47 protein-coding genes and 6 tRNA genes (1 of these 53 running past the window's edge) are annotated in these 57,671 nt (G+C 69.9%); 27 read left to right on the forward strand and 26 right to left on the reverse strand.

Translation table 11 applies throughout. From position 1 onward, the window contains the following. Positions 1–522 precede the first annotated feature (522 nt). A complete protein-coding gene (locus ABZS42_RS17735) occupies positions 523–843 on the forward strand; it encodes a hypothetical protein (protein WP_355146625.1) in 321 nt (106 codons plus the stop codon). 261 nt (positions 844–1,104) lie between these two features. On the opposite strand, the gene ABZS42_RS17740 is transcribed toward ABZS42_RS17735, so the two are convergent. Next, positions 1,105–1,803, reverse strand: coding sequence for an SDR family oxidoreductase (locus tag ABZS42_RS17740; protein ID WP_355146472.1), 699 nt, complete (start codon positions 1,801–1,803; stop codon positions 1,105–1,107). Positions 1,804–1,860: 57 nt separating this feature from the next. Then, the gene (locus tag ABZS42_RS17745; protein ID WP_355146474.1) at positions 1,861–2,346 is read right to left on the reverse strand and encodes a helix-turn-helix domain-containing protein; all 486 of its coding nucleotides are present in this window, start codon (positions 2,344–2,346) and stop codon (positions 1,861–1,863) included. A gap of 212 nt (positions 2,347–2,558) precedes the next feature. On the opposite strand from ABZS42_RS17745, the gene htpG reads away from it, so the two are divergent. After that, a complete protein-coding gene (gene htpG / locus ABZS42_RS17750; protein WP_355146476.1) occupies positions 2,559–4,472 on the forward strand; it encodes a molecular chaperone HtpG in 1,914 nt (637 codons plus the stop codon). Positions 4,473–4,533: 61 nt separating this feature from the next. Here htpG and ABZS42_RS17755 read toward each other — a convergent pair whose 3' ends face one another. After that, positions 4,534–5,652, reverse strand: coding sequence for a DUF4185 domain-containing protein (locus ABZS42_RS17755; RefSeq protein ID WP_355146478.1), 1,119 nt, complete (start codon positions 5,650–5,652; stop codon positions 4,534–4,536). Between the two features lie 888 nt (positions 5,653–6,540). Here ABZS42_RS17755 and ABZS42_RS17760 point away from each other — a divergent pair. From ABZS42_RS17760 to ABZS42_RS17800, 9 genes are all read left to right on the forward strand, one after another. Next, positions 6,541–9,600 (forward strand): family 16 glycoside hydrolase, encoded by a 3,060-nt coding sequence (locus ABZS42_RS17760; protein WP_355146480.1) that lies wholly within the window; start codon positions 6,541–6,543, stop codon positions 9,598–9,600. 17 nt (positions 9,601–9,617) lie between these two features. Then, positions 9,618–10,577: a sugar phosphate isomerase/epimerase gene (locus ABZS42_RS17765; RefSeq protein ID WP_355146482.1), complete on the forward strand. Its 960-nt coding sequence runs from the start codon at positions 9,618–9,620 to the stop codon at positions 10,575–10,577. Then, positions 10,574–11,773: a multicopper oxidase domain-containing protein gene (locus ABZS42_RS17770; RefSeq protein WP_355146484.1), complete on the forward strand. Its 1,200-nt coding sequence runs from the start codon at positions 10,574–10,576 to the stop codon at positions 11,771–11,773. The genes ABZS42_RS17765 and ABZS42_RS17770 overlap by 4 nt, the downstream gene beginning before the upstream one ends. A 98-nt stretch (positions 11,774–11,871) precedes the next feature. Continuing rightward, complete coding sequence (locus tag ABZS42_RS17775) at positions 11,872–15,840, forward strand: ThuA domain-containing protein (protein WP_355146486.1); 3,969 nt, start codon at positions 11,872–11,874, stop codon at positions 15,838–15,840. Between the two features lie 89 nt (positions 15,841–15,929). Then, positions 15,930–16,409 (forward strand): hypothetical protein, encoded by a 480-nt coding sequence (locus tag ABZS42_RS17780; protein WP_355146488.1) that lies wholly within the window; start codon positions 15,930–15,932, stop codon positions 16,407–16,409. A 611-nt stretch (positions 16,410–17,020) separates the two neighbouring features. Further along, positions 17,021–17,242, forward strand: a complete 222-nt coding sequence (locus tag ABZS42_RS17785; protein ID WP_355146490.1) for a hypothetical protein — start codon at positions 17,021–17,023, stop codon at positions 17,240–17,242. Beyond that, entirely contained in the window at positions 17,239–17,466 is a 228-nt protein-coding gene (locus tag ABZS42_RS17790) for a hypothetical protein (RefSeq protein ID WP_355146492.1), read from the forward strand. The genes ABZS42_RS17785 and ABZS42_RS17790 overlap by 4 nt, the downstream gene beginning before the upstream one ends. A 310-nt stretch (positions 17,467–17,776) precedes the next feature. Beyond that, positions 17,777–20,209, forward strand: a complete 2,433-nt coding sequence (locus ABZS42_RS17795; protein WP_355146494.1) for a M14 family metallopeptidase — start codon at positions 17,777–17,779, stop codon at positions 20,207–20,209. A 172-nt stretch (positions 20,210–20,381) separates the two neighbouring features. Beyond that, positions 20,382–23,789, forward strand: a complete 3,408-nt coding sequence (locus tag ABZS42_RS17800) for a S8 family serine peptidase (protein WP_355146496.1) — start codon at positions 20,382–20,384, stop codon at positions 23,787–23,789. Between the two features lie 84 nt (positions 23,790–23,873). Here the strand turns inward: ABZS42_RS17800 and ABZS42_RS17805 are convergent, their stop codons facing one another. Then, positions 23,874–26,264 carry a glycosyl hydrolase gene (locus tag ABZS42_RS17805; protein ID WP_355146498.1) on the reverse strand — a complete coding sequence of 797 codons (2,391 nt, stop codon included), beginning with the start codon at positions 26,262–26,264 and terminating at the stop codon, positions 23,874–23,876. A 181-nt stretch (positions 26,265–26,445) separates the two neighbouring features. Between ABZS42_RS17805 and ABZS42_RS17810 the strand changes: the two genes are divergently transcribed. The 4 genes from ABZS42_RS17810 (at position 26,446) to ABZS42_RS17825 (ending at position 29,466) form a co-directional block, all read left to right on the forward strand. Further along, positions 26,446–27,021 carry a PadR family transcriptional regulator gene (locus ABZS42_RS17810; protein ID WP_355146500.1) on the forward strand — a complete coding sequence of 192 codons (576 nt, stop codon included), beginning with the start codon at positions 26,446–26,448 and terminating at the stop codon, positions 27,019–27,021. 3 nt (positions 27,022–27,024) lie between these two features. Next, entirely contained in the window at positions 27,025–28,035 is a 1,011-nt protein-coding gene (locus ABZS42_RS17815) for a hypothetical protein (RefSeq protein WP_355146502.1), read from the forward strand. Between the two features lie 133 nt (positions 28,036–28,168). Then, entirely contained in the window at positions 28,169–28,501 is a 333-nt protein-coding gene (locus ABZS42_RS17820; protein WP_355146504.1) for a PadR family transcriptional regulator, read from the forward strand. Further along, positions 28,495–29,466: a hypothetical protein gene (locus tag ABZS42_RS17825; RefSeq protein ID WP_355146506.1), complete on the forward strand. Its 972-nt coding sequence runs from the start codon at positions 28,495–28,497 to the stop codon at positions 29,464–29,466. The genes ABZS42_RS17820 and ABZS42_RS17825 overlap by 7 nt, the downstream gene beginning before the upstream one ends. A 26-nt stretch (positions 29,467–29,492) precedes the next feature. Here ABZS42_RS17825 and ABZS42_RS17830 read toward each other — a convergent pair whose 3' ends face one another. The 5 genes from ABZS42_RS17830 to ABZS42_RS17850 are packed head-to-tail and all read right to left on the reverse strand — an operon-like array spanning position 29,493 to position 34,009. Then, positions 29,493–29,969, reverse strand: coding sequence for a hypothetical protein (locus tag ABZS42_RS17830; protein WP_355146508.1), 477 nt, complete (start codon positions 29,967–29,969; stop codon positions 29,493–29,495). A gap of 18 nt (positions 29,970–29,987) precedes the next feature. Continuing rightward, positions 29,988–30,869 carry a sugar ABC transporter permease gene (locus ABZS42_RS17835; RefSeq protein ID WP_355146510.1) on the reverse strand — a complete coding sequence of 294 codons (882 nt, stop codon included), beginning with the start codon at positions 30,867–30,869 and terminating at the stop codon, positions 29,988–29,990. Further along, positions 30,866–31,876 (reverse strand): ABC transporter ATP-binding protein, encoded by a 1,011-nt coding sequence (locus ABZS42_RS17840; protein ID WP_355146512.1) that lies wholly within the window; start codon positions 31,874–31,876, stop codon positions 30,866–30,868. Before ABZS42_RS17840 ends, ABZS42_RS17835 begins: the two co-directional genes overlap by 4 nt. Beyond that, the gene (locus tag ABZS42_RS17845; protein ID WP_355146514.1) at positions 31,869–33,161 is read right to left on the reverse strand and encodes a sugar ABC transporter substrate-binding protein; all 1,293 of its coding nucleotides are present in this window, start codon (positions 33,159–33,161) and stop codon (positions 31,869–31,871) included. Before ABZS42_RS17845 ends, ABZS42_RS17840 begins: the two co-directional genes overlap by 8 nt. Further along, a complete protein-coding gene (locus ABZS42_RS17850) occupies positions 33,158–34,009 on the reverse strand; it encodes a carbohydrate ABC transporter permease (RefSeq protein WP_355146516.1) in 852 nt (283 codons plus the stop codon). The genes ABZS42_RS17845 and ABZS42_RS17850 overlap by 4 nt, the downstream gene beginning before the upstream one ends. Before the next feature lie 390 nt (positions 34,010–34,399). Between ABZS42_RS17850 and ABZS42_RS17855 the strand changes: the two genes are divergently transcribed. From ABZS42_RS17855 to ABZS42_RS17870, 4 genes are all read left to right on the forward strand, one after another. Then, complete coding sequence (locus ABZS42_RS17855) at positions 34,400–36,313, forward strand: Xaa-Pro dipeptidyl-peptidase (protein WP_355146517.1); 1,914 nt, start codon at positions 34,400–34,402, stop codon at positions 36,311–36,313. Positions 36,314–36,572: 259 nt separating this feature from the next. Continuing rightward, a complete protein-coding gene (locus ABZS42_RS17860) occupies positions 36,573–37,409 on the forward strand; it encodes a hypothetical protein (RefSeq protein ID WP_355146519.1) in 837 nt (278 codons plus the stop codon). A gap of 14 nt (positions 37,410–37,423) precedes the next feature. Further along, positions 37,424–37,804, forward strand: a complete 381-nt coding sequence (locus tag ABZS42_RS17865) for a hypothetical protein (RefSeq protein WP_355146521.1) — start codon at positions 37,424–37,426, stop codon at positions 37,802–37,804. Positions 37,805–37,891: 87 nt separating this feature from the next. Further along, complete coding sequence (locus tag ABZS42_RS17870) at positions 37,892–38,122, forward strand: DUF2188 domain-containing protein (RefSeq protein ID WP_355146523.1); 231 nt, start codon at positions 37,892–37,894, stop codon at positions 38,120–38,122. 144 nt (positions 38,123–38,266) lie between these two features. Here ABZS42_RS17870 and ABZS42_RS17875 read toward each other — a convergent pair whose 3' ends face one another. Continuing rightward, complete coding sequence (locus tag ABZS42_RS17875; protein ID WP_355146525.1) at positions 38,267–39,445, reverse strand: Cmx/CmrA family chloramphenicol efflux MFS transporter; 1,179 nt, start codon at positions 39,443–39,445, stop codon at positions 38,267–38,269. 293 nt (positions 39,446–39,738) lie between these two features. On the opposite strand from ABZS42_RS17875, the gene ABZS42_RS17880 reads away from it, so the two are divergent. The 3 genes from ABZS42_RS17880 (at position 39,739) to ABZS42_RS17890 (ending at position 40,677) form a co-directional block, all read left to right on the forward strand. Then, the gene (locus ABZS42_RS17880; RefSeq protein WP_355146527.1) at positions 39,739–40,218 is read left to right on the forward strand and encodes a DUF2975 domain-containing protein; all 480 of its coding nucleotides are present in this window, start codon (positions 39,739–39,741) and stop codon (positions 40,216–40,218) included. Continuing rightward, positions 40,218–40,424, forward strand: a complete 207-nt coding sequence (locus tag ABZS42_RS17885; protein ID WP_355146529.1) for a helix-turn-helix transcriptional regulator — start codon at positions 40,218–40,220, stop codon at positions 40,422–40,424. The genes ABZS42_RS17880 and ABZS42_RS17885 overlap by 1 nt, the downstream gene beginning before the upstream one ends. A 79-nt stretch (positions 40,425–40,503) precedes the next feature. Continuing rightward, on the forward strand, positions 40,504–40,677 hold the full coding sequence (locus ABZS42_RS17890) for a hypothetical protein (RefSeq protein ID WP_355146530.1): 174 nt from the start codon (positions 40,504–40,506) through the stop codon (positions 40,675–40,677). A 17-nt stretch (positions 40,678–40,694) separates the two neighbouring features. Here the strand turns inward: ABZS42_RS17890 and ABZS42_RS17895 are convergent, their stop codons facing one another. Further along, entirely contained in the window at positions 40,695–41,921 is a 1,227-nt protein-coding gene (locus ABZS42_RS17895; protein WP_355146532.1) for a helix-turn-helix domain-containing protein, read from the reverse strand. Between the two features lie 260 nt (positions 41,922–42,181). On the opposite strand from ABZS42_RS17895, the gene ABZS42_RS17900 reads away from it, so the two are divergent. The 4 genes from ABZS42_RS17900 (at position 42,182) to ABZS42_RS17915 (ending at position 46,958) form a co-directional block, all read left to right on the forward strand. After that, complete coding sequence (locus ABZS42_RS17900; RefSeq protein WP_355146534.1) at positions 42,182–43,522, forward strand: nicotinate phosphoribosyltransferase; 1,341 nt, start codon at positions 42,182–42,184, stop codon at positions 43,520–43,522. Between the two features lie 189 nt (positions 43,523–43,711). Next, positions 43,712–44,941 carry an SGNH/GDSL hydrolase family protein gene (locus ABZS42_RS17905; RefSeq protein ID WP_355146536.1) on the forward strand — a complete coding sequence of 410 codons (1,230 nt, stop codon included), beginning with the start codon at positions 43,712–43,714 and terminating at the stop codon, positions 44,939–44,941. Between the two features lie 15 nt (positions 44,942–44,956). Beyond that, positions 44,957–45,961, forward strand: a complete 1,005-nt coding sequence (locus ABZS42_RS17910) for an alpha/beta hydrolase family protein (protein ID WP_355146538.1) — start codon at positions 44,957–44,959, stop codon at positions 45,959–45,961. 310 nt (positions 45,962–46,271) lie between these two features. Further along, positions 46,272–46,958 carry a serine hydrolase gene (locus ABZS42_RS17915; RefSeq protein WP_355146540.1) on the forward strand — a complete coding sequence of 229 codons (687 nt, stop codon included), beginning with the start codon at positions 46,272–46,274 and terminating at the stop codon, positions 46,956–46,958. On the opposite strand, the gene ABZS42_RS17920 is transcribed toward ABZS42_RS17915, so the two are convergent. The 15 genes from ABZS42_RS17920 to ABZS42_RS17990 all read right to left on the reverse strand — a co-directional run bounded on the left by ABZS42_RS17920 (position 46,959) and on the right by ABZS42_RS17990 (position 56,905). Continuing rightward, positions 46,959–47,180, reverse strand: a complete 222-nt coding sequence (locus tag ABZS42_RS17920) for a hypothetical protein (RefSeq protein ID WP_355146542.1) — start codon at positions 47,178–47,180, stop codon at positions 46,959–46,961. It abuts the gene before it with no gap. Next, positions 47,147–47,221: transfer RNA gene (locus ABZS42_RS17925), tRNA-Cys, on the reverse strand. Before ABZS42_RS17925 ends, ABZS42_RS17920 begins: the two co-directional genes overlap by 34 nt. A gap of 38 nt (positions 47,222–47,259) precedes the next feature. Then, positions 47,260–47,346: transfer RNA gene (locus ABZS42_RS17930), tRNA-Ser, on the reverse strand. A gap of 5 nt (positions 47,347–47,351) precedes the next feature. Continuing rightward, a tRNA-Pro gene (locus ABZS42_RS17935) sits at positions 47,352–47,425 on the reverse strand. 59 nt (positions 47,426–47,484) lie between these two features. After that, a tRNA-Arg gene (locus ABZS42_RS17940) sits at positions 47,485–47,557 on the reverse strand. 1 nt (position 47,558) lies between these two features. Next, positions 47,559–47,650, reverse strand: a tRNA-Ser gene (locus ABZS42_RS17945). A gap of 41 nt (positions 47,651–47,691) precedes the next feature. Beyond that, positions 47,692–47,763, reverse strand: a tRNA-Gln gene (locus tag ABZS42_RS17950). 519 nt (positions 47,764–48,282) lie between these two features. Beyond that, positions 48,283–49,254, reverse strand: coding sequence for a glycine betaine ABC transporter substrate-binding protein (locus ABZS42_RS17955; RefSeq protein WP_355146544.1), 972 nt, complete (start codon positions 49,252–49,254; stop codon positions 48,283–48,285). Positions 49,255–49,298: 44 nt separating this feature from the next. After that, the gene (locus ABZS42_RS17960) at positions 49,299–50,099 is read right to left on the reverse strand and encodes an ABC transporter permease (protein ID WP_355146546.1); all 801 of its coding nucleotides are present in this window, start codon (positions 50,097–50,099) and stop codon (positions 49,299–49,301) included. Position 50,100: 1 nt separating this feature from the next. After that, positions 50,101–51,297, reverse strand: a complete 1,197-nt coding sequence (locus ABZS42_RS17965; RefSeq protein ID WP_355146548.1) for a betaine/proline/choline family ABC transporter ATP-binding protein — start codon at positions 51,295–51,297, stop codon at positions 50,101–50,103. Beyond that, the gene (locus ABZS42_RS17970; RefSeq protein WP_355146550.1) at positions 51,297–51,959 is read right to left on the reverse strand and encodes an ABC transporter permease; all 663 of its coding nucleotides are present in this window, start codon (positions 51,957–51,959) and stop codon (positions 51,297–51,299) included. Before ABZS42_RS17970 ends, ABZS42_RS17965 begins: the two co-directional genes overlap by 1 nt. A 564-nt stretch (positions 51,960–52,523) precedes the next feature. After that, positions 52,524–53,423 carry an RNA polymerase sigma-70 factor gene (locus tag ABZS42_RS17975; protein WP_355146552.1) on the reverse strand — a complete coding sequence of 300 codons (900 nt, stop codon included), beginning with the start codon at positions 53,421–53,423 and terminating at the stop codon, positions 52,524–52,526. Further along, entirely contained in the window at positions 53,420–54,580 is a 1,161-nt protein-coding gene (locus ABZS42_RS17980) for an FAD-dependent oxidoreductase (RefSeq protein ID WP_355146553.1), read from the reverse strand. Before ABZS42_RS17980 ends, ABZS42_RS17975 begins: the two co-directional genes overlap by 4 nt. 114 nt (positions 54,581–54,694) lie before the next feature. Beyond that, positions 54,695–56,092, reverse strand: coding sequence for an FAD-dependent oxidoreductase (locus tag ABZS42_RS17985; protein WP_355146555.1), 1,398 nt, complete (start codon positions 56,090–56,092; stop codon positions 54,695–54,697). A gap of 339 nt (positions 56,093–56,431) precedes the next feature. Beyond that, the gene (locus tag ABZS42_RS17990; protein ID WP_355146557.1) at positions 56,432–56,905 is read right to left on the reverse strand and encodes a hypothetical protein; all 474 of its coding nucleotides are present in this window, start codon (positions 56,903–56,905) and stop codon (positions 56,432–56,434) included. 239 nt (positions 56,906–57,144) lie between these two features. On the opposite strand from ABZS42_RS17990, the gene ABZS42_RS17995 reads away from it, so the two are divergent. After that, positions 57,145–57,671, forward strand: partial view of an amidohydrolase family protein gene (locus tag ABZS42_RS17995; protein WP_355146559.1) — the start only. Its footprint extends 2,593 nt past the window's final position; the window shows 527 of its 3,120 coding nt (coding positions 1–527); its start codon is at positions 57,145–57,147; the stop codon falls past the right edge of the window.

A 57,671-nucleotide genomic window follows, 5' to 3' on the forward strand; every position in this document is an offset into this window, starting at 1 on the left:
CATGGGGGTGTCGCACGGGTGAAGTCGAGGGGGAGTGTGCCCGGCGGCGTGGCCTGCTCGGGCGGTCCGGGGTGTAACGGTGGGGGCCGGCGGGGCATTCCGCCTGGGGCCCGGCTTCCCGGGGATGCTGCCAGTACTTCGGCGGCTTGGGGGTGTAACGGTGGGGGCCGGTTCGGCATTCCGCCTGGCCCCCGGGGGTTGGTGGCCGTGGGGGTGGGGCGGCCTGGGTGTTCAACGATCCGGGGTGGGTGGTGATTCCCGGCCGGGGGCTCTGTGCGAGGCGCCGGCGAGCGGGGTCGCGCGGCATGCCATGTTCAACGACCCGGCTCCCGGCATGATTCCGCCGTGGGGGTGGCCCCGGACACGGGACGCCCACCCCGATATCGGACATTCAACGTGACCTGCCGCCCGCCGAATCGGACATCTCGGCTTGGTGAGGCCGGCTAGTGACGTGATCGACTCGGGTTCATTGAAGTCGCGGTAACCCGACGCCTGGGACACCCCGGCTTCAATGAACCCGAGTTGACCATCCCGCCGATCCCGCCGATCCCGCCGATCCCGCCGATCCCGCCGATCCCGCCGATCCCGCCGATCGCGCCGATCGCGCCGATCGCGCCGATCGCGCCGATCGCGCCGATCGCGCCGATCGCGTGGATTGCGCGGAGCCGGGCCGATCGCGCAGAGCCCGGCCGATCGCGCGGAGCCGGGCCGATCGCGCCGGTCCCGCCGATCGGGCCCTGCGGCTCACGGTTCTACGTCAACTCGTTGAGCGCGACCCAGCACGGCTTCATCAAGGGCTACTACAACTTCGACATGGTCGGCTCGCCTAAGGCCTTTTCATGAGACCGTGCCCGGCTGCGCCGGCCCCGGTCGACGACGGGCGTCGTTGTCGGGTCGTCCGGATACAACATCGGTATCCAGACGGCCTCCGCCTCGCCGGACCGCTGCCTGGGCCCTCGGCGCGCCCGGGCGAGGCTTATGAAAGAGGCATTAACGGCGGCTACTTCATCAACCGGATGCGGGCCGACCGATCGCCGGTTGACACGCTCCGGCGTTCTGGTGCGAGCGGACGCGGTCAGGCCGCGCCCGCTCGCACCATCCGCATCAGGGCAGGTTGGGGTAGAGCGCGGCCACCCCGCCGGCCAACCCCGCCTGGACGCGGCGGCTGAGGTCGTCGGCCAGGATCTCGTAGGATCCCGCCTCGATGCCGTCGACGGCGATCCGGGCGATGTCCGCCGGATCGGCCTTCGGTGCGTCGAACTGTTCGGCCATGTCGGTTTCCATGAACCCGACGTGCAGACTCGAGAGCCGGATGTTGCGTTCTGCGAGTGGGCCGCGTAGCGCGTTGCTGAGACCCCACTGGGCCGACTTCGCCCCGCTGTACGCCGGCAGTTCCTGCAGGGTGACCCAGGAGACCACGGAGAGCACGTTGAGGATGCCGCCGCCGCCGTTGCCGGCGATGACCGGCGTGAAGGCCCGCACCATGGACAGGGTGCCGAAGTAGTGGGTCTCCATGTCCTGCCGGATCAGGTCCAGCTCTCCGGTGAACAGGTCGCCGCCGACTGCGGTGCCGGCGTTGTTGACCAGTAGGTTCACGTCGCGCGCCAGTTCGGCGGCGGCGGCGACCGAGGCGGGATCGGTGATGTCTAGCCGGACCGGCGTGACGCCAGGCAGGTCGACGCTGTCCGGGTTGCGGGCGCCGGCGTAGACGGTGGCGCCCCGGGCGACGAGCTCGGCGGCGAGCTGCCGGCCGAGGCCTCGGTTGGCGCCCGTGACGAGGGCGGTGCTGCCGGCGATCTTCATGCGGTTGCTCCTGGTGTTAGTGGTGAGAGGTTCGGCGCGGCGCCGTCCACGTGAAGGTCATTCGGTGGCGGCGAGGATCAGGCCCGGCCCCGGGCGTACGTCGAGGCCGTCCGGCTCGACGTCGTGGCCGGCGGCGCAGCGCAGTACCGCGTGCACCTCGGCGCCGCAGTCGTGGTGCGCGAGCCACACCGACGGCCCGGCCGGGTCGGCTGCCCAGGTGTCGCCCCACTGCCGGAGTGCGGCCAGTACCGGGATCAACTGCGCGCCCTTTTCAGTGAGTACGTACTCGTCGCGGGTGCGTTTCCCGGGTTCCTGGTAGGGGCGCCGTTCGAGCAGCCCGTCGGCGACGAGCTGTTTGAGCCGGGCTGCGGCGACCGGCTCGCTGATACCCACCCGGGCGGCGAAGTCGTCGAACCGTCGGGTGCCGAGGGACGCCTCGCGCAGCAGCAGGAGTGTCGAGCGGTTGCCGACCACGTCGAGCGCCCGGGCGATCGAGCAGTTGGTCATCAGCCAGGCGTCCCGGTTGGCGAGGAGATCCGTCATGCGAGGGACGCTACCCGGGCTGACTTAGGTAAAGCAAAGTCAGCTGGGTCACGCCGGTGTACCCGCGGAAGCGGGAATACGTCCGCCCGCGCTGTCCGGGCCGTGCGGTAGGCGTACGGGTCGTGTCGGCGGGGCGGGACACCGGCACGGCCGGCCGGGCGATGGTCCGTATCCTGTGCCCGAAAGCCGATGTGAAGCAGAAGGGAGACGGCGTGGCCACCCAGGTCGAGACGTTGGAGTTCCAAGCCGAGGCGCGTCAGCTGCTACAGCTGATGGTTCACTCGATCTACTCGAACAAGGACGTCTTCCTCCGCGAGCTCATCTCGAACGCCTCGGACGCGCTGGACAAGCTGCGGCTGGCGTCCCTGGTCGACAAGGACCTCGACGTCGACACCTCCGACCTGCGCATCGAGTTGGAGGTCGACCGGGACGCGCGCACCCTGACCGTCCGGGACAACGGCATCGGGATGACCCGCGACGAGGTGGTCTCGGTGATCGGCACCATCGCCAAGTCGGGCACCGCCGAGCTGCTGCGTACGTTGCGCGAGTCCGCCGACTCCGCCGCCTCCCAGGAGCTGATCGGGCAGTTCGGCGTCGGGTTCTACGCCGCGTTCATGGTCGCCGACCGGGTGGAGCTGCTCACCCGGAAGGCCGGCGAGCAGGGCGGCACCCGTTGGTCGTCCAGCGGTGAGGGCACCTACTCGGTCGAGTCGGTCGACACGGCCCCGCAGGGCACCTCGGTCACCCTGCACCTCAAGCCCGCCGACACCGAGGACAGCCTGCACGACTACACGGCCGAGTGGACGATCCGGGAAATCGTCAAGCGCTACTCCGACTTCATCGCCTGGCCCATCCGGATGACGGTCGAGCGGCCGGGCGAGGACGGCGCTACCACGCGCGAGGAGCAGACCCTCAACTCGATGAAGGCGCTCTGGGCGCGTCCCCGCGACGAGGTCGACCAGGCCGAGTACCACGAGTTCTACAAGCACGTCGCGCACGACTGGGCCGATCCGCTGGAGATCGTGCACATGCGGGGCGAGGGCACCTTCGAGTACGAGGCGCTGCTTTTCATCCCGGCCCACGCGCCCCTGGATCTCTTCGCTCCGCAGGGCCGTCGCGGCGTCCAGCTGTACGTCAAGCGGGTGTTCATCATGGACGACTGCGAGGCGTTGATGCCGAACTACCTGCGCTTCGTCAAGGGCGTGGTGGACGCGCACGACCTGTCGCTGAACATCTCCCGGGAGATCCTGCAGCAGGACCGGCAGATCCAGGTCGTCCGGCGCCGCCTGGTCAAGAAGATCCTCGCCACGGTGAAGGACCTGAAGGCCAACCACGCCGAGCGGTACCGCACCTTCTGGGGCGAGTTCGGTGCGGTCGTCAAGGAAGGCCTGATCGACGACACGGAGAACCGGGACACGCTGCTGGAACTGGTCAGCGCCGCCTCCACCCACGACCCGGCCGAGCTGACCGACCTGCGCGGTTACGTCGAGCGGATGAAGGACGGCCAGAGCGAGATCTGGTACGCCACCGGCGAGTCCCGCGCCATGCTGGAGAACTCCCCGCACATGGAGGCGTTCCGGGCCAAGGGCCTCGAGGTGCTGCTGCTCACCGACCCGGTCGACGAGGTGTGGGTCGAGCGGGTCGGCGAGTACGACGGCAAGCCGCTGCGCTCGATCGCCAAGGGCGAGGTCGACCTGGACACCGACGAGGAGCGCCAGCAGGCCGAGGCGGAGCGGGAGCAGCAGCGCAAGGACCACGCCGAGCTGCTGACCTGGATGGGGAGCGCGCTGGCCGACAACGTGAAGGAGGTCCGGCTCTCCTCCCGGCTGACCACCTCGCCGGCCTGCGTGGTCGGTGACGCGCACGACCTGACCCCGACGCTGGAGAAGATGTACCGGGCGATGGGGCACGAGGTGCCGTCGGTCAAGCGGATCCTCGAGCTGAACCCGGGGCACCCGCTGGTCGCGGGGCTGCGCAAGGCGCACGAGCAGGGCGGCGACCAGGCCGAGCTGCGGGAGACCGCCGAGCTGCTGTACGGGATGGCGCTGCTCGCCGAGGGCGGTGAGCTGGCCGACCCGTCCCGGTTCACCCGGCTCCTCGCCGACCGGCTCTCCCGGACGATCTGATCCGTCGCCGGCCGGTCGACGGCGCGCCGGAGTGGGCGCGCCGTCGACCGGCGGCGGTGAGCTAGACCGAGCCGGCGAACTGGCTCATGTGGTAGGCGGTGCTGCGGCCGTCGAGCGTCCGGGTCCACTTCGACACCATCAGGTGCAGGTCATTGGGCTGGCGGCTCGACCAGGGGTGGATGAAGCCGCCGTAGAGGCCGGGCTCCTGCCAGGAGGTGACCTGCACCTTCTCGGCGGTCCAGACCTGGTCCGGCCCGGCGGCGGTGCGGGTGACGATGCAGCCATTGGCGCCGTTGAGGTACGACATCACCCAGGTGCCGTCGGCGAGCCGGCGTACCGAGGGTTCGCCGAAGCGGCCGGTCAGGATGGGTGTGCACGGGCGGCCCCAGCCCCAGTTGCTGCCGTTCCAGCCCCACCCCTCGTACGACTCGGGATAGAAGAGCCGATCCCAGCGGACGCGGCGCAGCATCATCGGGCCGTTCTGCCGCCCGGAGCGGACCGAGAACACGTAGACCCAGTCGCCGTCGCGTTGCATCGTCCACATCTGGAACGGGTCGGTGTTGGTGGCGTCGTTCCACCACTTGAGCGGGGTGCGGATGAAGTCGTTGCCGTTGTCGCTGTACGCCAGACCGGCGTAGCGCGACCGCCAGTGCGGGCCGGCGGGGCCGGCGGAGTTCCAGTTCTCGATGCTCATGTACGAGATGAGCTGCCGGCCGGTCTCCGGGAAGCTGATGCCGTCGTTGGGGATGACGGTGACCTCCCAGAGCCCGTCGATACCGATGCCGTTGTGGCCGTTGTGCATCAGCTCGGCGGCGCGACCGTTGCCGGCGACCCGCGCGGCGCTGTCGAAGACCACCCCGCCGGAGGCGCCCGGGTGGACGTTGGAGCGCAGCATCACCGGTGACCGCCAGTCGTTGGGCAGCGGCGGGCCCTCCGGCCACGGGGTGTTGAAGGTGTCGCCGAACAGGTAGCCGATGGAGCCGTTCTCCAGCACGTACGGGATGCCGAGGTCGGTACCGGCCACCTGCCATCGGCTGTTGGTGTCGAGGTCGGCGCCGGTGAGGCGCTTCCGCCAGGTGGCGGCCTGAGCCTCGCCGCCGAGGGCGAGGGTCGGGGCGACGGCGGAGGCCACTCCTACCGCTCCTGTCCTGAGGAGGAAGGATCGACGACTCAGCGCCATGTTTGCCCTCCTGGTATCGCCGGTTCCAGCCACGGTGACCGCCGTCGCCGGACGGTGTGCGTACCCCGAAGTCAAGTCCCGCCGCTCGACGCATGTCAATACCCGGCCTCGTGCTGGTGCCGCGGGCGACGCCGGTGGACCCCGTGCGTGTTCGTCGGGGCCGTGTCCGATCGCACTGAGGTTGGGCCCCGTTCTGGCTGCTCAACGCGACCGGGGTGGCGCCTCTCCGCGCTGTCCTCATCGGACTTGACAGGCAGCTGTGGTGTTTCTGACGTGCGTTGCGCCGATGACTTTCGTTTGTTTGTAGGAAAGTACAGCCGGGGGTAACGAAAGCTCTGGACACGTTCGGGCCAAGTTAGTAGTGTCGGGACCCATCGATATGTTTCAGCGGGACGATCCGGCGGCGCGGTGAGTCTCGAACGGTGGCCCCAGACGGCGCAGCACGTCCGGCGGTCACCGGCCCGGCCAGGGACGACACCCCGGGTCGGCGCACGCCCTGCGACCCGGCGCCGAGGGGTGCCATGGGCGTGACCGATTCGCTCCCGATGCCACCTCGTGAGCTCCGAGGCGGCCCGACCACCCGTTCAGCTTCGCGCTGAACCCTGCCCGGCGACGTGGGCGATCCGACCCGCCCAGCCTCGGCCGGGCGGGTCCCAAACCTCACACAGGACGGCCGTGGCATCGCCACGGCCGGGGATTCCGTGCGGCCAAGGAGGGGCCGACGGTACCGCCGATCGGCGACATATCTGGACATGAGGCGACCTGACATCGACGGGGGATGCCTGGCCCCGGCGTGCGCGCCTCGGACCTGGGAGAGAGGCATTGATGAACGGCTACTCACCCCCTGGCCGGTTGCCGGCCGGACGGCTCCGGAGATCGATCACGGCCGTGGTCACGGCCGCCCTGGTGTGGCTGACCGCCGGACTGGTGGCGGCGCCGGCGAACGCGAAGCCGGTGGACACGGAACGGTCCAGCGCCCCGGCGGCGGCACAGCCCCGCCAGATGCAGGCCCAGGTGCTCACCTGGACCGCCGGCGACGACTTCCTGGCCTACCGCTCCGCCCCCACCACCGCGGTGGCCGGGCCGGCGACGCTCGTCTTCGAGAACAGCGCCGCGACCGGCAACACCACCGGGATGCAGCACACCCTGACCTTCGACACCGGCAATCCGGCGTACAACAGCGACGTCGACGTGAACATCCTGGCCGACCCGAACGACGCAAACGGCGGCCGGTGGACCGTTGACGTGGTGCTCTCGCCGGGCACGTACCGGTACTTCTGCGCGATTCCCGGCCACGGCAACATGACCGGGCTGCTGGTCGTCACGGGCGACGGTTCGGACACCACGGCGCCGACGGTGACCGCCGAGGTGACCGGTGAGCAGGACGCCAACGGCGCGTACGTGGGCAGCGCCACCGTCAACCTCTCGGCGACGGACAGCGGCTCGGGCGTCGACAAGATCGAGTACTCGCTGGACGGCGGTCCCTACGGCATCTACTCGGCGCCGGTGACGGTGAGCCAGCCGGGTGCACACACGGTCAGCTACCGGGCCACCGACAACGCGGGCAACACTTCGGAGGTCGAGACCGCGTCGTTCACCGTGGCCGAACCCCAGTCGGACGACACCACCGCCCCCACCGCGACCGCCGCGGTGACCGGCCAGCAGGACGACGAGGGCGCGTACGTCGGTAACGCCACGGTGACCGTGTCGGCGACCGACACCGAGTCGGGCGTGGACCGGATCGAGTACTCCCTCGACGGCGGCGAGTACGCCGAGTACACCGCGCCGGTGAGCGTCAACTCCGCCGGTCAGCACACGGTGACCTACCGGGCGACCGACAAGGCCGGCAACACGTCGGCCCCGCAGTCCGTGTCGTTCACCGTCGTTCCGCCCTCGACCGAGGACACCACCGCGCCCACCACGGCCGCCATGCTGCACGGTGAGCAGAACGGCGACGGCGCGTACGTCGGCAGCGTGATGGTGATGCTGTCGGCGACCGACGCCGAATCGGGCGTGGACACGATCGAGTACTCGCTCGACGGGCAGCCGTACGCCGTCTACTCCGAGCCGGTGACGGTGGACCAGCCGGGTGCGCACACGGTCGGCTACCGGGCCACCGACAAGGCGGGCAACACCTCGGAGGTGAAGACCGAGTCGTTCACGGTGGCCGAGGCCGAGCCGGACGACACCACGGCACCGGCCACCTCGGCGGCGGTCAGCGGTCAGCAGGACGGCGACGGCGCGTACGTGGGCAGCGCCACGGTGACCGTGACGGCGACGGACACCGAGTCCGGAGTCGACAGGATCGAGTACTCGCTCGACGGCGGCGAGTACGCCGTCTACTCCGCGCCGGTGAGCGTCAACACGGTGGGCCAGCACACGGTGGCCTACCGGGCGACCGACAAGGCCGGCAACACCTCCGCGGTGCGGTCGGTGTCGTTCACCGTGGTCGCGCCCCCGCCGGCGGACACCACCGCGCCGACCACGTCCGCCGTGTTGCACGGTCAGAAGAACGCCGAGGGCGCGTTCGTCAGCAGCGCCACCGTGGTGGTGACGGCGACCGACGCCGGTTCGGGCGTCGACAAGATCGAGTACTCGCTCGACGGGCAGCCGTACGCGGTCTACTCGGCACCGGTGACGGTGAACCAGCCGGGTGCGCACACGGTCGGCTACCGGGCGACCGACAAGGCGGGCAACACCTCGGCGGTGAAGACCGTCTCCTTCACGGTCGTCGCGCCCCCGTCGGACGACACCACCGCGCCCATCGTGACCGCGTCGGTGACCGGCCAGGTCGACGGCGAGGGTGCGTACCTGGGCAGCGCCAGCGTGACGCTGTTCGCCTTCGACAGCGGCTCCGGCGTCGACCGGATCGAGTACGCCCTCGACGGCGCCGAGTACGCCCGCTACACCCGAGCGATCACCATCGACCAGCCGGGCGACTACACGCTCAGCTTCCGGGCAACCGACAAGGTCGGCAACACCTCCGGCACCGGGTCGCTCACCTTCACGGTGATCGGGAACGGGTCCGGGGCGAACTGCCTGGTGCCCGACACCCGGGCGACGGTCTGGTTCGGCACGCTCGACAGTGGCGTACCGAACCGGCCGGTCTACGGCGAGTGCACCATCAACAACCTCTTCGAGGGGCAGCAGAGCTGGCTCAACCACGCGGAGTTCGTCGCGCACGTCAAGGTGGTCGCCGAGCACCTGGGTGACCTGGAGGTGCTCACCAAGAAACAGCGCCAGCAGCTCATCGCGGCCGCCCGCGACTCGGGCGTCGGCAAGCCGGAGTCCAAGAGCGGATACCAGTCGCTGCTCGACTCCAGCAAGGCGTCGTTCAACCAGTGGGAGCACGTCGGCGGGGGCGGCTTCGTCCGTAACGCCGATGGATCGATCACCAGCAGGGCCGTACCGGGCATGGGCATGCTCTGGTTCCCGAAGCAGGAGTTCCAGGACTTCTCGCTGAAGCTGCAGTGGCGTGACGATGCGCCCGGCGACGGCCACGCCAACAGCGGGGTCTTCGCCCGCTTCCCGCAGGTCCACGATCACCCGGACGAGTCCCGGCCGGAGTGGGTGGCCATCAAGTACGGCCACGAGCTGCAGATCTACGACCAGCCCGACGGCGATGAGTACAAGTCCGGTTCGGTGTACGGCTTCGACGAGGTCGGGTTGTCCGGTGCGCGGGTCACCCCCAAGGGCACCTGGAACGACTACGAGATCCGGGTGGTCGGCCAGCACTGGTCGATCTTCCGCAACGGCGAGCTGATCAACGAGTACCTCAACACGCCGGACGCCGTCTTCAGCCCGCCCCGATCCGACGACCCGGGCGGGGCCGGACGGCAGAGCGCCAGCGGATACATCGGCCTGCAGAACCACAGCGAGGGTGACGTCATCAGCTTCCGGAACGTCCGGATCGCCCCGCTGACCCCGGCCTCCGCCGCCGGCAACTGAGCGAAGGGAACACCACCATGGCAAAGCAGAAGATCGACCGGAGGGCCCTCCTGCGCGGTCTCGCCGGTTCGACGATCGCGGTCGGCGCGGCCAGCCTGACCGGAGCGCTTCCCGCCTCGGCGGGCGGCGGGGGCCGGCTGATCCCGCAGGGCCACATGGGCATCCAGCTCTACAGCGTCCGGGACAAGATCAACGAGTTCGGGTTCGCGTACGTCTTCGACGAGCTGTCCCGGATCGGCTACCGGCAGGTCGAGTTCGCGGGCTACACCCAGGGCAACGTCGGCACGATCACTCCGCAGCAGATCCGCCGGCTGCTCGACGACAACGGGCTCAAGGCGGTCGGCAGCCACCGCGGCCTGGGCGACTTCCGCAACAACCTCGAACAGGAACTCGACATCGCCGAGATTCTCGGCATGCCGACCGTCGGCACCGCCGAGGCGCCCACCGGCGACCGCACCATCGCCGGCTACCAGAAGGCGGCGGAGGAGTTCAACACGTGGGGTGCCGCGGCGACCGCCCGTGGCCTCAAGCTCTACCAGCACAACCACACCATCGAGTTCAGCTTCGCCGTCGACCGCCCGGACGTCCGGCTGTACGACCTGTTCCTGGAGCTCACCGACCCGCGGTACGTGTACCTGGAGATGGACCTCCTGTGGGCGTTCGGTGGCGCCCGCAAGTACCCCGGTTTCCGACCGGTCGACTACGTCAACGCCCACCCGCGCCGGTACCCGTTGTTCCACGTCAAGGACGGCGTCCCGCTGCCCGACCCGCAGCAGGGCAACTCCTACCTGGACGTGGAGTTCGGCGCCGGCGTGATCCCGTTCACCGAGTTCTTCACCGAGCTGAAGGACCGGGGCCAGTTCGAGTACCTGTGGGAGCAGGACACCGGGCCCAGCGCCCAACCGAACCCGCCCGGCTCGCTCGGCGCCGCCGAGCGCAGCTACCGGCGGATGCGGAACCTGCGGAGGGCCAAGTGAGCGCCTCGGCCTGGCGGTTCACCGACGACGGTCCGGTGCCGGAATCCGACCCGGGGCAGCCGGTCCGCTCCGGCTCCACCGCGCGCCGGATGCTGGTGGTCGCCGCGATCGTGGTGCTGAGTCTCGTCGGCGCGGGTGGATTCGCCGTCGCGGGCGGAACCGCGGCCCTGCTCCCCGAGCGGCCGGAGGGCTGCGACCGCCCGGACCGCAGCATCCAGCTGTACGCGGTGGAACTGCCGCGCGACGGCAACCAGATCCGGCTCGGCTACGGCCTCACGCCGGAGACGGCCTCCTACCCCGGCCCCACCATGGAGATGATCGAGGGGGAGTGCCTCGCGGTCACCCTGCACAACCAGGTGCCCGCCGAGACCCTGGAGCAGCTGCGCACCGACCCGACCCATCCGCTGGGTGTCTCGCTGCACGTGCACGGGGTGAAGTACACGCAGCTGTCCGACGGTACGGCGCAGAGTTTCTCGTACGTCCCGCCCGGCCAGTCGCGCACCTACACCTGGTACGCCAAGAAGCGCGACCGCACCGCCGGGACCGCCGGCACGGCCGGCTACTGGTGGTACCACGACCACGTGGTGGGTGGCCCGCACGGCACCAAGGGCATCGGCTCCGGGCTCTTCGGTGGCCTGGTCGTGCGGCGACCGGGTGATCTGCGGCCGGACCGCACCTACATGACCGTCTTCGGTGACCAGCAGAGCATCAACCTGCGCCGCGGCGCGGCCGCCGACACCTGTGACCAGGAGAACCCGCAGCCGGGCCCGACCTGCATCGTCGCCAAGAAGGGGGAGCGGGTCGAGTTCATCGTCGTCGGCATCGGCAACGACATGCACACCTTCCACATCCACGGGCATTCGTGGGCGGACACCCGGACCGGGGTGGCGACCGGCACCAACGCCGAGGTCGATCAGATACCGACGGTCGACAACAAGACGCTCGGACCGGGCGACTCGTTCGGTGTCCAGATCGTCGCCGGCGACTCGGTCGGTCCGGGCCACTGGATGATCCACTGCCACATGCAGTTCCACTCGGACGCCGGCATGTACACGACCATGCACGTCCTGGACGAGAACGGCAACATGCCGCCCGGTGGCGACCACGACCACAGCGCGACCAGCAGCGGCGCGGCCTCGACCAGCAGCGGCGCGGCTCCGGCGGGCAGCGGCGCCACGGTGCACCAGCACAAGTAACCGTCGACGGCGTGGGGTGGCCGCTGCCAGTGGGGTGGCCACCCCCACGCCCCCGAACCCGTCAACGCAGGTCCGCTTCAACCTGAGAAGGAGTCGAGATGGCTCACAGACCCCTCTGGCGACGCGCCGGCGTACATCGCCGGCTCCTCGCCCTGGCCAGCGGCGCGGTGCTCGCGCTCGGCACGCTGGCCGTACCTGCCCACGCCGCGGCGCCCACCGCCGCTCCCGCCGCCGCCGCGTCGGTGCGAGTGCTGGTCTTCCACGGTCCGGCCGCCAAGCAGGACGACCCGGTCGGCGGGGCCACCACCGCGATCAAGAAGCTGGGTCGGCAGAACGGCTTCACGGTGGACGTCTCCACCGACCCCAGCGTGTTCAACTTCGACAACCTCGCCCGCTACCGCGGCGTGGTCTTCCTCTCCGCCAACGGTGTGACGCTCGACGACGCCCAGGAGGCGGCCTTCCAGGCGTACGTCAAGGGCGGCGGCGGTTTCGTCGGCGTACACGACGCGGCGCGCGTCCAGCCGGACTCCTCCTGGTTCACCGGCCTGATCGGCACCCGTCCGGCGGCCGGTCTGCCCAACGCCGAGAAGCCGGTCTCGGCCGCGGCCAGCGGCGAGAACCCGCCGAGCGAGACCGCGGCGATGGCCATCGACGGATCGACCAGCACCAAGTGGCTCGCCCGGACGCCGACCGGGTGGCTCTCCGCGAAGCTCGCGGAGCCGGTGGTGGTGAGCCGGTACGCGCTGACCTCGGCCAACGACTTCCCGGGCCGGGACCCGAAGAACTGGACCCTGCAGGGCTCGCAGGACGGCAGCACCTGGACCGACCTGGACACCCGTGCCGACGAGACCTTCCCGCAGCGGTTCCAGACCAAGCAGTACAGCTTCACCAACACCACCGCCTACCAGCACTACCGGCTCAACATCACCGCGAACAGCGGCGAGCCGCTGCTCCAGCTCGCCGAGCTGTGGCTCATCGGCCCGGACGCCGGGCCGACCCCGGACACCCAGGTGCAGGAGGCGGTGGTCGACTTCACCGACCGCCAGCACCCGGCCAACAAGGGGATGCCGCTGACCGTCAAGCGGTCCGACCAGTGGATCAACTGGGACCCGAGCCCGGTCGGCCGGGTACACACCGTCGCCCAGGTCGAGGAGGGCACCTACAACCCGGGCCTCAGCGGCAACGGCGCGTTCCACCCGATCTCGTGGTGCCAGGACTACGACGGAGGCCGGTCGTTCTACACCGGCATGGGCCGCACGGCGGACAGCTGGAGCACCGACACGCGGTTCCAGAACCACCTGGTCGGGGCCATCAAGTGGACCGCCGGCATGGTGCGCGGCGACTGCCAGGCGACCATCGCCTCGAACTACCGCATCGACCGACTCACCGCCACCAACCAGCCCGGGCAGCTCGACCAGATCGGTGAGCCGCACGGCCTGACCATCGCCCCGGACGGCAAGGTCTTCTACATCGGCAAGGCGGCCTGCGCCACCGGGCCGATCGCCAGCTGGGACGACCCCAACGTGGGCCTCGGCTGCGGCACGATCCACCAGTGGGACCCGAAGACCAAGCAGGTCAAGCTGCTCACCACCCTCGCCGTGATGGGTAACCGGGGCAGCGGCAGCGAGCTGGTCAAGAACGAGGAGGGTCTCGTCGGCATCACGCTGGACCCGAAGTTCGCGCAGAACGGCTGGGTCTACGTCTACTGGATGCCGCACGAGTCGATCGACCGCGACCGGCGCATCGGCAAGCGAACCGTCTCGCGGTTCACCTACGACGCCGCGAACCAGACGATCGACCAGGCCACCCGCAAGGACCTGTTGAGCTGGGACACGCAGATCCACAGCTGCTGCCACGCCGGTGGCGGCATGACCTTCGACGAGTCGGGCAACCTCTACATCGGCGCCGGTGACAGCAACTCCTCCGGTGGCTCGGACGGCTACTCCGGCAACAACTGGACCCAGGACTACAAGGGTGTCTCGTTCCAGGACGCCCGCCGTACGGCCGGTAACACCAACGACCTCAACGGCAAGATCATGCGGATCCACCCGGAGCCGGACGGCACCTACACCATCCCGGAGGGCAACCTGTTCACCGGCCAGGAGGAAGGTGGTGGCAAGACCCGTCCGGAGATCTACGTGATGGGCGTGCGCAACATCGCCCGGATCGCCTGGGACCCGGTCAACGACTGGCTGACGGCCGCATGGGTCGGCCCGGACGCCGGCGGGCCGAACCCGGAGCTGGGCCCCGCCAAGTACGAGACGGCGACGATCATCAAGTCCGCGGGCAACCAGGGCTGGCCGTACTGCATGGGTAACCGGCAGCCGTACCGGGACCGCAGCAACACCGACGCGACCGAGCTCACCGGCTGGTACGACTGCGACCACCCGAAGAACGAGTCGCCGCGCAACACGGGTCTGGTCAACCTCCCGCCGGTGCGGGACAACATGATCTGGTACTCGCCGCAGGGTGGCGGCCCGGTCTTCCCGAAGCGTACCGACGGCAGCGGCCTGCCGACGTACGAGCCCGGCGACGAGACGTTCACCGAGCCGTACCTCAAGGGCGGCGGCCAGGCCATCATGGACGGGCCGACCTACCACCGGGAGAACGTCGACACCACCAGCGGCGTGGCGTGGCCGGAGTACTGGGACGACAAGTGGTTCATCGGTGACCAGTCGAACGCCAGCAACCGCATCGCGGTGACCGTCGACAAGAGCAAGGTCGACAGCCACGGCCCGCCGGCGTTCGCCGAGGACCTGCGCGCCATCATCCGGTCCGGCAGCGGTGGCAACCAGCTCCAGTCCTGGATGGACGCCAAGTTCGGCCCGGATGGTGCCCTGTACATGCTCGACTACGCGGGTGGGTTCTTCAGCCTGCACTCGAACCAGAAGCTGATCCGGATCGCCTACACCGGCGGACCGGCCACGCCGAACCCGAGTGACGCGGGTGCCCGGGCTGTCTCGCAGAGCGACCCGAAGAACGTCCAGTTCTCCAGCGCCAAGGTCGGCGGGGTGGCCTGGGAGTGGAACTTCGGCGACGGCAGCCCGGCGTCGCGGGAGGCGAACCCGACCCACCGGTACGCGGACTACGGCACCTTCAACGTCACGCTCAAGGTGACCTACGCCAACGGGGAGGTGGCGGTCTCGGTCCTTCCGGTCAACGTCGGCTGCGACGCTCCCGACGCCCGGTCGACCGTACGGATGCTCGACACCGACACCGGCGTGCCCAACTACGCGGTCGGCGGCGGGTGCACCGTCAACGACCTGATCGACGACGAGCGCAACTGGGCCAACCACGCCCAGTTCGTCGGTCACGTCGAGGACGTGGTGGCGCAGCTGCGTGCCGACGGTGAACTCGACAAGCAGGACGCCAACCGGTTGAACCGGGCGGCCCGGAACTCGGAGGTCGGCAACACCGCCGGCTACCAGGCCATCTTCGATGGGAGCGCGCAGTCCCTCGTCGACTGGCGGCAGGCACCTGGCGGATCGTTCTCGCTGCGTGCCGACGGTTCGATTCGCAGCTCCGGTGGCCTGGGCATGCTCTGGTACGCGGGGAAGGAGTTCGCTGACTTCTCCGTGCGCGTGAAGTTCCGGGACGTCTCACCGGCCGGCTCGTATGCCAACACCGGCCTGTTTACCCGGTTCCCGGACCCGCGCCTGCCGCTCGACGAGCGGCCGGAGTGCGGCAAGGTCGGCTCGGCCGCAGGCTCACAGGCATGGGTGGCGATCTACTGCGGCCATGAGATCCAGATCTACGACGGACCGACCGGTGAGCCGCAGAAGACCGGTTCGATCTACAACTTCGACCCGACCACGCTGGACCAGGCGAGGGTGACCCCGAAGGGCCAGTGGAACGACTACGAGGTTCGGGTGGTCGGCCAGCACTACACGATCATCCGGAACGGAGTGGTGATCAACGAGTTCGACAACACCCCGGGCAAGAGTTCCTCGCGCGCGGGTGATCCGCCCACGGACCTGCGGCAGTTCTTCAGCGGGTTCATCGGGTTGCAGAACCACAGCAACAACGACCTGACCGAGTTCCGTGACGTGAGGGTCCGCGAGCTGTAATCCCGGAGCGTGCCGGGTACGGAGGACCCACCCTCCGTACCCGGCACTGCCGTGTTCACGCCGGTCAGGCCTTGCGGGCCGTACGCCGGTTGCCGAACGACTCCATGGTGGTGGCCTTCTTCGCCGGCGCCCGGGTGGCGGACGTGGTCCGGGCGCGTGCCGGCGCCTTCTTCGCGGCCTTCTTCGCCGCCGCTCTCGTGGCCGGCGCACTCTTCGGCGGCGCGTTCTTCGCGGCGGCCGCCTTCGCCGTCGGCCTGCGCGTGGGCGTCGCGGTGGTGGCGGAGGTGTCCTTCTTCCGCGCGGCGCGGGCCGTGGTCGTCGTGGGCTTCCCGCCGGGTGACTTCGCCAGGCTCGCGCCGGTCGCCCGCTTCGTGGCGGTGGCGGCCTTCTTCGCCGCCGCCTTCCGGTTCATCGGCGCCTTCTTCACCCCGGTGGCCTTCCGGGCCCCGGTCGGGCGGCTGCCCGGCGGGACGGCACTCCTGCCTGCGGTCATCCTGGCTCCTCCTCAGGTCTGCCCCGGATTCCCCGGTTCTACCGGACGCCGGCCGCGACGGGTCCCATCGGCGTGATCGGCCGGGTCGGCCGGGTCTTCCCGCGACCCGAGCGGGCAAACGCGAGGGCGCCGTTCCGATCGTTCCCGGCTATCAAGTCCGACTCGGGCCGGAACCGCCTATACCGAGGACGAGCGCGATATCCGCGCCGACCGTCAGCGTGGTCGCTCGTCCGGCACCGGGGAGGCCACCATCGCCGCCCGGCAGCCGGGCTGACGCAGATCGGTCAGCCCATCCGGGCGGGGGTTGGTGACCGTCACGTGGGCGGGTGGGTAGACCTGGGCCGCGACGCCGCCGCCACCCCGGGACGGAGGACGTTCAGGGTTACGATGCGGGCGTGGCGGATGTCGATGCGCCGATCGCCGTCGACGCGGTCTGGCAGCAGCAGGGGGTCTGGTCGCGGGCGGCCGGACATGCGCAGCGCCGGATCGTGCGGGGGCGGCGGGCGGTCGCCGGGTTGACCATCGTGGCGGCCGTCGGCGGCACCGCCGCGGCGCAGCTGGGTGGGGTTCAGGCCGCTGTGGGTCGGGCGCTCGCGGTGCTCGCTGGTGTGGCGCTGGCGTTGGTGCCACCTCCCGGCCGGGTCGACCGGCCGGGAGGCGGTGCAGGCGTGGACGAGGCTGCGGTCGGTGTCCGAGGCGCTCAAGGCCGGCGTCTACCGGTACCTGGCCCGGGAGGCGCCGTTCTCGGGTGAGGAGCGTGACGTCGTGCTGCTGCGCCGGCTCGACGCCCTGCTCGACGACGCCGGCGACCTGGTCGGGCTGAGGGTGGATCTGCCGCTGGTCGGTCGACCGTTGCCCACGGTGACGGGCTCGGGCTGGCCTCGTGGGTGGGTGTGGTCGCCACGGTGACCACGGCGCTGGTGGGCCACGGTGCGGCCCAGCAGTTCGAGGCCCACCAACTGGAGTACGCCCGCACGGCGGACCAGTTGTACCGGCTCGGGCGGGCGCGGCGCGACGGGGTCGGCTGGACCGACGACGACGCGTTCGTGGCCGAGGCGGAGCGGATCATCTCACTGTCCAATGAGGCGTGGATGGCGCGGACGATCGAGGAGGACGGCGCCGCGCACCGTTGAGATCCGCTGTCCGGTGGCCTGATGTCGATGGTCCCGGCGAGGGATTGACAGATCATGTTGTGACGCTGAGGATGATCCCAGGTCACTGACCGCCACCAAATGATCACCAGCCCGTGACGCTGCCGCACTTCGGCGATGCGCGGCGTCCACTCGGCGGTCGGATCCCCCACCAATGTTCCGTTCAATGCCGTGCGCCTGGTCACCGCAACGGCCGCGCGCGATCCATCGTGGAGCCGCACACCCCGGGCGTGCCCCTCGGCCACCACTTTCGGCCAGCCGGCCGACCGAACAGCCAGAAGGGCAGAGAACAATGTCGTATCCCCTGTCCCCGCGGTGGAGACGCCGCCTTCCCGTACCGACGGTCCTGGCCGCGGCGACGGCGGTCCTGCTGCTGGTGAGCCCAGCATCGGCGACCACGCCGCAGGCCGTCGCGACCGCCGAGGCCGACCCGATCGCCGGTCAGCAGGCGAGCGTCGTCGAGGTGCTGCTCGACGGCACCGCGGAACTGGACGCGCTCGTCGCCACCGGCGTAGACCTCGACCACGGAGTCGAACGTACGGAGAACGGCGTCGTCGCGCGCGCGGTGATCACGCCGAGCGAGGCCGACCGGCTGACCGCGGCCGGCTTCACCCTCGGGGATGTGCTGTACCGGCCTGAGGACGCGCGCGCCCGCGTGGCTGAGCGTGAGGCGACCATCGCCGAGCACAGGTCGGAGAACCGTGAGTTCGCCGCCGCCACGGCCGGCCGGACCGCATCCGACGTCTCCGACATCAAAATCATCCGTGCGGACTACTACACCTCCGGGACCAGCCAGGTCCTCTCGGTCGAGGCGAAGTGGGCGCAGGGGCAGACCGCGACGAACACGCTCACCGTCGAACGGGACAGCGGGCCGGGCACCGCCATCGGTTCCGGCGGCACCCAGAGCATCTCCCGTTTCGTCGACGCGGGGGTCTACCTCTACCACCGGGGCGCCGCGACGGTGACCAGCCGGCCGGAGTACGTCCGGATCACCAGTCCGACCGGTGACGTCGCCGTCGCGAAGGTGAGCGAGTGGCTGCCCACGCCGGGGACCGACCCGGAGGGACCGGGCTACGAGAAGGACTTCGTCACCAGCTACCTGACGCCGACCGAGCTGTACTCGCGGATCCACCAGCTCGCCGCCGAGTTCCCCGACCTGGCCGAGGTCGTCGAGCTGCCGTACAAGACCAACGGGTACCGGCGGCACGCCCAGGCAGTGCTCGGCACGGCCAACGCCAGCCGGGTCGCCGTGGACTCGCTCGCCTGGGGGCACCAGGGCGGCAACGACATCTCCGTCGAGCTGGCCGACCCCGACGCCGGCAACGCCGCGCTCGGCGTGACGGTCACCGGCAAGCACGTCCGGGTGAGCCTCGGTACCAACGGTTCGGGCGCGGTGACCAGCACCGCGGCGCAGGTCGTCGCCGCGCTCAACAGCGCTGCCGGCACGTTGCTGCGGGCGTACACCTATCGAGGTAGCGCCGGCGACGATGTGGTCGCACCGGCCGCGCGTACCCAGCTCACCGACGACCTGAGCGCCCCGGCCTCCGTCTCCCGCGATCCGCACCCGGTGTACGCGATCCGGATCGGCAAGCACCGCGACGGCTCGAAGACGGGTGTGCTCGCGTACGCCCAGGAGCACGCCCGGGAGTGGGTGCCGCCGCTGGTCAGCGTCGAGACCGCCGAGCGGCTGCTGCGCAACTACGCGCACGACGGCAAGACCAAGCAGCTGCTCAACAACCTGGACATCTGGATCGCCCCGTCGATCAACCCGGACGGCGGGCACTACTCGTTCTACGACTTCAACTCCCAGCGCAAGAACATGACCAACCACTGCCCGTTGACCGGGGCGGCCGACTTCCTCGGCCGTGACTCGTGGGGCGTGGACAACAACCGCAACTACACCGAGTACAGCCTCTTCGACGGCTACTCGGGTGCCTCGTCGAGCTGCACCAGCGGCACGTACGCCGGCCCGAGCGAGCTCTCCGAGCCGGAGAACCGCAACCTCGACTGGCTGGCCTCCCAGCCGAACATCAAGTTCTCGATGAACCTGCACTCGTCCGGCAACTACTTCATGTGGTCGCCGGGCGCGTACGCCCTGCCGGACCGGACCTCGGCGCCGCGGCCGTCGCTCGCCGACGAGTCGTTCTTCTGGGGCGCTTCCTCGCGGATCCTCACCGCGATCAAGCAGCACCGGAACATGGCGGTCACGCCGGCCCGTACCGGTCCGATCTCCGACGTGCTCTACTCGGCGGCGGGCAACTCCGGCGACATGCTCTGGTACAAGTACGGCATCTACGCCTGGAACTTCGAGGTCGGCACCTCCTTCCAGCCCTCGTGGGAGGAGGCGCACGCCGAGACGATGGAGTTCTCCAACGGCCTGGTCGAACTCATGCGGGTCGCGCGGGACTTCGAATCGGACAAGAAGCGGCCGACGAGCACGTTGACCGTCGCGCCGAGTTCGAGTCCGGGCATGGTGAACGTGACGTTCGACGTCTCCGAGCCGGCGGCGGTCTTCTACACCCTCGACGGCGCCGTGCCGACGTACGAGTCCACACTCTACGGCTCGGCGGGCATCCGGGAGGGCGGTGAGACGTTGACCGTCCCGGCCGGCACCCAGGTCAACTGGTTCTCCGTCGACGCCGCGGGCAATGTGGAGCAGAACTACCGCCCGGATGGGAAGGGCAACAACTTCCGCAAGGGTCGGGCGGTCCTGCCCACCAGCTGATCGTACGGTCGATGGACGGCCGCGGCACCACCTCCGGCGCCGCGGCCGTCGCGTGCGTGTCGCAGATGACGTTTGGGTTTCAGCCGTTCCCCAAGATCACTTCTGGGATTAGCGTGGAGATCAAATCCAGTCCCCGTTCGGGGGCCGGTGTCAGGTCCCAGTAAGGAACAAGATGCTCAGAAGAACACGATGGCTGGTGGCCGTCGCTGTCACGGCGACGGCACTGAGCGCAGTGCCAGGCGGAACGGCGTCAGCCGAGCCGAGCAACGCCGTCCCGGCGGGCACGGGGGACGCGAAGGCCGGCAGCGCGGTACACACGATCACGTTGCTGACCGGCGATGTGGTGACGGTACGAAGCAGCGGCTCCGGCTGCCCGCAGGCGGCGGTGGAGCCGGCGAAGCAGAATGCGGTGTTCCATCAGTCGTGCGGCCCGGACGGGCACCTGCACGTCATCCCCGCGAGCGTCGCGTCCAAGGTCGGCTCAATCCTCGATCCGGACCTGTTCGACGTGACCACGCTGATCGACGAGGGGTTCGACGACGAGAGCACCCCGACGCTGCCGGTGATCGTGCAACCGGCCGTGAAGTCGGCGCGGGTGGCCGCGCTGGCCGACGTGCAGCAGTTGCCGCTCATCGAAGCGGTCGCCGGTCACGTACCGAAGAAGAGCCAGGCGACGGCGAAGCTGGCGACGAACTCGTTGCTGGCGGGGGCGAAGAAGGTGTGGCTGGACCGGAAGGTCCGGGCCACCGGGCTCGCCACCACCACGGCCACCAGCGCCGCGCCGATCACCGCCGCACCGACCGCCGGCAAGCCCGGTGGCAGTGACCTCGACTGGAACCTGGACCAGATCTCCGCGCCCGACGCGTGGAAGTCCGGTTACACGGGCAAGGGCGTGCGGGTCGCGGTGCTCGACACGGGCGCCGACTTCACTCACCCGGACCTGGCCGGGCGCGTGGTGGACAAGGCCGACTTCACGGTCGAGGGCGGCGACGCCGTCGACCACAACGGGCACGGTACGCACACCGCGTCCACGATCGCCGGCACCGGTGCCGCCGCACACGGGCAGCGGCGTGGTGTGGCTCCGGACGCGAAGCTGGTCATCGGGAAGGTCCTCGACGACAGCGGTTTCGGCGACGACTCGCAGATCATCAAGGCGGTCGAGTGGGCGGCGGAGCGGGCCGACGTCATCAACATGAGCCTCGGCGGTGAGGACCCGGACGACGGCAACGACCCGTTGGCGCTGGCCGTCGACGCCGCCAGCCGCAAGACCGGTGCCCTGTTCGTGGTCGCCGCCGGCAACAACGGTGGCCCGATCTCCGCTCCCGGTTCGGCCGCGACGGCCCTGACCGTCGGCGCGATCGACCGCGACGGCAAGCTGGCGAACTTCTCCAGCCGGGGACCGCTGGTGGACACGTCCGTGGCGAAGCCGGAGCTCGTGGCCCCGGGCGTCGACATCGTGGCGGCCCGGGCGGCCGGTACGAACCTGCAGGATCCGATCGACCAGTACTACGAGGGCTTGACGGGCACGTCGATGGCCGCCCCGCACGCGGCCGGCGCCGCGGCGCTGCTGGTCCAACGGCACCCGGACTGGACGGCCGACCGGCTCAAGGCGGCGCTCGTCGGCGCCGCCGACCCGATGACCGGTGTCGACCCGTACGCCGTGGGTGCCGGCCGGCTGAACGCCGAACGGCCGCTCTCCGGCCCGACCAGCAACCAGCCGACGGCCGACCTCGGCACCTTCGGCTACCCGCAGTCCGGCACCGCCACGGCGACGCTGACCTGGACCGGCGACAGCACGCCGGCCACCGTCAACCTCGATCTCGACGTGACCGCCGTGAACCACGACGGAACCGCCGCTCCGCGCGGTGCGGTCACCCTCACCACGAACAAGGTGAAGGTCAAGCGCGGCTCCACCGCCAGCACCACGCTGCGGATCAACCGTGCCGCGCTGGCCGCGAGTCCGGGCTACTACCTCGCCACCGTCACGGCCCGGGCCTCCGGGCACAAGCCGGTGGCCACCACGCCGGTCAGCTTCTACGTCGAGCCGCGGAGCTTCGACCTGACGGTCAACACCAAGCCGATGGCCGACACCGCGGAGGGCGCGGAGAACTACGTCGGTGTCCTGGTGACCAACCTCGACGACCCGCTCATCTCGGCCGGCGGCGCGTTCCTGCAGCAGGGTAAGTCGGTGACGGTGCGGGTCGCGGAGGGCCGCTACGCGGTCACCGGCGGATACAGCTCGTACGACCCGGCCACAGAGGCGCAGCAGGGTGCGTACGTCGGCGACACCGACGTGGCCGTCAACGGCGACCGGAGCATCACCCTCGACCCGGCGACGACCCGGCCGGTGACGGCGGTCGTCGACGGGGCGCCCACCACGCCGATCCTCACCTCGTTCATCTACCAGCAGACCACGAAGAACGGCCTGTCCTGGTGGAACAGCGTCACCGGCCTCGGTGGCGGGGCGAAGGTGTCGGTTTCGCCGCTGCGGGAGCCCAGCATCGGGTCGTTGCGGGCGTACTCCGCCTTCTTCCTCCAGTCACCGCAGGGCACGGCGGACCCGTACGCCTACGACCTGGCGCACGAGTACACCGACGGCGTTCCGGCCGACCCGACCTACCGGGTGAGCAAGGCCGAGCGGGCCGAGTTGGCCCGCGTCGACGAGCGGTTCAACCAGATGGATTCGCCGGGGATGTACACCTCGCTGCGGCGTGCCATCTTCGCGCCCGACGGGGTGTACCTGACCCAGCTGCGCAACTTCGACCTGCCGACGAACCGCACCGCCTATCTGTCGCCGGGCTACCGCTACGTGGACGAGGCTGTCTACGGGGGCCTGGCCGCACAGGAACAGGTGCGCAGCTACCAGGCCGGTAGCCGGCAGTCCAAGGTCTGGGCGCGGCAGCCGCTGCACTCCGACTGGGTCGACGGGATCGTGGACGAGGGTGACGTGCTTCCGTGCGCCACCGCGCCGTCGCGGACGCGGGGCAACCTGCATCTCGATCTGGTCATGCTCACCGACCAGCACGGTCGCTCGGACTGCCTCCAGGGAGGCGGTATCGGGCTGAACCGGAAGATGTCGCTCTACCGCGACGGCAAGCTCGTCGAGGAGCGCGACGCCTCGCGGGCCGACTTCACGGTGCCGCAGCAGTCGGCGGACTACCGGGTGACCTTCGACCTCGACACGAGCCTGATCCTGCCCATCTCGACGAAGGTCAACACCTCCTGGACGTTCCGCTCGGCTGGTCCGACCGGCACGGAGAGCGTGCCGTTGCCGCTGCTCGCGGTCGACTACGCGCTGCCGATGGACGCCGGGAACCACATCATCGGCGGCACCGGTGAGTTCACGATCCGGCAGACCAAGGGTGTGCCGGCGCAGAAGGTGACCTCCTTCCAGGTGTGGACGTCGACCGACGACGGCAAGACGTGGCAGGTCGCCCGGGCGACCCGGCACGACGACGCCTACACCGTCGAGCTGCCGTCGCCGGCGGCGGGTCAGGCCGTTTCGCTGCGGGTGAAGGCCGACGCCAGCGGCGGTAGTGGCATCGACCAGACGATCATCCGGGCCTACAAGGCCGACTGACCGTCTCGTGCAGACAGTGCGGCCCCGGCACATCGTGCCGGGGCCGCGCTGTCGTTCCGGTCGGTCGACCTCCCGGGCGTACGGTCAGGCCTTACGGCAGGAGGCGAGCACGCCGACCACACCGACCCCGGTCGGCTTCAGCGGCAGCCGGGTCGACGCCGCGGGACACGTCGGGACGGTGAGGTCGTAGACGCCCCGGCCGAACGTGGCAGCGGTCAACTGGCGGCTGCTCTCGTGGTAGCGCAGGTACATCACGGCGGCCTGTGGCAGGTTCGTGCCCAGCGCCGCCCACTCGCCGCCGTTCCACGCGGACATGAACACCCCGACGTCGGTACCGACCAGCAGGAGCCCGTCGGTGGTCGGGGCGATGAAGTTCACCGGTGCGTCCGGCAGGCCCCGGCCGATGTCCTGCCAGGTCCGGCCGCCGTCGCGCGTGATCATCACGTGGGCGCGGTCGCTGCCGGAGCGGAAGCCGGAGAACGTGGCGTACGCGATGTTCTCGTCGGTGGGGTGCACCGCCACCCGGGTTACCCAGGTGCCGGGCAGCTGTCCCGGGTCAACCCGGTGCCAGCTGCCGCCGAGGTCGTCGGTCCACCACAGTCGGCCGTCGTCGGTGCCGACGTACAGCTTGTTGCCGTCGGTGGGCGCGGCAGCGATGGTGGTGACGGTGCCCCACGGGTAGCCGGACGGGTCGTTGGGGCCGCCGCCGGTGAGGTCGGGGCTGATCGGCGTCCAGGTGCGGCCGTTGTCGGTGGACCGGTTGACGATGTTGCCGGCGTAGTACATGACGTTCGGGTCGCTCGGGTCGAACTGCAGCGGCGTGAGCCAGTTGCGCCGGTCCGAGGTCGTCTGCCCGGTCCCGATGTTCTGGCGCGGCGCGGCCCCGGAGTTCTCCGAGCGGTAGCAGGAGCCGTACTGGCTGCACCCGAAGACGATGTTCGGCTGCTCCGGGTGGATGATCACCTGGAGGCCGTCTCCGCAGCCGATGGCGCTCCACGGGCCGCCGACGCCGGTGTACCCGCGGTTGCAGCCGTTGTCCTGCGCGCCACCGACCTTCAGCACCGGATCGGTCTCGGCGACGTCGACGGTGTAGAACTGCGTGTACGGCTCGTAGGTGGACTTCACCCAGCCGTTCGCGCCGTTGGCCTGTGACCGGTAGAAACCGCCGTCGTTGCCGAGGTAGACCCGGCCGGGCACCTTCGGATCCCAGCGCATCGTGTGCTGGTCGGCGTGCACCCCGCCCACCGAGGAGAAGCTCTGCGCGCCGTTGGTGGAGCGCATCAGGTTCACGCCGGTCAGGAAGACGTGGTCGGCGTCGGTGGGGTCGACGAAGAGCTTGCCGAACCACCAGCTGAACGTGGACTGGGACGCCTGGCCGGCGGTCACCGGCGTCTGCGTCCAGCTGTCGCCACCGTCGTCGGAACGGAAGAAGGCGCGGAACGGGCCGAGTGCGGTGCCGACGTACGCGTAGAGCCGTTGCGGGTCGTTCGGCGCGAGCGCGAAGCCCCAGCGTCCCTGGTCGGCGTCGGTGGGCAGGCCGTTCGTCATCCGCTGCCAGTTCCGACCACCGTCGTCGGATCGCCAGAGGCTGGAGCCGGGGCCACCGTACGTGCGCTGGTGCGGTTCGCGCAGGTGGTCCCACATGGCCGCGTACACCCGGCGGGGGTTGCTCGGGTCGATGACGACCTCGGTCGCGCCGGTGGTCGGGTTCGGCGGCGCGAGTGCCCGACGCCAGGTCTGCCCGCCGTCCTCGGACAGGTAGACGCCCCGCTCACCGCCGGGCACGAAGAGGTTACCGGCCGCGGCGGCGAAGATGCGGTTCTCGTTGCTGGGGTCGATGGCGAAGCGGGCGATGGCGTGGCTGTCCTTCAGGCCGACGTGCCGCCAGGTCCTGCCACGGTCGGTGGAGCGGTAGATGCCGTCGCCGCCGAAGGTGATCGAGCCGCCGCCGGGTTGGGCCTCGCCGGTGCCGGCGAGCAGGACGCCTTGGCTCGTCATCGCGACCGCGCCCATGCTCTGCGTCCAGCCGTCCGGCCAGGCCGTCTCGAACGTGGCGCCGGCGTCGCTGGAGCGCCAGACGCCGCCGGAGGCGGCGGCGATGAAGACCTGGTCGGGCACCTGCGGGTCGACGGCGATGTCGACCACCCGGCCGCCGATGTTGCTCGGCCCGAAGAAGTCCCACCTCCGGTCGGCCAGGTGGCGGTACGCCTTGCGGGTGTGCTCGGCGATCCGGTCGGCCTCGCCGCGGGCGTTGGCGTACTTGGCGGTGGAGAGCTCGGTGCTGCCGTCGCTCATCCGCTGGGCGGTCATCCACTCGTCGGGGAGTTCCATCGGTCCGGTGGGGGTGCTGGTGGCCAGTGACACCTCTTCGACAGGCCGAGGCGTCGAGGACGCGGTCAGTGCGACCGTGGCCAGCAGCGCTACGGCTGCCGTCATCGTGAGGCCGCGGACTCTTCGGACGAGCGTGAGCTTCATACGGTGTCTCCCTGTCCACGCGTCGTGACGACCGGGAAAGCGGTCTCCAACGAGCCACGGTAGACAGTCGAGTGACCTGGGTCACCAAGCATCTGTTGTGAATGGCCCCCTCTGGTTAGGACAGCTGTCGAGGTCGATCATCGGCCTTGCAGTTAGGTGTATACGTCTATAGGTTGGGCCGGTGCCCCTGGACGCCTCCCGGAACAGCCTGGTCCTGCCGATGCTCGGGCTCCTTGTCGAGCAGCCGGCACACGCCTACGACCTGACGAGACGCCTCCGCGAGCGGTACGAGCAGCAGCTGCCGGCCACCCGCAGCACAGTGTCCACGCTGCTGAAAACGCTCGACCGGGCCGGCCTGGTCTCCGCTTGCCTGCCCGAGCGGTCGGGAAACCGGCCGCCACGTACGACGTACCAGCTGACCGACGCGGGCGTGGCCGAGTTCCGCCACAGAGTCGAGGCGAGGCTGCGCGACGCTCCGGCAGCCTCGACGGACTTCGTCATGGCAGTCGCTTACGTGGCGATCCTCCCGGCCGACCAGGCGACCTCTGTGCTGGACGACCGCGCCGACCGACTCGACCAGGAGTTGGCGGCGTTGCGGGCACAACCGGACGGCGTTATCGAGGCGCACATGCTCGAAGTCGCCTACTGGCGCACCGTCGTCGCCACCGAAGTCGGCTGGATCAGGACGTTGGCGCGGCGGATCCGATCGCAGGACATTGCCTGGCCAGGCAGCAGCCCGGCGGATCGAAGGGACTGACGCGTGAAGTTCGGCATCTATCCTGGCGGGCGGGCGGGCACCGTCTGCTCGCACCCGCCCGACCCTGTCGCCATCCGCGACCTCGTCGACACGCTCGCGGGCGGTACTCCCTTCGTCGTCCGCGAATACGTGCACTTCTTCGGTGACGCCACTACCTCGGACGTCGTGGCCTCGCTTGGGGCCGAGAACGAGCTGGCCCAGCTCACGATGCCCGATCAGTGGTACGTCGAGGGCGGCCGTGAACTGGACCTCGTCGTCAGCTACCTCCCCGCGGTGGCCGACATGGGCGGATGGTTGCGCTTCCTCGACACGGTGGTCGAGCGCTATGGGCAAATGACGCGGTTTCTCCAGGTGACGCTCGAGCCCAACTTCCCCATCCCGTTCATCGACGGAAGCGCTCCGGGCGTCGTCGAAGCCCTGACCTTGGGCATCCCGTATGCGCGCGCCGCGCTGGACCGACGGGGCCTCCACGACGTGCGGGTCGGCTTCTCCGTCGCCGAACCGGCGGAATGGTTGGGCGGCGACGACGAGTTCTGGCGGCACCTCTCCGCTCTGCCGCACCAGGATTTCGCAGCCCACGTCGACTACGTCGGCCTCGGTCTGTATCCCGACGCCTTCTCGCCGGTCGCCCCGCGCGGCACGCCAGGGGACACCGCGTCCCTCACCACACACGCCCTCCACCACCTTCGTGAGCATTCGCTACCTCGCGCGCACATCCCGCTCGATGTTCCGATCCACATCGTGGAGAACGGCACCCCCAGCGGAGCGCCCCGCACCGAGCAGGCGCAATGCGACTCGCTGTCCGACATGCTCGGCGCCATCCTCGCCTGTGCGGAGTCATTGAACATCGCCCAGTACGAGTTGTTCGGCCTCCGGGATGCAGACAGCGGCTCCACTCAGCCCACCGGAACACTCGGGATCGTCACGGACACCTACCGGCCCAAGCCCGCCCTCGGCGTCTACCGCGACGTCGTCCGTGCCTCCGGCGAGGAGTCCGCCACCAGGCACCCGTGAGCGTGTTCGGCCGGTCGTCGCTCCCGCTGGTCGACCACCGGACTGGTCGGCCACGTACCGTGACGGCGTTCCGCCTTCGCTGCCACTCGTTCCGCGTCCTTTGCTCTGCACCCGCGGACGCGCCAGTCGCCTCGTGCGGTTGACGCTTCCGGTCGTGAAGGTGCTCTCGGTCCTGCTGGCCGAGCCCGATACCGAACGTTACGGGCTGGACCTCATGAAGCTGACCAACCTGCCGAGCGGCACGCTCTACCCGGTGCTGCACCGGCTAAAGGGGGCCGGTTGGCTCGAGGCCGACTGGGAGACGATCGACCCCGCAGTCGAGGGCCGGCCCGCCCGCCGCTACTACCAGCTCACCGCGAACGGCGCCACAGCCGCCCGTCAGGCGCTCGCCGAGCTGCACGCCCTGAACCGGGATGCGCGGCCGGTCCGCGGCGGTGCCGAACCGGCGGGCGCGCCGGCATGGTGACCCGGCGGGTCGCCGAGGTCATGCTCAGCGCGGCCGTCCGGCGCTGGCCGGTCGAACTCCGTGAGAATCTGCGGCGGGAGTGGAGTGCCGAACTGCACGTCCTCGCCACGGACCGGCGGCGGCTGCGGATGCTGGGCTTCGCGGCGAGTCTCGCGTTACGCAGGAACGACGGACCGCTAGCGGGCCGGCGGCCGGTACGCGGACCGGTCGGCCGCACCGCCGCGGCGTTGCTGCTCGCCCCTGTGGGTGGTGTGGCGATCGTGTTGCTCAGCGCGATCGTGATGAACGTCGTGGTGGGCCAGTTCCTGCTCACCGCCGTCGGTTGGGGGACGCAGGCGCAGATGCCGCTGTGGACGGCGATGACGGCCGGGCTGGCGGTTGTCCTGGCCCGGTCCGCGGCCCAATGGGGCAGCCGGTCCGCGTTGATCGGGCCGCTGCGCACGGCGCTCGGCATCATGCTGCCGGTCGGCGTCGTCATCGTCGGCATCGAGTACGCGATGAGCGTCGAAGGTCTCGTCCGCGCCGCACCCGGCCTGCTGAGCTGGCTGACCTTCCTGACGCTCGCCCTGTGGGGCGCGTCCTCGCTCGCCGGCCGGGGCCGGATCCGTGCGGCGTGGTGGTTCGGCGTCGTCGGTGCGCTCCTCGCCGCCGATCTGGCCGTCGTCCTCACCGTGGTCAACCAGATTCCCGCCGACCCGGGCACGATCGTCGGCGGCGCGCCGCAGTTCGACACCGTCGACCGGGTGTCCGCGCCGCTCTGGCTCTTCGTCACCTGGACCGACTGGTCGTTCGGCCTGCCGAGGCCGACGCCGTGGGAGATCTTCCTGATCACGGACGTGGTGGTGACGGAGGCTGTCCTCTATCTGGCGGTCACTCCGTACGCGCTCGCGTACGTGATCAGCGCCGCACGGTCGTCGCGGGACGAACCTGGTGCCGCCCGCCCGCCGCGGGCGTCGATCGCCTGACGGGCGGCCATCCGCGCGGGCGGCGCTCAGCGGCGCTGGAATTCGGGCAGCCCCGCGTCGTCCGAGTCCGGACCCACCACAGCGCTCAGCGTCGTGCCGTCGGCGCAGAGGGCGGTGGCACGCAGGTACGTCCGTCGCTGCTGCGCCCGCATCAGCACCTCGGTCTCGAAGACCTCGTCCTCGGCGCGGAGCAGGTCGATGTCGTCGCGCTGCTCGTAGTGGGCGCGTACGTCCAGCGGCGTCATCCGGACGGTGGCCTCGACGGTCGTGAGCGCGCCCTGCTCGACGACCGACGTCACCCGCGCGTCCTCGGGCAGGAGCAGGCCGGTGACGTGGGCGTCCACCTCGGCGTCAGCGTCCAGCGGCACCCGGTCACAGCTGGGCAGGTTCGCCAGCATGTCCGGCCCCCGACCGGTGGCCCGCTGCCCCGAGCCGGAGTCGGTGCCGCAGGAGGCCAGCAGCAGCGGGACGGTGACGACGGCGGCGAGCATCCGGAGTCTCACCGCCGCAGCATGGCACGCTCAGCGCAGTACCCGCCACCGTCGTACGACGAGCAGCAGCGCGGTGATGACGATTGCGGTGACCACCATGAGGACGCTGGTGATGAGCGCGCCGTACGCGAACGAGGAGAATTCGAAGGCCTGGTCGAAGATGTAGACCGGTAGGTAGAGGGTGGCGTTGCCGGGTCGGCCGTCGGTGAGGATGTAGGCGGGCACGAAGTTGACCTGCAGAGTCAGGATCGTGTCGCGTACGGCGAGCAGCAGCAGGACCGGAGCGAGCAGCGGCAGGGTGATCCGGCGCAGCTGGCCGAACGGGCCGCAGCCCTCCAGCGCCGCCGCCTCGTAGAGCCGGCCGTCGAGCATCCGCCGGGCGGCGACGACGACGAGGAAACCCTCGCCGATGGGGAACATCAGCATCAGCGCCACCCCGACCCGCGCCGTGCCGGGGTCCGACAGCCAATTGAAACCGGAGTGCCCGAAGAGACCGAGCAGTTGGTTCAGCGGGCCGTAGAGCGGATTCAACACCCACAGGAAGAGCACCGCGAGGGCCACGTCCGGCACGACCGTCGGCAGATACACGGCGACCCGGAACCAACGCCCACCCGGTCGGGGCGCGGCGAGCAGCAGGCCGAGGCCGACGGCGGCGAGCAGCCGCAGCGGTACGGTCAGCGCCAGGTGGATCGCCGACGCCCGGACGCTGTCGAGCAGGAACCCGTCGGCGGACATCCGGCGGAGGTTCGACAGGCCGACGAACTGCGGGTCGCGGGTCAGTCCGGTGTGGTCGGTGAACGCGTAGCCGAGATTGAGCAGGGCCGGCACCGCGATCAGCAGCCCGACCGCGACCGCGTACGGGGCCAGGAACGCCCACGCGGTCAGTGGCCGTCGGCCACGGTTCGAGGTCACGCCCGCAGTCCCGTCTCGGCGTCGAAGCGGTGCATCCGCACCGGGTCCGGCCGCAGCCGCACCCGCTCGCCGGCCGGTACGACGCAGCGCGGTCCGGTGCGTACTGTCAATCGGGTGCCGTCGGCGCCGCGGGTCAGCAGGATGCTCTCGCTGCCCAGCGCCTCGATCGCCTCCACGACGACCTCGATCGGCCCGTCGACGTCGAGCGTCAGATCCTCCGGACGGATGCCGAGCGTCACGCCGGAGGAGCCGCCGAGCACACCACCGCCGGGTACCAGATTCATCGGCGGGCTACCCAGGAAGCCGGCGACGAACGCGTCGGCTGGCTCGTCGTACACCTGTTGGGGTGGCCCCACCTGGCGGATCCGGCCGCGGTCGAGGACGGCGACCCGGTCGCCGAGGGTCATGGCCTCGGCCTGGTCGTGGGTGACATGGACGGTGGTGGTGCCGAGGTCCCGGTGCAGGGCGAGCAGGTCGGCGCGGGTGGCGAAGCGCAGCGGCGCGTCGAGGCTGGCCAGCGGCTCGTCGAGCAGGTAAACGGTGGGCTCGCGTAACAGGGCGCGGGCCAGGGCGATCCGCTGGCGTTGTCCCCCGGAGGTCTGGTCGGGGTAGCGGTCGAGCAGGTCGCCGATGCCGAGTCGCTCAGCCGCGGAACGGGCCCTGCGTTCGGCCTCGTCGCGGCGGACCCGGCGTACCCGCAGTCCGAACAGCAGGTTGCCGAGGACGGTGAGGTGCGGGTACAGCGCGAAGTCCTGGAAGACCATCGCGACGGCCCGCCGGTGCGGGGGGACCTGGGAGACGTCCTGCCCGTCGACGAGGATCCGGCCGCCGTCGGGGCGGTCGAGCCCGGCGATCAGCCGCAGGATGGTGGACTTGCCCGAGCCGGACGGGCCGACGAGGGTGATCATCTCCCCGGCCCGTACCTCCAGGTCGACGTCGTCGAGGGCGACCACTCGTCCGTACGATCTGGTCAGCGACTCGAGCCGGATGGCGCCGTGCTCACCCACCTGCGCCCACCGGCAGGTTGAAGAGCGGGTTGATCTTCTCCTCCAGGGTGCGCAGCCCCTCCTCGCGGTCGACCCGGCCGTAGAAGACCTCCTCGAGCAGGGCGCCCGCCTCCCGTTCGACGCGGGACCAGGTGCCGGTGCGCGGGGTGGCGCGCAGGTGCGGCTCGGCGTCGAGGTAGACCCGGGACGACCGCGGTGGCTCCTGCGGGTCGAGGAAGGTGGGGGAATTGGCCACGTCGAGGCGGGACGGCACGGTACGGCCGGAGCCGGCGAGGATCTGCTGCCCCTGCTCACCCATCGCGAACTCGATGAACCGCCACGCCCGGTCGTGGTCGGTCGGGCCGGCGCTCATGCAGTAGGCGTCGCTGTGCAGGATCGACGCGGGTACTCCGCCGGGCGCGACCGGCAGCGGCGCCGCGTCCCAGGTGAAACCGTCGATGGTGCGCAGGGTGGGTACGGCGACCCGGCTGTTGAGGTACATGCCGAGCGTGCCGCGCAGGAACCGGGCCTCGCTCGACTCGCTCTGCTCCTCGGCGTCGGGCGGTACGACGTGGTGCTTCAGTTGCAGGTCGAGGAACCAGTCGACGGCCTTGCGGGTGGCCGGGCTCCCGGTGAGGGTCAGCGCGGTCGGTCGGGTCGGGTCGTCGACGAGGTCGCCGCGGTTGGACCAGACGAACGGGGCGAGCCGGGGAATGGACGGCTCGACGCCGACGCCGTACTTCCCGTCGCCGGTCAGGGCGCGGGCCGCGGTGAGGAAGTCGTCCCAGGTCCAGCCCGCCTTCGGCAGCGGTACGCCGGCCTTCGCGAAGAGGTCGGCGTTGTAGTAGACGACGAGGGAGGACATGTTCTGCGGCAGGCAGGTCAGGGCCTTCCCGTCGTAGCGGAAGGCGTCCAGCGCCCGCGGGCTGAAGTCGCTCTCCTTGAGGGTGGTGCTGCGGTCGAGGTACGACTGGGCCGGCTCGATCGCCTGTTGGGCGGCGAACTGGCCGTACCGGCGGTAGTTGAGCAGGAACACGTCGGGTGGTTGCCCGCCGGCGAACGAGGTGGTCAGCCGGGCCATCAGTTCGTCCTGGGTGGCGACCGGGGAGAGCGTGACGGGGACGTCGGGATTGGTTTCGGCGAACGCGTCGATCATGCTCCGGTAACCGGCGATCTCCTCGGCGTCGCCGAAGAGCACGACGGTGATCCCGTCGTCGTCGGTTGCTTCGCCGCTGCTGTCGCAGGCGGTGACGCCGAGCAGCAGAGCGGCGGTGACCAGGGCGGCGTACCGTCGGAATCGGCTCACCTATGACCTCCAGATCTGAGTGCGGCCAGCGGATCGTCGTTCAGCAGGATCCGCTGGGCCAGCAGGAACACCACCACGCACGGCGCGGTCGCCACGACGCAGCCGGCCATCAGCAGCGGCCAGTCGGTCGGGTTCAGCAGCCGCAGGAACTGCAGGCCCAGCGGGTACGGGTAGCGGTCGCCGCTGTGCAGGTACAGCAGCGGGTCGATCAGGTTGGACCAGTGGAAGGTGAAGGCGAGCACGGCCACCGCGAGGGTCGCCGGGCGCACCTGCGGCAGCGCCACGCGTCGCCATATCGTCAACCAGCCGGCCCCTTCGAGCCGGGCGGCGCCGAGCTGGCTGTCCGGTACGCCGCCGAACGCCCACGCGTACAGCAGCACGAGGAACGGGCTGCCGGCGAGCAGCGCCGGGGCGAGCAGCGGCACGTACGTGTCCACGACGCCGGCGAGCCGGAACAGTTCGAAGCGGGTGGCCCAGACAGCGGTGACCGGTACGAGCAGCACCGCCAGCAGGCCGAGAACGGCGCGGCGGCGGGCGGCCGGGGTGAGCAGTCGTAGCCCGAAACCGGTCAGCGACGCGACGACCACGGTCACCGGTACGGCGATCGCGACGATCAGCGCCGAGTTCGCCAGGTAGCGGAACAGGGGGATCAGCTCCGGCAGCCGGGCGTACGCGGCCACGGTCGGGTCCGGCGGCAGCAGCTCCAGTCTTCGCGGCGGTGGCCCTCCGGCGGGCCGCAGCGAGCCGACCACCATGAACCACAGCGGGGCGGCGAAGAGTGCCGCGAACAGTGCCGGCACCACGAAGCGCCCGACGAACCGGGCCATCACGGTGCCTTCGAACCGCACGTCCCGCCCTTCTCGCCGATCGGCGTGCCTCGTTCGGGTGCACGCCGACTGCCGCCCCGCCGGGCCGGTCGTTCGGCGTGCTGGTCCGGCCGAACCTATGGCCGCCGGCCGCGTGCGTCATCGGGCACCTGTTGGAATCGGGGGTCGCCTGCTCCTACGCCTGTTGCAGGCGGCGTACGCGGCGACGCGGGGACGGCGTGGCGCCGGTCGGTTACGTCCGGTAGCGAACGTGTACGACAGACGTAGGAGGCGAAGAGGATCAACTCCCGCACCTGTCCGATGACCGGTCCCGCCTGGATTTCTAGGGTTCGATGCAGCCGCACCGGCGGCCCGCCGTCCCCGCCCGGGGCGGCTGGGACGGCGCCGGTGCCGGACAAGGGGAGGAGCACCATGCGAACCACGAGGAGCTGGTGGCGGGCGTCGGTGGTGGTCGGGTTGACCATCGCCGTGGGTCTGCCGGCGGCTGCCGCGACGGCGAAGCCGCCCGCGGAACGTCTCCGGCCGGTTGTCCAGGACGGAGTGACCCAACCGGTGTTCGGGTACGCCGACGCGATCCGCGAACGGGTATTCGTCACCTCCGACGTCGACACCGACAGCGACGGCAAGCGCGACGTCGTCGCCATGGACATCATCCGGCCCAAGGCCAGCGACGAGGGTCTCCGCGTACCGGTCATCATGGACGCGAGCCCGTACTACTCGACCGTCTGCCGAGGCAACGAGAGCGAGTGCAAGGAAGACGTCGACGGCGACGGTCTCAACGACAAGTGGCCGCTCTTCTACGACAACTACTTCGTCCCGCGCGGCTACGCGGTGGTCCTGCTCGACATGATCGGGACCAACAACTCGACCGGCTGCCCGGTCACCGGCGGGACCGCCGACAACATCAGCGCCCCGACCGCCATCGACTGGCTCAACGGTCGTAGGAAGGGCACCAACGCCGCCGGCGAGCAGGTGGTGGCCGACTGGCACAACGGCCGTACCGGCATGATCGGCAAGTCGTACGACGGCACCCTGGCCAACGCGGCCGCCGCCACCGGCGTCAAGGGTCTCTCCACGATCGTGCCGATCTCCGGCATCTCCAGCTGGTACGACTACTCGCGGAGCAACGGCCTGATCACCCGTGGCAACAACTACTCGGGCAGCCTCGCCAACACCGTCACCAACCCGGAGCGGCGGGCGTACTGTGCGCCGGTGCGTGAGCAGATGGGGGTGGCGAGCGACGACACCACCGGCGACTACAACGACTTCTGGGCCGAGCGTGACTACGTTCCGCACGCCGACCGGGTACGCGCCAGCGTCTTCGTCGTACACGGGATCAACGACGACAACGTCCGTGCGGACCACTTCAGCAAGTGGTGGGACGCCCTCGCCGAGCACAACGTGCCGCGCAAGCTCTGGATGACCGGCACCGGACACGTCGACCCGTTCGACTTCCGCCGTGGCGAGTGGGTCGACACCCTGAACCGCTGGTTCGACTTCTGGCTGTACGACGTCAAGAACGACATCATGAAGGAGCCCCGGGCCGACATCGAGCGGGCTCCGGACGTCTGGGAGACCTACCGCGACTGGCCGATTCCCGCCGCCCAGAAGACCGAGGTGTTCCTGCGGCCCGGCGCCGAAGGTGCCGCGGGTGCCCTCTCGGTCCGTCCGCAGCCCGGCAAGGAGTCCCGGACCTTCCAGGACACGCCGTCGATGAGCCAGACCAACGCGATCCGGCACCCGTCGGACCCGCAGGCGAACACCGCCAACCGGCTGGTATTCCTGTCGCAGCCGCTGCGGGCGCCGCTGCACATCTCCGGCACCCCCGTCGTGCGGGTCAAGGCGTCGGTGAACGGCGAGGACACCAGCTTCGCCGGTCTGCTCGTCGACTACGGCACCAAGACCCGCTTCGGCACCGCCGGCGACGGCATCCGGACGCTGACCGAGGAGGACTGCTGGGGCGAGCAGGCCACCTGGGGCGGGTACGCCGAGGACGCCTGCTACCGGGAGACCGCCAAGAACGTGGCCACCGATCCGCAGGCGCTCGTCACGAAGGGCATCCTCGACGGGTTGAACATCGACTCGCTGTCCACCTCGACGCCGCTGGTGCCGGGGAAGAAGAACGCCGTGGACGTGCCGCTGCTGCCCGAGGACTACGTCTTCGACGCGGGCAACCAGATCGGTGTGGTGCTGCTCGGTTCGTACTCCGGATACAGCAGCCGGGCCAAGCAGAACCAGGCCGAGATCACCGTCCACTTCGACAGCAGCAGGATCGAGCTGCCGGTGGTCGGCGGCCGGAAGGCGGCCGAGAAGGCCGGCCTGTGACATCCGAAGGTCAGACCGAGTGATGCGCGGGCGGGGCGACGAAGGTCGCCCCGCCCGCTCCGGTCGGTGTACCCGATCCACGCGCTTGTCACGAGATGCCCGGCGCAGCCGGACATGGTGGCGGCGAGGGTCTCCGCCGGTAGGGCGATTCAGGTCACAATTGCCTTCAGGTTGATCGGTGGGCGCCGGTTTTCGCGTGTTGTATGCGAGTAGGCCCTTAGAAAATAGATCCTTTCGCATATTCATTCAGGATGCCTCTGTGACGACACGTGAATTGATTTCGATCGCCGAGCTGACCGAAGCGGAGCTCATGTTCCAGTTCGCCGAGTTGGCCCCGGACGCGACCCGCGCGGCGCTCGGTATCACCGCCACACACCTCGGCGGAGGGGTCGTCCTCTCCGTGCGTGACGACCCGATGGGCGGCTTCTGGAACAAGTCCCTCGGCTTCGGTCTCACCGAACCGGTCACCGCAGAACTGATCGGTGAGGTGATCGATTTCCACCGTGAGCACGGCAGCCCGAACGCCCGGATTCAAATCGCCCCAGAGCTGCTGCCGCCGGACTGGGATTCCATCGTCGCGGCGCACGGGCTCACCCTAGGCAACACGGTGGTGAAACTCGTCGGGGCGATCGACGACTTCCGGCCCGGTACGACCGACCTGCGAGTCGGACCGGTCACGGAGCAGGACGCCGACAAGTGGGGCGCGCTGCTCTGGGAGCTGTTCGGCGTACCGAACGGACACCTCGCGGCGACGGTCGCGGCCGGCGTACGCAGCGGCGTGTTCCAGGGTTTCGCGGCCTGGGACGGCGACGAGATGGTCGGCGTGGCCAACCTCTTCGGGCACGGTGCGGCCGGGCAGCTCAACTCCGGCGCGACTCGGGGAAGCCACCGAGGCCGGGGCGTCCAGTCCGCCCTGATCGCGGCCCGCGCCCGGGCCGCTGCCGAAGCCGGCCGCCGGTGGCTGGTCACCGAGACCGATCTTCCGAAGCGGCCGGGTGGCAACCCTTCGCTCAACAACGTCATCCGTTCCGGCCTGAGCCAGGTCTATGAGCGAACCGAATGGGTGTGGCGTCCGGAGGTCGACAGCGCCGTCTGAGTCTCCCGCTCGGCGTGACCGAGCCGGTTGCCGCTGACCGGCGTCCTGCCCGGCTGCTGGGTTCGAGCTGTTGCCATTTCGGCTGCCCAGCGAAGGTGGAGCAGACCTGGACGTCGAACGAACCCGCGAAGGTGCAGATAATCGCCTGTCCGGACCGGGTCAGTACCGGCTCGACGATCCGCCGATGCAAGTTCGACGACCCGAAGCCGGACACCGCGACGCTGGTGCGAGCGGGTTGGCGTCTCCGCGTCTACGAGGTGGCGACCGGCCGCGAGCTGCTCGACAAGGTGATGCCCGAGGACGATCAGGAAATGCCCGTACGTCGTCCTGATCGGCCCCGGCAAGAAGATCTACGCCGAGGTCAGCGACCAGGCGGCGCTCCGGGCGCTGCGTAACCTCGTGGAGAAGTGACGGACGTTTGAGGCAGTACGCCCCGGGCAGATATTCGTGACCGACCATGCGAATCAGGGAGGCCACGGGTCATGTCGAAGGGTGACATCGAGACGTGCCACGAGGACGGGCAGTGGAAAAACCGTCCCGAAGGGAACCAGCGCGCGAGCAGCACGCACGACACCAAGGCGGAAGCGGCGGCCGCGGGGCGGCTGACCGCCGTTCAGCGCGACGCCGAGCACGTGATCAAGAAGCAGGACGGCACCATCGGCGCGAAGAACACGTATCCGCGCAGCCGCGACCCGCGCGAGATCGAGGGCTGACCCCGGTGCCGCTCACGGTTCGGTGGCGTCCGGACCTCCGGACGCCACCGCTGGCCGTGGCCGATCGGTAGCAGGTGGGTCCAGGTAGGACCTAGCCGGGTGGGTACTGGTTGCTTGCCCGGCGTCCCGCAGGCTTCCGCGTGGTCATCGGATCGCCCGGAAGCGGAGTGCGATGAACCGCCGGAGCGGCAGGGCGATGAGCAGTGCGGCCGTGACCAGGAGACCGCTGACCCACACCGGGCCGAGGTCGCCGGCTCCGGCCTCCAGGGTCGCTGCCGCAACGACGGGACCACCGGCAGCACCGATGTTGAGTGCCGCGGTCGCGTACGACCCACCCATGGTGGGGGCGCCTGACGCCTCGTGCAGCACCCTGGCGATCAGAGTGCTGCCCAGCGCGAAGGAGAGTGTGCCCTGCACGAACACGAGGAGGAGAAGCCCCACCGGCCGGGTAGCCAGGGCTGCCAACGCGACCCAGCCGAGTGACAGCAGCGGGCCGCCGACCGCGACCACGATGCCGGGACGCTGATCGGAGAGCCGTCCGGCGACTGTGACGCCGACGAGGGAGCCGACACCGAAGAGCACCAGCGCGACCGGGACCCACAGCTGGCTCAGGCCGGCGGTGTTGGTCACGATCGGTGCCAGGAAGGTGAACGTGGCGAAGGTGGCGGCGTTGACGAGGGCGCCGAGCAGCATGACCAGGAGCAGCCTGGGCATCGCGAGCTGGGCGATCTCGTCGCGTAGCGACGACCGGGGAGGACTGTCCCGAGGCGGCCGTCCGACCCGGGCCGGGATGCCCTTCACGACGCCGACGGCGGCGGGAAGGCAGAGCAGGGCGATCGCCCAGAAGGTTGCCCGCCAGCCGAGAACCGTGCCGAGCGCCGCGCCGCCGGGAACTCCGGCGATGGTGGCCACCGTCGTGCCCGAGAGCAGCACCGCGAGCGCGCGTCCCTTCTGATCGGCTGCGACGAGCGCGGTCGCCGTGCTCAGCGCGACGGCGAGGAAGCCCGCGTTGGCCAGGGCGGCGATCACCCGGGTGCCGAGCAGCACCGGGAAACTCGTGGTGAGGGCGCCCGCGACGTGGGCGACGGCAAAGGCCAGCACGAAGCCGAGCAGGCCGGCCCGGGCCGGCCAGCGGCGCGCGAGGGCCGCCGTCAGTGGCGCGCCGACGATCATTCCGGCGGCGAACGCGGTGGTCAGCAGCCCGGCGGCTCCGACCGGTACGTCGAGGCTTGCGGCGATGTCCGGCACCAGGCCGGCGAGCATGAATTCCGAGGTGCCCATGGCGAAGATCGCCACGGCGAGCAGGTACAGCGGTAGCGGCATCGAGTGCTCCGAGGTGAGGGAGAACGAGGGGACGTCTCGTCACCGCGGCCAGCGTCCGAGCGCGCTCAACTGCCCCACGCAGCGCGGGCTGCTGGGGAGCTGGGCTGGGAACTCAGTGGTTCAGGGGGCTGACGGGGTGACCGAAAGCCCCCGCCCTGGACGCCTCGGGGCTCGACATGCCGCAGACGTTACCCAGACCCACCGGTCATCGCGCAACCCGATCTCGCAGGTGGTCTCACCGTCGCATCCCGAGACCTATTGACTTTCGATAGGTAGCGAGCGATAGTCGATACATGGTCACAGAGCGTCGAGCGGTTGCCGCTCTCAGAGTCTTCCTCGTGGTGCTGTTCGGGATCCTGGTCTTGTTCCAGACCATGTCGCTGCCCGGGCAGTTCGCGCACATGGCAAAGGAGAACCCCGACCAGGCCTATCTCCGGTGGCCGTTGACGGCCGTGACGGTCTTCTGGGTGCTGTGCGTCCAGGTGGTGATCGTGGCCACCTGGAAGCTGCTCACCATGGTCAAGAAGGACCAGATCTTCACTCAGGCGTCCCTGGCCTGGGTGGACGCCATCGTATGGGCCATCGCCGCCGCGTGGGTGGTGCTGCTGGGCGTGTTCCTCTACGTCGGGTTCAGAGCCGACGATCCCGGCGCACCACTCCTGCTGTTCCTGCTGTTGATCGGCGTCGCGGTGTTCGGGCTGCTGATCGTGGTGATGCGTGCGCTGCTGCGCCAGGCCACCACGCTGCGTACCGACATGGAAGCGGTGATCTGATGCCGATCATCGTGCGCATCGACGTCCAACTGGCCAAACGCAAGATGAGCGTCGGTGAGTTCGCCGAACGTGTCGGGCTGACGCCCGCGAACGTCGCGGTGCTGAAGAACGGCCGCGCCAAGGCCGTCCGGTTCAGCACGCTCGAAGCCATGTGCCGGGTGCTCGACTGCCAACCCGGCGACCTGCTCGAGTGGGTCGAGGAATGAGGGTGCGGCAGCAGGTGCCGACCGCCGACCCGCTCACCCGTGAGCCGGGCGGCGGGCCCGGCCGCCGAAAGGAGACCCGATGAGGTACGTCCTCCCCGCGGCCGTCGCCCTCCTCGCCATCGCGATCGGTGTCGCCGCCGTCGTGCTCGGTGAGGCCGACGACTCGCCGGGCCTGCAGGCCCTCGGCGCCGCGCTCGTGATCGCCACGATCGCGTTCGGCGTACGGATGCTCCTCCGCCGTCGGAGCCGGTGAGCAACCGGAGCACGGCATCAGTCCTCCGGGCGGTACGCGCCGGTCAGCCGGCCCAGCTTGAGCGCCAGGTGCAGGCAGAGTCGCTCGTTGCCGTCCTTCAGATCGGTCTCGGCAAGCTCCTCGATCCGCTGTAGCCGGTAGTAGAGGGTGGTCCGGTGCAGCCGGAGCTGCTCGGCGGTAGCGTGGGCGTTGCCGGCCAGGTCGAGATAGCGCTCCAAGGTCCGCAACAGCACCGGGTTCGGTTGCTCGCGCAGCAACCGTTCGAGGCCCGGGTGCACGTCGGCCATGTCGAGGTGCCGCCCCTCCAGCCGGGAGAGCACCCGGTAGACGCCCAGGCCCGACCAGGAGACCAGCGCTCCGAGAGCGGGAAGCCGTACGCCGACCCGGGCGGCCTGCAACGCCTCCCCGTACGACCCGAACGCCTCGGCCAGACCGGCGCGCGTCTGCCCGATCCCGACGACGGCACGCTCCACCGAGCCGAGGCCGCGGGTGGTGTGCCGCAGGTTGTCGTCGAGAAGTTTCGCCGCGACCTCGGGGGAGGGCCGTCCGGCGCCCCGGCCGCCGGCGAGCAGCAGCACCCCGTGGTCGTCGCGGACCAGGTGCAGCGCCTCCCGGGTGCCGACCCAGCGTCGGGTGGTGACCAGGGCCTGCTCCAGGGCGAGCCGGGCGAGCTCGTCGAGCGGCTCCTCGTCGGGGGCGACGAGCTGCGCCACGAGCGCGGTGGCCGACCCGTCGGCGATCATGCCGGCCTCGCGCAGGGCGCGTACCGACCGGACGCGGGTCGGCTCGTTGTCGGAGAGCAGCGTGCGCGCCGCCTCGGTCTCCCGCTGCGAGGCCAGCTCGCCGAGCAGGTTCTCCCGGTAGAGCGCCAGTGACAGCTCGCTCATCAGTCCGGTGGCGGCGATGTCGGCGTCGGCCATGGTGCCGTCCGGGTCGATGAACCAGACGAAGCCGAGCAGCAGGTCCTGGTGGCGGATCGGCACGCAGATCCGGGGCAGCAGGTCCAGCTCCTTGGAGGCTGGTGTGCGTACCGGTTCGCGGGCGTCCATGATGCCGACGTTGCGGAACCAGGCCATCACCTCCGGGGTGGTCTGCCGGCGGAGGATCGAGGCGCGGCGCACGTCGTCCATCGGGCCGGTGTGTTCGCTGTAGACCACCACCCGTTGGCGCCGGTCCTCGATCAGCGCGGGTCGCCCCGCGTACGCGGCGAGCGCGTCGACGAGACGTTGCAACTCATCCTGCATGGGATCCCTCCGGTCACCCCCTTGCTGGGTCTCTCACGGTGGACAGGTACCCACCGGTGCGACCTACCGAGCCTCGTGGCCCGGCCGCGCCAAGGCCGCACATAACGATCATGCTGGTCGGCATCGACGGGGACAACCGCCTACCGGTCCGTAGCTGGGCGAGCTGCCCGCCGATCGGGCCGGCGCCGTCCGGGTTCTCCCGTTTCCCACACATCCCCGTGCCGCGTCCACCACAGTGGTGCCGTGGTTGAGGAGGCGACATGAGCGGGCTGCGCACCGACCTGTACGAGTTGCGGATGGCCGGCAGCTACCTGCGGCGCGGCATGACCGAACAGGCGACGTTCAGCCTCTTCGTCCGGCGCCTACCGCCACGGCGCGGCTTCCTGGTGGCGGCCGGGCTGGCCGAGGCGCTGACGTTCCTGGAGCAGTTCGCGTTCGACGCCGACGATCTCAGCTACCTGCGCGACGTCGGTGGCTTCGACCCCTCGGCGCTGACCGCGCTGTCGGCCATCCGGTTCACCGGTGACGTCTGGGCCGTACCGGAGGGCCGGGTCGTGTTCGCCGACGAGCCGCTGCTCGAGGTAACCGCGCCGATCGCCGAGGCGCAGCTGGTGGAGACCGGCGTACTCAACCTGATCACCTTCCACACCACGATCGCCAGCAAGGCCGCCCGCTGCCGCATCGCCGCCGGTGACGCCCAACTGATCGATTTCGCCTTCCGGCGTACGCACGGGCTCGAGGCCGGCGCGGGTGTCGCCCGGGCGTCGGCCATCGCCGGCTTCGCGGCGACCAGCGACGTCGAGGCGGCCCACCGTTACGGGCTCGTCCCGTCCGGGACGATGGCGCACTCCTATGTGGAGGCGTTCCCGGACGAGCGGTCCGCGTTCCGGGCGTTCGCCACCGACTTCCCGGTCGACCCGATCTTCCTGGTGGACACGTACGACACGCCGGCCGGCGTGTGGGCCGCCGTCGACGTGATCAGGGAACTGGGGTTGACCGGCCCGCTCGGCGTGCGGCTCGACTCCGGTGACCTCGCCGCGCTGGCCCGGCAGACCCGGGCGATCCTCGACGAGGCGGGGCTGCCCCAGGCCCGGATCGTGGCGAGCGGCAGCCTCGACGAGAACGTCATCGCCGGGCTCGTCGAGGCAGGCGCACCGATCGACGGGTACGGGGTGGGGACGAAGATGGGCGTCGCGTACGACGCGCCGTCGCTGGACAGCGCGTACAAGCTGGTCTGCATCGGCGACCGGCCGGTGCTGAAGCTTTCCCCCGGCAAGGCCACGCTGCCCGCTCCGAAGCAGGTGTTCCGGGACCCGGCCGGCGTCGCCGGTGACGTGGTCGGGTTGCGCGACGAGCCGGTACCGGCCGGCCGGGAGTCGCTGCTCGTTCAGGTGATGCGCGACGGCCGCCGGCTCGACCCGGCCGACCCCGTGGAGGCGGTACGCGCCGCCCGCCGCCGTTTCGACGCCGAACTCAGCTGGTTGCCCGAGTCGGCGCGGCGGCTGACGGAGCCGGAGCCGCTGACCGCGACGGTCAGTCCGGCGCTGGTGGCGCTGCACGGGCAGGTGGCCGCGCGGGCGGGCCGGGACGGCGGAAACTGACCCAGGCGATCGCCGCACGTCGATGACCGCTGGTCGCAGTCGCGCACACCGCTCGGCTCAGCGGGTCGCCCGCTCGTCGCGTCAACGTCACCGACCATCGCCGATGTGCTGTCAGATGATCACGGAACGTGATTTCATCACCCGCGCCGGCCGGCCACCCCATCAGGAACTCGGGACGAGGAGCTGAGCGTGACATCGAAACGTCTACGAGTACGTCTGGCCGCTGCCGCGGCGCTCACCACGGCGATCGGTCTGCTGCCCGCGAGCGCCACGGCGCAGCCCCCCGGCCAGGCCGACTGGATCGGCAGCTGGATGGCGGCGGTGGCCGAACCGAGGACCACCGGCACTTCGGCGACCGGCTTCACGGACACCACGCTGCGGCAGGTGGCGCACCTGTCGATCGGCGGAGACAGCATCCGCGTACGCATCAGCAACGTCTACGGAACCACACCCCTGACCGTCGGCGCCGTCACGGTGGCCCCGCGCACCGGTGGCTCGGGAACGCCGCAGGTCGACGGGCGTGCCCTGCACCCGGTGACGTTCGACGGCGAACGCTCGGTGACGATCCCCGCCGGAGCCGAATGGTGGTCCGACCCCCTGCGGACCAAGGTGGCCGCGAACTCCGACCTGGTCGTGAGCACGTACCTGCCCGGCCCGACCGGTCCGACGACCTGGCACCCGGCCGGCTACGCCACCTCCTTCCGCGCCACCGGCGACGCCACCTCGGACACCGGCGGCGCCTACACCCCGCTGGACACCGCGCGGTACTTCCTCTCCGGCGTGGACGTCGTCTCGCGGGCGACCGGCTCGGTGATCTTCTTCGGCGACTCCATCACCGACGGGGTCATCTCGACCGTCGACGCGAACCTGCGCTACCCGGACCAGGTGGCCGACCGGCTGGTGCAAGGACCCGAGCCCCGGCGGTGCGGCGTACTGAACGCCGGTATCAGCGGCAACCGGTTGCTGGCCAACGCGGGCTCGGCCGGCGACTCCGCCCTCGCGAGGTTCGACCGGGACGTGCTCGGGCAGGCCGGCGTCCGTTCGATCGTGCTGCTGGAGGGCATCAACGACATCGGCAACAGCCGCGGCGCCCTCGAACCGGAGCAGCTCATCGCGGTGTACCGGCAGTTCATCGCGCGGGCGCACCAGGCGGGCATCCGTGCCGTGGGCGCCACGATTACGCCGTACGAGGGCGCCGGCTACTACAGCGATGCCGGCGAAGCCGATCGGCAGGCCGTCAACCAGTGGATCCGCACCTCCGGCGAGTTCGACGCGGTGGTCGACTTCGACGCCGTGACCCGTGACCCGGCGCACCCCGGCCGGATCAACCCCGCGTACGACTCGGGAGACCACCTGCACCCCGGCGACGTCGGCTTCACGGCCATGGCGGGAGCCGTGAACCCGCGCGACGTCTGCTGAGAGCGGGGAAACGACATGAAGAGATCATCGGTGCTCCGCGCCGCTCTCGCGGTCGGGCTCGTGCTGGCCGGGCTCACCGCCCCGGAAGCCGCCGCCGCGGCACCCGCGACCATCCGAGCCGCCGACGGGGCGTACGTGGCGCAGGAGACCGTCGTCGGCCCGCGCCTTGTCGACCTCACGATCCAGTCGCCGGCGCTCGACACGGCGGCGAACGTGCGGCTGCTCACCCCCGACGGGTGGGAAACGCGCAAGCGCGGCGACAAATGGCCCGTGCTCTACCTGCTGCACGGCTGCTGCGACTCGTACCTGAGCTGGACTCGCTCGACCGACGTCGCGAGCATCCCCGAACTTCGGGACGTCCTCGTCGTCATGCCGGAGGCCGGCGCCGCCGGCTGGTACAGCGACTGGTGGAACGGCGGCCGGGGTGACGCCCCGGCGTGGGAGACGTTCCACCTGCGCGAGGTACGCCAGATCATCGAGCGGGGATACGGCGCCGGCCCGAAGCGGGCGGTGGCCGGACTGTCGATGGGCGGATTCGGCGCACTGTCGTACGCGGCTCGCAACCCGGGGTTGTTCCGGGCGGCAGCGTCGTTCAGTGGTGTCCTGCACCCGCTGAAGGACGCTTCCTACTGGTTGCCGTTCTTCGGGCGCACCGGGCTCGACCCGTACGACCTCTGGGGCGACCCGGTGACACAGCGGCGGATCTGGGAGGCGCACGATCCATACCACCTCGCGAAGCGGCTGCGCCACACGGCGCTCTTCGTGGCCAGCGGTGACGGCACCGCGGGCGGACCGTTCGACCCGCCGGGCGTGACGAACAGCCTCGAGGCGCTCATCTACCAGGAGAACGTCGACACCGTCGACCGGCTCCGCGAGGCCGGCGTCTCCGTCGAGACCGACTTCTACGGTCCCGGCACGCACAGCTGGCCGTACTGGCAGCGCGAGCTGCACCGGGCGCTGCCGATGTTGTTGGACGCGCTGAAGACGGGACGCGGCGTGGCGGCCCACCCCGTCGAGTAGTGGATCCTGGGACGCCCGCCGCCGACCGCTGCCGGCGGGCGTCCCCCGGATCGCGCCCGGGCCGCCTTCGCTCTGCCTTCCGGAGCACGTGGTCCTCGCCGAGTTAGATGAGTCACGAGCTGCAACCTCTTGCCGTGCCGTCTCCATTTCACGACTGCGCCGTTCCTGGCGCCACGCGATTGGGGACCCCGATGAGCACTCCGCGAACCCGGCCGGCGAACAACCAGAGGTCATCCGCCCCCGGCGTCCGGCACGTCCTGCGCGCTGGGCGCGCCCGGGTCGCCGGGGACGCGCTGTCGGAGCGCGCCGAATGAGCGGGCGCGGACCGTCACGTCGCGGACTGCAGTCCGACATCGCGCTCACCGTCGGCACCAGCCGATTCCAGACGGCCAGCATCGTCAAGGTCGACATCCTGGCCGCCCTGCTGCTGCGGGCGCAGCTGCGGAACCAGAAGATCACGGACACCGACCGGCGCAACGCCAAGCGCATGATCACCGCGAGCGACAATGACGCCACGACCGCGTTGTACCGCCGGATCGGCGAGAAATCGGGGCTGACCACGGCGAACAGGACCTTCGGCATGAAGGAGACCACCGCCAACGCGTCGTGGGGGATGACCACCACCACCGCAGCGGACCAGATCCGTCTGCTCACCTCGCTCACCTACGAGGACGGCCCACTGGACGAGGACGGCCGGGCCTACCTCTTCGACCTGATGAGCCAGGTCGAAAAGGACCAGGACTGGGGAGTTCCCGCCGCCGCCGACCCGGGGACCACCGAGGTCTACGTCAAGAACGGGTGGGACACGATCAGCGCCGACGACGGGCTCTGGCAGGTCAACACGATCGGGCGGCTCGTCGAACCGGGACACGACTGGCTCCTGGCCGTGCTCTCCAACCACCACAAGACGCAGGCGGCGGGCGTCCGGAAGGTCGAGGCCGTGGCCAAGTACGCCCTCGGCGAGTTGCGGAAGATCTCTACCGCGGCGACGTCCTGATCAGTCCCGGCGCAGGGCGAACCAACCCACCCCGACGACGGCGATCACCAGCGCCGCGAGGCTCATCGTGATGCCGGCCGGCCGGGATACCGGCAGAAGCTGGGCGGCCTGCTGGGTGATCAGGTTGGCAGCGACCAACGCGGCAGGACCGGCAACCGCGAGCGGCCGCCACAGCGGAAGGCAGGATCTGGAGATCGCGGTCGGATTCGAACCGACGTTCATTCGCTTTGCAGGCGAAGCCCTGACCACTCGGGCACGCGATCCTGGGGGATGGCTCGTTCGGGTTGTCGAGTGTCACGCGCGGTGAGGGTGGGCTTCGAACCCACACGGCCTTTCGGCCCAGACCGTTTTCGAGACGGCGCCCGGCACCAGATCGGGTGGCCTCACCTGAAGTCGGGTAGACAGGATTCGAACCTGCGATCTCTTGCTCCCAAAGCAAGCGCGCTGCCAAACTGCGCCACTACCCGCCGGAGCCGGGACAGCCGGCTTCGAGCCGGCCGTCTCGACGACGGCCGGAAATGCGTAGCGCCCCCGGGACGATTCGAACGTCCGGCCTCTTGATTCGTAGTCAAGCGCTCTCTCCGCTGAGCTACAGGGGCTTGGCGAAGGGTGGGAGATTCGAACTCCCGGCGGGGTCGAACCCGCTCCGCGCTAGCAACGCGGCGCCATAAACCGGACTCGGCCAACCCTTCATGATCTCCTCGTACCGTCACCGGCATCGAGGGTGGAGCAGCTCCCGGACCAGGATTCGAACCCAGCTCTCCGCCACCAGAGGGCGGCGTCCTGCCGACTAGACCATCCGGGAAGGGCCGGCGGCGGGCATGGAAGGCCACCGGCCAGGTTTCCCTTGCCATCCGCTGTGGAGTTGTCAATGACCATGTCGGGGTACGAAAAAGCCGCCCGGTCCCTTCACTGGGTGGGCGGCTGCGCGCGTTCGATCGCGGTCAGCCGCGCCACCGGCATCGGCGGCTGGGTACGGAGGAGGCGGTGATGGCTGGGCACCATCCGCCGCGCAGCGACCAACGCTGCTGCGGTGCGGTGCTCGGCTGGCGCATCATGACCGGTTACTCCTTGCTGATCGGTTGACGTGGACAGTAGGCGCGAGATGATCGCGCGGCCAATTCATTTACCTCCGGCTACGCGCGGTCAACGGGAGGCGCCCGTGATGTTCCAGGTCGAGCGGGACGCACGGTCAGCACCGGGACCGATGATTGTCCCGTTCGGACCGACGAAACGATCAAGGCCGTGACCCGCGGTTGCACGGGTCACGACCTTGACCGTTCGCGTGCCCGAAGGCACCCGAAGCCTTGGACGGGCTCGACTGTCAGCCGATGTAGCCCTTCTCCGTCAGCCAGTCCTTCGCGACGTCCGCCGGATCCTCACCGTCCACATCGACCTTCGCGTTGAGCCCGACCATGGTGGCGTCGTCGAGTTCCGCCGCGATCGGTGCGAAGATCTCCTTGATCTCGGGGTGCTCCTTCAAGACGTCGGTCCGGACGTTCACCGAACCGTTGAAGGGCGGGAAGAACTGCTTGTCGTCGGTCAACACGGTGAGACCGAGCGAAGCGACCCGGCCGTCGGTGGAAGTGATCGAGCCGAAGGCGCATTCACCCTTGTCGACCTGGTTGTAGACGAGAGCGTCCTGCACGTTGGAGACGTTGGCCGGCGCGAGCTTGAAGCCGTACGCCTTCTCGAGGCCGGGCAGGCCGTCCGGACGCGTGGAGAACTCGCCGCCGACACAGAAGGTCGCGTCCGCGGGGTTGCTGGCGACCAGTGCGGCGATGTCGGAGATCGAGGTGACGCCGAGCCGCTCGGCGGTCTCGCTGCTCGCCGCGATCGCGTAGGTGTCGTTGAACGGTGCCGGGTCGAGCCAGGTGACACCGTTGGCGGCGTCGGCGTCGCGGACGGCCTCGAACTGCGCCTTCGCCCCGGGGATACCCTTTTCCTTCTGCAGGTAGGTGACCCAGCCGGTGCCGAGGTACTCCCAGTAGAGGTCGATCTCGCCGGAGGTCAGCGCGGCGCGGACGGTCGTACTTCCCTGCAACCCGATCTGGTCGTCCACCTTGGCGCCGGCGGCGGTGAGTGCGAGCTTGGTCAGGTTTCCGAGAATGAGTTGCTCGGTGAACTCCTTCGAGCCGACGGTGACGGTCGCGCCGGAGAGGTCGAACTTCTCACCGATGCTTCCGCTGCCCGCGACATCGTCGTTGCCGTCGCTGCCGCACGCGGCGACCAGCATCACCAGCGCCAGTGCGCCGGTGAGCACCGGCCAACGGCCGCGCTTCTTCGTGTTCTTCATGTTCCTCCTCTGATATCTGGCGGCTCGGGATGTGGCCGCGGAGGTCATAGCCCCTTGGGGCGAAGAGCGTCCTCGACCATGCCGGCCACCCAGTCGAGGAGCAGGGCCAGCACCGCGGTGAGGACACTTCCGGTGATGAGAACGGGCATCCGGTCGAAGCGGATCCCCTGGTCGATGAGGAAGCCGAGGCCGCCGGCGCCGACGAAGGTCGCCAGGGTGGCGGTGCCGACGTTGATGATGAGTGCCGTACGGATGCCGGCGAGCAGAACCGGCACGCTCAGCGGTAGCTCGATGCGGCGCAGCACCTGCCAGCCGCTCAGGCCGATTCCCCGGCCCGCCTCGACGAGCGTGCGATCGACCTGGTTCAGGCCGACGATGGTGTTCCGGAGGACCGGCAGCGCGGCGTAGATCACCAGCGCATAGACAGCCTGGTCGAAGCCGATGCCGACGGTGATCGCCATCAGCACCAGGACTCCGATCGACGGGATCGCCTGTCCGATGTTGGCGACGGCGAGCACCACCGGGGCGAACCTGCGGACGGCCGGCCGGGTCAGCACCACCCCCAGGGGCACCGCCAGGAGGACGACGATCACCGTCGAGACGAAGGTGAGCTCCACATGCTCGATCAGCTTCGCGCGGATCGTGTCGGCGTTGAGACTCGCCTGGGAGATCCGGTCGAGATCCTGGTTCTTCACGTAGAGGTACAGGGCTACGCAGGCGGCGGCGAGGAGGGCCGGAGTGCCCAACCGGCGCCAGAAGCGGGACGGTCCGCCGAGTTCGGTGAGTACGTCGTCGGCGTCGGGCGTGGCCTCGCGGGTCCTGACCCCGAATGCTGGAATGGCCACGTCAACCGGCCTCCACCGGCTGGACCGCCGCGTGCCGGTCGCGGGCCTGGGAACTCGCCCGCATCTCGTCGATGGCCTGCATCACCGTACGCATGTCGACGATGCCCTGGTATCGCCGCTGCTCGTCGACGACGATCGCACACCCGACCCGGGAGGTGACCATCTCGTTCAGCGCGTCGTGCAGGGTGGCATGTGGTTCCACAGTGGCCGTCGCGGGAAGCCCTACCCGGTCGAGGGATTCACCCGAGCGGGTCAGGTCGTGGCCGTTGACCCAGCGAACCGGCCGCTGGTTCCCGTCGAGCAGGAGCAGCGATCCGTGATCGCTCTCCGTGAGGGCCTGCCGCAGTTGCGCCCGGTCGTCGTCGAGCCGGCCGACTGCCCACTGGTTGAGTTCCACGTCGCGGACCCGGCTGAGGCTCAGACGCTTGAGCGATGCCCCCGAGCCGATGAAGTCCGCGACGAAGTCGTCGGCGGGAGCCGTCAGGATCGCTTCGGGAGTGTCGTACTGTGCGATCTTCGACCTCTTGTTGAGGATCGCGATCCGGTCGCCGAGCTTGATCGCCTCGTCGATGTCGTGGGTGACGAAGACGATGGTCTTCCGGATGTTGCTCTGCAGGCGGAGGAACTCGTTCTGGAGGCGCTCGCGGGTGATCGGGTCGATGGCGCCGAACGGCTCGTCCATCAGCAGCAGCGGAGGGTCGGCGCTCATCGCCCGGGCGACCCCGACCCGTTGGCGTTGGCCACCTGACAGTTGCTTCGGGTACCGCGTGCGGTAGGCCGACGGTTCCATGCCCACCAGGTCGAGCAGTTCGTCGACCCGCTCGGAGATCCGGGTCCGGTTCCATCCGAGCAGCCTGGGCACCATGCCGATGTTCTCGGCGATCGTCATGTGCGGGAACAGGCCGATCTGTTGGATGACGTAGCCGATGCGGCGGCGCAGCTGGTCGGCGTTGACGTGGGTGACGTCCTCGCCGTCGATGAAGATGCGTCCCGAGGTCGGCTCGATGATCCTGTTGATCATCTTCAGGCTGGTGGTCTTGCCGCTACCGGAGGGCCCGACGAGAACCACGATCTCGCCCGCCGGTATGTCCATTGTCAGGTTGTCCACGGCGGGCTCGGTCTGACCCGGGTAGCGCTTGGTCAGCGACTCGAGGCGGATGGACGCCGCGGTGGCGGATTCTTGTTCATGCGCAGGCATCACAGCCCCTTCGATGTCGTCAACTTGGAGAGCACGCCGAGGACGCCGTCCAGCAGCAGCGCGAGGACCGCGACGAAGAGCGTTCCGCTGAAGGCGAGGTTGAACCCACGTTGGGTGCCGATCGCCGAGAGCCCCTGGAAGATCGGTCCGCCGAGGCCCGGACCGTTGACAATGGCCGCGATGGCGGCGATCCCAACGATCATCAGGGTCGACACGCGTACGCCGGTCATGATGATCGGCCAGGCGAGCGGTAGCTCGACGCGGAGCAGTCGCTGGCGGCGGGAGAGCCCCATGCCCTGTGCCGATTCGACGACAGCCGGATCGACCGAACGTAGCCCGGTGATCGTGTTGCGGGCGATGGGAAGCAGCGCGTACAGCACCAACGCGACGACGGTGGGAACCGCCCCGAGGCCGAAGATCGGTATGAACAGCCCGAACAGTGCGAACGATGGGACGGTCAGGAACGTGCCGGTCACCGTGAGTACTGCTCTGGCTCCGCTCTGATTGCGATAAGTTGCCAGGCCCAACCCGAGCGCCGTCACAGTCGCCAACACGATTGTGACGAGCACCACCAATAAATGCTCGAGGGTCAGCTCGAGCAGGTCAGACCACTCTCGTTCTAGATATGCGGGCAAGCCGGAGATGTAGTCGAGGAAGGTCATTGGCAAGTCAGCCTAACGGATGGAGTTTCACGTTTGCCAAGGGCCCCTGGGCGGACGGTCGCGATGCCTGTCACGCAACTGCTCTCAGCTGCCCGTCTGGTGGCACTGAACGCTCATGAAGGGGGCAGGCAATTGCCGTCTGCGGGGTCTCGGTGTAGCGTCGGGAACCTGCGCAGTGGGCGGTGGTAGCCCCGCGACCTCGTGCTACGGGTCGGCTGTGGAGCGGGTCCGTGCATGCCGAAATGGCTGGATCGAGTTGCTCAAATGCTCCGTCCTCGCCCGAAAATCGGACAACCGATAGCAGTTGGCCGGTCCTTTACATTCGACAAGCATTGTTTGTCGACAGTGGCACTGGTCATTGCAAAAATCCCTTGATCACGTGGTTGAGAAGGCTCGGGGCGTCGCCGGTCTGCCACCTCCGGCACCAGAAATGTGACGTGATCCCGAATGGGGGAATGGAAGCGGTCGGCCGAGTCGACACCGGCTGCAACAGGACGCGCCGCTCGTGCGCCACGGTAACCACCGCTGCCCCGACCGCACCGGGGCGACCCTGCGAAGACACGGCTAGAAGTGGTGGATGGTCCCGGTGGCGACGGCGCGGAGCTTGTCGGGATTGGCGACATTGTGAACGCCGATGATGGCGCCGTCGTCGTCCAGGTCGAGGGAGAGGGTGGCGATGACGCGGCCGGCGCCGCGAAACAACATCCCTGCCTGCCCGTTGAGTTCGACCACCTCGACGATCATGTCGGCGGGTTCGACGCCCTGGTACGGCCGGGCGGCGATGCCCGCGAACCAGGTCGCCACCCGGTCCGCGCCGCTGATCGGGCGCATCGCCTGTCGTACCTTGCCGCCACCGTCGGTCCACAGCGTCACGTCGGGTGCGAGGAGTTGCATCAACGTGTTGATGTCGCCGCCGGTGGCGGCGGCGAGGAAGCGCTCAGTGACTGCCCGCTGCCGGTGGTGATCGGCCTGGAAGCGCGGCCGCCGGGCCTGCACATGCCCACGGGCGCGGTGGGCGGCCTGCCGTATCGCCTCCTCCGAACGTTCGACCGCGTGGGCGATCTCGGCGTAGGTGAAGCCGAAGGCCTCCTTGAGCACGAAGACCGCGCGTTCGAGCGGGGTCAGGGTCTCCAGCACCACCAGCAGCCCCATCGAAAGCGCGTCGGCGTTGGCCACCTCGTCGGCCGTGTCGCCACTTGTCAGGATCGGCTCGGGCAGCCACGGGCCGACGTAGGTCTCGCGTCGGGCCTGCGCCGAACGCAGCCGGTCCATCGTCAGGTTCGACACGATCCGCACCAGGTACGACTTCGGGTCGGCCACCTGCGAGCGGTCGGCCGCCGACCATTTGAGCCAGGTGTCCTGCACCGCATCCTCGGCGTCGGCCGCGCTGCCGAGGATGCGGTAAGCGACGTGGAACAGCAGCCTCCGGTGTTCGTCGAAGGCGTCGCTCGGCTCGCCCGTCACCGGGTGAACCGCCCGCCCCGGCGCCAGGCGAAGGATCCCATGGCGGGGAATGCCTTCAGCCGCCGGAACGACGGCCACGGTGCTGAACTCACCGTCTCCTTGTACCAGACCGCCGTACGGCCGCTCAGGAAGAATCGCTTGGGGCTGTCGTCGGGACGGGTGAACTGGACCACCGCGTCACGGCGGCCGAGGCTGACCGGGATGTGCATGTACCCGAACCGGAAGGGCCGGGGTTGCTTGCCGTCGAGCTCCCGCACGATCGACGTCGCCGCGTGAACACCCGTCGGCATGCCACTCTGGCAGGTGCCGTGCATGACGCCGTACCCCTGTCGGATCGCGGCGGCATCGCCGATGACGTAGACCCGAGGATGCGATACCGACCGCAGTGCCGGGTCGGTGACGGCGCGACCCGTGTCGTCGACCCGCAGGCCTGCCGCGGCGGCCAACGGCGGGACCCGCACGCCGCTGGTCCAGAGCACGATGTCCGCCGCGATGCTCGCCCCGTCGACGAGGTCCACCGATCCGGGGCGCACCTTGACGATCTCCACGCCGCTGATGACGCGTACACCGAGTCGCGTGAGAACACTGTGGAGGTACGCCTTGGCCTTCGGCCCCATGGTCGACCCCGGCTCCTGCTTGCCGAGCAGCACCACGTCCAGACCCGGATTCTGCTCGGCGATCTCGGCCGCGGCCTCCACCCCGGTCAGCCCGCTTCCGCACACCGCCACTGTGCCGCTGCCGAGGCTCTTCAGCCTTCGCGCCAGCAGCTCTGCGTCGTGCGCGCTGTCGAGCGTGTGCGCGTGCTCGTCGACACCGGCAACGGCAACGGTGTCGGCGGCGGCGCCCAGCGCGTAGACCAGCCGGTCGTACTCGAGTTCCCGCTCGTCGTCGATCCGGACTCGCCGGGCGGCGACGTCGATGCCGGTCACCCAGCCGCGGACGAACTCCACCCGGGTGCCGGCGAGCAGCTCCGGAATGCGCAGGTCGGCCAGGCGCTGCCCCGATGCGGTCTGGTGCAGCCGCAGCCGTTCGGTGAACCGTTCCTCGGCGTTGACGATGGTGATCTGTACGTCCTCGCGGCGCCGGGTGCGCCCGGCGAGGCTGACCGCCGCGGTGAGGCCCGCGTACCCGGCGCCGAGGATCACGATCTTGTTCATGCGTCCGTCCTCTTTCGTGTTGACGACGAACACGAGACGAGGCGGTGTGGCCGGATCGTGAGGCGGAGTGACCTGAATCACATCCAGGTCGGTACCGGCCGTCGAGCCGGAGTTCTACGGCTCGTCGGTACGCACGACGGTGGCGAGCACCCCGTTGAACGCCTCGGTCGAACTCGGGTGGGTGTAGACGGCGTCGCGGAGTTCGGCCGCCGTGACGCCGTGCCGCATGGCGAGCGCGACCGTGTTGATGAGCTCCTGCGCGTCGATGCTCAGCAGGGCGGCGCCGAGAATCCGGTCGGTGCCGGCGTCGATCACGAACTTCATGACCCCGCGGGTCTCCTCGACGGCGTACGCGCGGGGCATCGCCACGATCTCGGCGACGGCCGCGCGCGCGATCTTCACCCGGTGTCCCGCCTCCCGGGCCTCCCGCTCGGTCAGGCCCACGGTCGCCAGCGGCGGGGTCATGAACACGGTGCGGGGGACGACCCGGTCCGCCGTCGATCGGCGGCCCTCGCCGGTGAGCTGGTCGAGGACGACCCGGCTGTCGTCGAGCGACAGGTAGGTGAACTGCGGTCCGCCGCGTACGTCGCCCAGGGCGAAGATGTGGGGTTGGCTCGTCCGGAGGTGTTCGTCGACCTCGATCGCACCGACCCGGGTGGTACGGACACCGGCGGCTTCGAGGTTGAGATCACCGGTCGCCGGCGCTCGGCCGGCGGCGGCCAGGATGGCGTCGACCTCGACGGTGTGCTGCTCGCCGTCCTTGTCGTACACGATCGTGGCGACGCTGCCGCCGTCGCGTACCTCCGTCACCCGCGCCGCCGTGACGATGTGGATGCCCTCGTCGACCAGGATGTGCGTGGCCACCGCGGCGATGTCGTCGTCCTCGTGACCGAAGATCCGGTCGCTGCGCTCCAACAGGGTGACCTGCGAACCGAACCGGCGGTAGATGGCGGCGAACTCGATACCCAGGTAACCGCCGCCGACGATCGCCAGCCGTTCCGGCAGGGTGGCCGTCTCGATCAGCTCGGTGCTGGACACGTTGTACCTGCTCGTGGCGAGGCCGGGGATGTCGGGGACGACCGGCTCGGACCCGGTGTTGATCAGAATGGTGTCGGCGGTGACGCTGAGCTGCTCGTCGCGGGTGACGACGGTGACCGTGTGCGGGTCGGCGAAGGTGGCGCGACCGGTGATCACGGTCACCGTGTCGATGCTGCTCAACGTGTCGAAGTTGCCACGACGCATCATCTCCCGGGTCTCCTGGACCTCCTGGACGGAGCGTGCGTACCAGTCCTGCGCCGGGTCCTCGGGGCGGCGCCGCTGGGACCGGTGCACGAGCCCCTTCGTCGGCACGCACCCCACGTTCGGGCAGGTGCCGCCGTACATGCGCTCCGACTGCTCCACCAGCACGACCCGTTTGCCGGACCGGCCCAGAATGGCTGCCGCCGTCTTGCCGCCCTTGCCGAAACCGATGACGAGGACGTCGGCCTTCAGCGTGCTGCTCGTGCCACCCATGGCTGAGGCTCCTGAGAAGTACGTTGTCGATCAGCGGCGGGCCCGACACGAGGTGGTACTCGCGTCGATCTCCGGAAGGCGCGGCCCCGCCGGCAGGTGAGGAGGCGCTCGAACTGGCCCCGTACGTCATGCCGGCGCGCCGCGCCGCCGCCACCCGGTCAGACGGCCCGGCTCACGGTAGTCGGCAAGCCCGACGGCCAGCTGTTGGCCGCACTTATGGCACCCATAAGGAGGATGACCAGGCTGCTGTCCGGCCGGCTGGTTCACCCGCCCTGGCGGAACAGCGGCCCGGAAGGAGCCGGCGCGAGTCGTCGAGAACAACGCCGGTACCACGCAGGCTCACGACCGCCGCTCGACCTCCGCCCGGAGTGCCGGGAAGCCGAATTCCTTGCTCAGTTCCGAGGTGAGCAGGTCGAGCCGAGTCTCGGGGGTTTCGCTGGTCGAGGCGGTGATGGTCCCGGCGCCGCCGGGAGCTGCCGAGCCGGCTGGTGCGGAGGCTTCGGCGCCACCGCCTCCGGGGGCCCCAGCCGTGACCGACGTGCTGCTCTGCGGTCCCGCCGCCTGTTCCGTCGCGCCGCCGGACGAGCCGGTGGTCCCGTTCGGAGCGATGGCGAACGACACGCCGACCGGCGCGGCGCACAGTGCCACCACCGCGGCGACGGTGATCAGACCGATCCGGAGCCACGGTTTCCGGCCCGGGTGGACCCGGCCATTCGCCGGAGCACCGGTCACGGCCGGGAACTGTGCCGGGCTGCCGGGCGCGGGAAGCGGCGCGCGGTACTGGCTCTGGTGCGGATCGACCGGCTGCGACATCGGCGACTCCATCTCGGAGCTGGCTTCGTGATCAGCGCGGCCGGTGCCGGTGAACAGTTCACGCCGTGCCGACGGACCGAGCGGTCCCACGTCGGTCGCGTGCCGCTGAACGGCCGGAGCCGACCGGTCACCGCTCGGGCCTGTTCGCTTACCGCTCGCCGACCGCCAGGAGCTGCGACGCCTCCCGGGCCGCCACAAGGATCGGAGTTGTTCGATCGAAGCTTCGACGGGGAGGCATCATGACAGGCGTACGGAGGCGGGATCTGCTGGCGGGAACGGCCGGCGCGGCGGCGCTGGCGGGGAGCGGGATCGCGGTCGCGACCCCGGCTGTGGCGGGAAAGGGCCACGAGACCGAGGATCGGGAGCGGCGGGTCACGCTGCGGCAGGGCACCGACATGGCGGCCCAGCTCTCCCCGGACGGCCGGATGATCGCGATGGACCTGGTCAGCGTGTTGTGGGTGTTACCGGCGTCGGGCGGTCCGGCGCGCCGGCTCACGAGCGACCTGTTCGACATCGCGCAGCCGGAGTGGGCGCCGGACAGCTCGACGATCACCTTTCAGTCCTATCGCGACGGCAACTTCAATCTGTGGCTGATCCGCCCGGACGGATCCGGTCTGCGGCAGCTCACCCGCGGCCCGTACGACCACCGGGAGCCCCGCTTCTCCCCGGACGGGCGGCGTATCGCCTTCTCCTCCGACCGGTCCGGCAGCTACGGAATCCACCTGCTCGACCTGGACACCGGGCAGACCCGGGTCGTCGCCGACAG

The organism is Micromonospora sp. NPDC005367 (assembly GCF_040606825.1).
Classification (GTDB): Bacteria; Actinomycetota; Actinomycetes; order Mycobacteriales; family Micromonosporaceae; genus Micromonospora.

Excerpts from the sequence above, each read along its gene's own strand:
- ABZS42_RS17965 (WP_355146548.1), bottom strand. The coding sequence starts at position 51,297 with ATGCCTGCGCATGAACAAGAATCCGCCACCGCGGCGTCCATCCGCCTC.
- ABZS42_RS17985 (WP_355146555.1), bottom strand. The coding sequence starts at position 56,092 with ATGGGTGGCACGAGCAGCACGCTGAAGGCCGACGTCCTCGTCATCGGT.
- ABZS42_RS17900 (WP_355146534.1), top strand. The coding sequence starts at position 42,182 with ATGAGCGGGCTGCGCACCGACCTGTACGAGTTGCGGATGGCCGGCAGC.
- ABZS42_RS17800 (WP_355146496.1), top strand. The coding sequence starts at position 20,382 with ATGCTCAGAAGAACACGATGGCTGGTGGCCGTCGCTGTCACGGCGACG.
- ABZS42_RS17855 (WP_355146517.1), top strand. The coding sequence starts at position 34,400 with ATGCGAACCACGAGGAGCTGGTGGCGGGCGTCGGTGGTGGTCGGGTTG.
- ABZS42_RS17875 (WP_355146525.1), bottom strand. The coding sequence starts at position 39,445 with ATGCCGCTACCGCTGTACCTGCTCGCCGTGGCGATCTTCGCCATGGGC.
- ABZS42_RS17970 (WP_355146550.1), bottom strand. The coding sequence starts at position 51,959 with ATGACCTTCCTCGACTACATCTCCGGCTTGCCCGCATATCTAGAACGA.
- ABZS42_RS17870 (WP_355146523.1), top strand. The coding sequence starts at position 37,892 with ATGTCGAAGGGTGACATCGAGACGTGCCACGAGGACGGGCAGTGGAAA.
- ABZS42_RS17990 (WP_355146557.1), bottom strand. The coding sequence starts at position 56,905 with ATGTCGCAGCCGGTCGATCCGCACCAGAGCCAGTACCGCGCGCCGCTT.
- ABZS42_RS17890 (WP_355146530.1), top strand. The coding sequence starts at position 40,504 with ATGAGGTACGTCCTCCCCGCGGCCGTCGCCCTCCTCGCCATCGCGATC.
- ABZS42_RS17955 (WP_355146544.1), bottom strand. The coding sequence starts at position 49,254 with ATGAAGAACACGAAGAAGCGCGGCCGTTGGCCGGTGCTCACCGGCGCA.
- ABZS42_RS17755 (WP_355146478.1), bottom strand. The coding sequence starts at position 5,652 with ATGGCGCTGAGTCGTCGATCCTTCCTCCTCAGGACAGGAGCGGTAGGA.
- ABZS42_RS17765 (WP_355146482.1), top strand. The coding sequence starts at position 9,618 with ATGGCAAAGCAGAAGATCGACCGGAGGGCCCTCCTGCGCGGTCTCGCC.
- ABZS42_RS17895 (WP_355146532.1), bottom strand. The coding sequence starts at position 41,921 with ATGCAGGATGAGTTGCAACGTCTCGTCGACGCGCTCGCCGCGTACGCG.
- ABZS42_RS17805 (WP_355146498.1), bottom strand. The coding sequence starts at position 26,264 with ATGAAGCTCACGCTCGTCCGAAGAGTCCGCGGCCTCACGATGACGGCA.
- ABZS42_RS17880 (WP_355146527.1), top strand. The coding sequence starts at position 39,739 with ATGGTCACAGAGCGTCGAGCGGTTGCCGCTCTCAGAGTCTTCCTCGTG.
- ABZS42_RS17795 (WP_355146494.1), top strand. The coding sequence starts at position 17,777 with ATGTCGTATCCCCTGTCCCCGCGGTGGAGACGCCGCCTTCCCGTACCG.
- ABZS42_RS17775 (WP_355146486.1), top strand. The coding sequence starts at position 11,872 with ATGGCTCACAGACCCCTCTGGCGACGCGCCGGCGTACATCGCCGGCTC.
- ABZS42_RS17910 (WP_355146538.1), top strand. The coding sequence starts at position 44,957 with ATGAAGAGATCATCGGTGCTCCGCGCCGCTCTCGCGGTCGGGCTCGTG.
- ABZS42_RS17825 (WP_355146506.1), top strand. The coding sequence starts at position 28,495 with ATGGTGACCCGGCGGGTCGCCGAGGTCATGCTCAGCGCGGCCGTCCGG.
- ABZS42_RS17920 (WP_355146542.1), bottom strand. The coding sequence starts at position 47,180 with ATGAACGTCGGTTCGAATCCGACCGCGATCTCCAGATCCTGCCTTCCG.
- ABZS42_RS17885 (WP_355146529.1), top strand. The coding sequence starts at position 40,218 with ATGCCGATCATCGTGCGCATCGACGTCCAACTGGCCAAACGCAAGATG.
- ABZS42_RS17980 (WP_355146553.1), bottom strand. The coding sequence starts at position 54,580 with ATGAACAAGATCGTGATCCTCGGCGCCGGGTACGCGGGCCTCACCGCG.
- ABZS42_RS17740 (WP_355146472.1), bottom strand. The coding sequence starts at position 1,803 with ATGAAGATCGCCGGCAGCACCGCCCTCGTCACGGGCGCCAACCGAGGC.
- ABZS42_RS17745 (WP_355146474.1), bottom strand. The coding sequence starts at position 2,346 with ATGACGGATCTCCTCGCCAACCGGGACGCCTGGCTGATGACCAACTGC.
- ABZS42_RS17915 (WP_355146540.1), top strand. The coding sequence starts at position 46,272 with ATGAGCGGGCGCGGACCGTCACGTCGCGGACTGCAGTCCGACATCGCG.